At 46.2% G+C, this 57,671-nt stretch carries 41 protein-coding genes (1 of these 41 only partly in view); 7 read left to right on the top strand and 34 right to left on the bottom strand.

Annotated features, from left to right (window positions below):
• Positions 1-1,246, top strand: partial view of a hypothetical protein gene (locus FS818_RS23135; RefSeq protein WP_145335085.1) — the 3' portion only. Its footprint begins 47 nt before the window's first position; 1,246 of the gene's 1,293 nt are visible here — the last part of the coding sequence; its start codon lies beyond the left edge, outside the window; its stop codon occupies positions 1,244-1,246.
• A gap of 188 nt (positions 1,247-1,434) precedes the next feature.
• Here FS818_RS23135 and FS818_RS23130 read toward each other — a convergent pair whose 3' ends face one another.
• The 6 genes from FS818_RS23130 to FS818_RS23105 all read right to left on the bottom strand — a co-directional run bounded on the left by FS818_RS23130 (position 1,435) and on the right by FS818_RS23105 (position 8,566).
• Positions 1,435-2,826 (bottom strand): ADP-ribosylglycohydrolase family protein, encoded by a 1,392-nt coding sequence (locus tag FS818_RS23130; RefSeq protein WP_145335083.1) that lies wholly within the window; start codon positions 2,824-2,826, stop codon positions 1,435-1,437.
• A gap of 1 nt (position 2,827) precedes the next feature.
• Entirely contained in the window at positions 2,828-3,787 is a 960-nt protein-coding gene (locus FS818_RS23125) for a nucleoside hydrolase (protein ID WP_145335081.1), read from the bottom strand.
• A gap of 10 nt (positions 3,788-3,797) precedes the next feature.
• Complete coding sequence (locus FS818_RS23120) at positions 3,798-4,733, bottom strand: ABC transporter permease (RefSeq protein WP_145335079.1); 936 nt, start codon at positions 4,731-4,733, stop codon at positions 3,798-3,800.
• Positions 4,726-5,775 carry an ABC transporter permease gene (locus FS818_RS23115; protein WP_145335077.1) on the bottom strand — a complete coding sequence of 350 codons (1,050 nt, stop codon included), beginning with the start codon at positions 5,773-5,775 and terminating at the stop codon, positions 4,726-4,728. Before FS818_RS23115 ends, FS818_RS23120 begins: the two co-directional genes overlap by 8 nt.
• Entirely contained in the window at positions 5,772-7,328 is a 1,557-nt protein-coding gene (locus FS818_RS23110) for an ABC transporter ATP-binding protein (RefSeq protein WP_145335075.1), read from the bottom strand. The genes FS818_RS23115 and FS818_RS23110 overlap by 4 nt, the downstream gene beginning before the upstream one ends.
• A gap of 137 nt (positions 7,329-7,465) precedes the next feature.
• Complete coding sequence (locus FS818_RS23105) at positions 7,466-8,566, bottom strand: BMP family ABC transporter substrate-binding protein (protein WP_260989952.1); 1,101 nt, start codon at positions 8,564-8,566, stop codon at positions 7,466-7,468.
• Positions 8,567-8,860: 294 nt separating this feature from the next.
• Between FS818_RS23105 and FS818_RS23100 the strand changes: the two genes are divergently transcribed.
• Complete coding sequence (locus FS818_RS23100) at positions 8,861-9,622, top strand: AraC family transcriptional regulator (RefSeq protein WP_145335070.1); 762 nt, start codon at positions 8,861-8,863, stop codon at positions 9,620-9,622.
• A 198-nt stretch (positions 9,623-9,820) separates the two neighbouring features.
• Here the strand turns inward: FS818_RS23100 and FS818_RS23095 are convergent, their stop codons facing one another.
• The 14 genes from FS818_RS23095 to FS818_RS23030 all read right to left on the bottom strand — a co-directional run bounded on the left by FS818_RS23095 (position 9,821) and on the right by FS818_RS23030 (position 29,385).
• Entirely contained in the window at positions 9,821-10,654 is an 834-nt protein-coding gene (locus FS818_RS23095; RefSeq protein WP_260989951.1) for a DUF6544 family protein, read from the bottom strand.
• A 186-nt stretch (positions 10,655-10,840) separates the two neighbouring features.
• A complete protein-coding gene (locus FS818_RS23090) occupies positions 10,841-11,248 on the bottom strand; it encodes an SRPBCC family protein (RefSeq protein WP_145335068.1) in 408 nt (135 codons plus the stop codon).
• 56 nt (positions 11,249-11,304) lie between these two features.
• Positions 11,305-12,015 carry an SDR family NAD(P)-dependent oxidoreductase gene (locus tag FS818_RS23085; protein WP_145335066.1) on the bottom strand — a complete coding sequence of 237 codons (711 nt, stop codon included), beginning with the start codon at positions 12,013-12,015 and terminating at the stop codon, positions 11,305-11,307.
• A 168-nt stretch (positions 12,016-12,183) separates the two neighbouring features.
• Positions 12,184-12,774 carry a TetR/AcrR family transcriptional regulator gene (locus FS818_RS23080; RefSeq protein WP_145335064.1) on the bottom strand — a complete coding sequence of 197 codons (591 nt, stop codon included), beginning with the start codon at positions 12,772-12,774 and terminating at the stop codon, positions 12,184-12,186.
• Between the two features lie 251 nt (positions 12,775-13,025).
• Positions 13,026-14,276, bottom strand: coding sequence for a TerD family protein (locus tag FS818_RS23075; RefSeq protein ID WP_145335062.1), 1,251 nt, complete (start codon positions 14,274-14,276; stop codon positions 13,026-13,028).
• Between the two features lie 238 nt (positions 14,277-14,514).
• On the bottom strand, positions 14,515-14,925 hold the full coding sequence (locus tag FS818_RS23070; protein WP_145335060.1) for a VOC family protein: 411 nt from the start codon (positions 14,923-14,925) through the stop codon (positions 14,515-14,517).
• 258 nt (positions 14,926-15,183) lie between these two features.
• Positions 15,184-15,822, bottom strand: a complete 639-nt coding sequence (locus FS818_RS23065; RefSeq protein ID WP_145335058.1) for a hypothetical protein — start codon at positions 15,820-15,822, stop codon at positions 15,184-15,186.
• A gap of 207 nt (positions 15,823-16,029) precedes the next feature.
• Positions 16,030-16,806 (bottom strand): class B sortase, encoded by a 777-nt coding sequence (gene srtB / locus FS818_RS23060; protein ID WP_145335056.1) that lies wholly within the window; start codon positions 16,804-16,806, stop codon positions 16,030-16,032.
• A gap of 22 nt (positions 16,807-16,828) precedes the next feature.
• On the bottom strand, positions 16,829-22,888 hold the full coding sequence (locus FS818_RS23055) for a DUF7601 domain-containing protein (protein WP_145335054.1): 6,060 nt from the start codon (positions 22,886-22,888) through the stop codon (positions 16,829-16,831).
• Positions 22,889-23,291: 403 nt separating this feature from the next.
• Positions 23,292-24,782, bottom strand: coding sequence for an aldehyde dehydrogenase family protein (locus FS818_RS23050; RefSeq protein WP_145335052.1), 1,491 nt, complete (start codon positions 24,780-24,782; stop codon positions 23,292-23,294).
• Between the two features lie 14 nt (positions 24,783-24,796).
• Positions 24,797-25,882 carry a 5-methyltetrahydropteroyltriglutamate--homocysteine S-methyltransferase gene (locus tag FS818_RS23045; protein WP_145335050.1) on the bottom strand — a complete coding sequence of 362 codons (1,086 nt, stop codon included), beginning with the start codon at positions 25,880-25,882 and terminating at the stop codon, positions 24,797-24,799.
• A gap of 180 nt (positions 25,883-26,062) precedes the next feature.
• Positions 26,063-27,802: an ABC-F family ATP-binding cassette domain-containing protein gene (locus tag FS818_RS23040; protein WP_145335048.1), complete on the bottom strand. Its 1,740-nt coding sequence runs from the start codon at positions 27,800-27,802 to the stop codon at positions 26,063-26,065.
• A 333-nt stretch (positions 27,803-28,135) separates the two neighbouring features.
• Positions 28,136-28,999 (bottom strand): aldo/keto reductase, encoded by an 864-nt coding sequence (locus FS818_RS23035; protein ID WP_145335047.1) that lies wholly within the window; start codon positions 28,997-28,999, stop codon positions 28,136-28,138.
• On the bottom strand, positions 28,999-29,385 hold the full coding sequence (locus tag FS818_RS23030; protein WP_260984798.1) for an ArsR/SmtB family transcription factor: 387 nt from the start codon (positions 29,383-29,385) through the stop codon (positions 28,999-29,001). Before FS818_RS23030 ends, FS818_RS23035 begins: the two co-directional genes overlap by 1 nt.
• A gap of 335 nt (positions 29,386-29,720) precedes the next feature.
• On the opposite strand from FS818_RS23030, the gene FS818_RS23025 reads away from it, so the two are divergent.
• From FS818_RS23025 to FS818_RS23010, 4 genes are all read left to right on the top strand, one after another.
• Complete coding sequence (locus FS818_RS23025) at positions 29,721-30,662, top strand: YndJ family protein (protein WP_260989950.1); 942 nt, start codon at positions 29,721-29,723, stop codon at positions 30,660-30,662.
• A gap of 90 nt (positions 30,663-30,752) precedes the next feature.
• Positions 30,753-31,205 (top strand): HEAT repeat domain-containing protein, encoded by a 453-nt coding sequence (locus tag FS818_RS23020; RefSeq protein WP_145335041.1) that lies wholly within the window; start codon positions 30,753-30,755, stop codon positions 31,203-31,205.
• A gap of 229 nt (positions 31,206-31,434) precedes the next feature.
• Complete coding sequence (locus FS818_RS23015) at positions 31,435-33,465, top strand: right-handed parallel beta-helix repeat-containing protein (protein WP_145335040.1); 2,031 nt, start codon at positions 31,435-31,437, stop codon at positions 33,463-33,465.
• Between the two features lie 194 nt (positions 33,466-33,659).
• Complete coding sequence (locus FS818_RS23010) at positions 33,660-33,854, top strand: hypothetical protein (RefSeq protein ID WP_090923557.1); 195 nt, start codon at positions 33,660-33,662, stop codon at positions 33,852-33,854.
• A 165-nt stretch (positions 33,855-34,019) separates the two neighbouring features.
• Here the strand turns inward: FS818_RS23010 and FS818_RS23005 are convergent, their stop codons facing one another.
• The 8 genes from FS818_RS23005 to FS818_RS22970 form a co-directional block, all read right to left on the bottom strand.
• The gene (locus FS818_RS23005) at positions 34,020-34,400 is read right to left on the bottom strand and encodes an Imm1 family immunity protein (protein ID WP_145335038.1); all 381 of its coding nucleotides are present in this window, start codon (positions 34,398-34,400) and stop codon (positions 34,020-34,022) included.
• A gap of 736 nt (positions 34,401-35,136) precedes the next feature.
• Entirely contained in the window at positions 35,137-39,603 is a 4,467-nt protein-coding gene (locus tag FS818_RS23000; RefSeq protein WP_145335036.1) for an S-layer homology domain-containing protein, read from the bottom strand.
• Between the two features lie 109 nt (positions 39,604-39,712).
• The gene (locus FS818_RS22995) at positions 39,713-44,068 is read right to left on the bottom strand and encodes a BREX system ATP-binding domain-containing protein (RefSeq protein WP_145335034.1); all 4,356 of its coding nucleotides are present in this window, start codon (positions 44,066-44,068) and stop codon (positions 39,713-39,715) included.
• Between the two features lie 113 nt (positions 44,069-44,181).
• Complete coding sequence (gene rlmH, locus FS818_RS22990; protein WP_062327777.1) at positions 44,182-44,661, bottom strand: 23S rRNA (pseudouridine(1915)-N(3))-methyltransferase RlmH; 480 nt, start codon at positions 44,659-44,661, stop codon at positions 44,182-44,184.
• 432 nt (positions 44,662-45,093) lie between these two features.
• The gene (locus tag FS818_RS29115) at positions 45,094-45,294 is read right to left on the bottom strand and encodes a hypothetical protein (protein ID WP_139168930.1); all 201 of its coding nucleotides are present in this window, start codon (positions 45,292-45,294) and stop codon (positions 45,094-45,096) included.
• A gap of 56 nt (positions 45,295-45,350) precedes the next feature.
• Complete coding sequence (locus tag FS818_RS22980; protein WP_090923561.1) at positions 45,351-45,518, bottom strand: CxxH/CxxC protein; 168 nt, start codon at positions 45,516-45,518, stop codon at positions 45,351-45,353.
• A 712-nt stretch (positions 45,519-46,230) separates the two neighbouring features.
• Entirely contained in the window at positions 46,231-46,752 is a 522-nt protein-coding gene (locus tag FS818_RS29420) for a hypothetical protein (protein WP_260989949.1), read from the bottom strand.
• 602 nt (positions 46,753-47,354) lie between these two features.
• Entirely contained in the window at positions 47,355-48,632 is a 1,278-nt protein-coding gene (locus FS818_RS22970) for a S1C family serine protease (RefSeq protein WP_145335032.1), read from the bottom strand.
• A gap of 596 nt (positions 48,633-49,228) precedes the next feature.
• On the opposite strand from FS818_RS22970, the gene FS818_RS22965 reads away from it, so the two are divergent.
• On the top strand, positions 49,229-49,441 hold the full coding sequence (locus FS818_RS22965; RefSeq protein ID WP_090923564.1) for a hypothetical protein: 213 nt from the start codon (positions 49,229-49,231) through the stop codon (positions 49,439-49,441).
• Here FS818_RS22965 and FS818_RS22960 read toward each other — a convergent pair.
• The 6 genes from FS818_RS22960 to FS818_RS22935 all read right to left on the bottom strand — a co-directional run bounded on the left by FS818_RS22960 (position 49,410) and on the right by FS818_RS22935 (position 57,323).
• The gene (locus FS818_RS22960) at positions 49,410-50,216 is read right to left on the bottom strand and encodes an MBL fold metallo-hydrolase (protein ID WP_090923565.1); all 807 of its coding nucleotides are present in this window, start codon (positions 50,214-50,216) and stop codon (positions 49,410-49,412) included. The genes FS818_RS22965 and FS818_RS22960 overlap by 32 nt on opposite strands.
• A gap of 6 nt (positions 50,217-50,222) precedes the next feature.
• Complete coding sequence (gene yycI / locus FS818_RS22955) at positions 50,223-50,966, bottom strand: two-component system regulatory protein YycI (protein ID WP_145335257.1); 744 nt, start codon at positions 50,964-50,966, stop codon at positions 50,223-50,225.
• Positions 50,967-51,663: 697 nt separating this feature from the next.
• Positions 51,664-52,953 carry a YycH family regulatory protein gene (locus FS818_RS22950; protein ID WP_313960301.1) on the bottom strand — a complete coding sequence of 430 codons (1,290 nt, stop codon included), beginning with the start codon at positions 52,951-52,953 and terminating at the stop codon, positions 51,664-51,666.
• The gene (gene walK, locus FS818_RS22945) at positions 52,928-54,778 is read right to left on the bottom strand and encodes a cell wall metabolism sensor histidine kinase WalK (RefSeq protein WP_145335028.1); all 1,851 of its coding nucleotides are present in this window, start codon (positions 54,776-54,778) and stop codon (positions 52,928-52,930) included. The genes FS818_RS22950 and walK overlap by 26 nt, the downstream gene beginning before the upstream one ends.
• Complete coding sequence (gene yycF, locus FS818_RS22940) at positions 54,778-55,500, bottom strand: response regulator YycF (RefSeq protein WP_145335027.1); 723 nt, start codon at positions 55,498-55,500, stop codon at positions 54,778-54,780. The genes walK and yycF overlap by 1 nt, the downstream gene beginning before the upstream one ends.
• 290 nt (positions 55,501-55,790) lie before the next feature.
• The gene (locus FS818_RS22935; RefSeq protein WP_145335025.1) at positions 55,791-57,323 is read right to left on the bottom strand and encodes a peptidoglycan DD-metalloendopeptidase family protein; all 1,533 of its coding nucleotides are present in this window, start codon (positions 57,321-57,323) and stop codon (positions 55,791-55,793) included.
• Positions 57,324-57,671: the final 348 nt, after the last annotated feature.

Below are 57,671 nucleotides of genomic sequence, written 5' to 3'. Positions count from 1 at the left end.
TTCTCTAGGTACTAGTGTCTCTGCATCCGACGAAGTATCTAAAGATCGTATCCAAATTCCAAGTAATACCGTATATGATTTGGATACCAAGGGTGAGAAATTAGGCAAATCAGCCAATTTTGATTCCAGTAGTGTAGATATCAAATCTATGGAGAGTAACGGTGCAGATTCTGTTTCCTTATCCGGTAACGTGAAGACTAGCACTGGAGAAAAAGAATTCCAACTTACAGGCGGGTTAAAGAAGGCTGGTTATACGGACAGTCTAATTGTAGGAGAATTAAAGGATAACAAGGACAATTTTGAAGTTGTCTACTTCGGAATTGATCGCAAACCCAACAGCAATCTAGCTTTATTACGCGATAAATTCAAGAATGATGATACTGTTGTTAAACTGTATTTGCTTGAAAAGAATACAAGAACCTTTACGTTTTTGGAAACCGATCAGTTAAATGATAAACTTCATATAGATCAGATGTTTAACAATTCAGGCTCTTTTGAAGATGCAGAACATACAGACATGTTTTGGTACGGGAAAGTATTTGAACCTGTTCGAGAAGAAACCAACGATGGATTAACAACATTTGCTGCGTCTCTGGCAAGTGGTAAGTCGGACAAAACATATACTGCGGTATACAACGCGGGTGTTGCTACAATAACAGAAAAAATGACGGTAAGAGCCTATGTTGAGGGTCCCTCATCTCTTAGTGGAGGTTCTGGGGACTTTACCACAAAACTTTATCCCCTGTCCGTAAGTACGACATCTAACGTAGGAACCGTTAACTCCAAAACCTCAGGCTGGAGAATGGGAGTTCATCAAGATACAACCCTTGAAGCTTATACAGCTCCTGGGGATGTAATACGGTCTATTATGTGGGATTCATCTTATAGTACCCTTGGAAAATTAAAACTGAATGTAGCTTGGGGACTGTCGGTTCCTAATACAGGTTTGTCTTTTGGAGTAGGGTATACGAATTCACAGAACATCGCAGCTGGAACATTAAAGGTATATGACAATAGTGGTAGCAGTAAAGTAAGAAGATCAAAATTAACGATTCCGAAAAGTCAAAAGCTGGAGCTTCCGAGCCACTCCTTTGATTCTGTTATTAAAGTTGGTCACTACAGTACACCAAAACAGAAAACATTAAACCTCAAATTCACTTATTATATCTCAAACATTCAGGATAATTACAACGCAGCTACAGGACCACAAACGCATAATCTATCTTTCTCTTACAACTCGAAATAATTCATCAAATCAGGACTACCCGCTATGCGGGTAGTTTTTTTGTTTCGTGCGTTTCACGTATTCAACGGGCTAAAGCCATTACAAAAAAGCCTTAGGAAAGATCCTAAGGCTACATCGTTTTAATTTAAGTAATCCGAGTTCTTATTTTTAGACGGGATAAACTAAATATCTCATCGTCATCTTTTGCCCTAGTTACGCACCTTGTCGCGAAGCTTCAAAAACACCTGATAGCTGCGTTCAGCACAGGAAGAGATCGACACCGGATCGAATCCAACCAGATCGGCGTACAGCGTATCGTTTAGTGGAGATATCCAGGAATCGGGCAACTGTGCCGCACCAAGGCGCGCACCCATAATCGAGCCAACCGTAGCTCCATTACAATCGGTGTCCAGCCCGCCATAAACAGACGTGACAACTGCTTTCTCAAAATCATTGCCAGCATACACCAGCGATGCGGCTACCAGTGCAGCATTGTTATTGGTATGCACCGCATCATAATGACTGAACGCATCCCAGATCCGGCTTACCAGTTCTCGCTCACTGCGAGCCGAGAGTCCGATCTCCATGCCTTGAAGCACATCTGCGGCCAGTCGGCTTGTGTGTGGAATCTCGCTGAGTCCGATTTCCACAATGCGCTCGCTATTATTTTCCACAAACGCCGTAGCGATCATCGCTGCATTCAACATCTCACCATAAATACCATTCTTGACATGAGAAAAGGAGGCATCTCGCCAGCCAAGTTCGGCTGCCAGTTCAGGTCGTCCGGCTACACCATATGCCAATCCGTCCGCGCGGATTGCAGCTCCGATCCACTCGCGGTATGGGTTGAGATGCATACGTACTCGTTCCTTGCGCTTTGCCCAATCCGCAGGTTTATCCGATTTCAGATGCGAGGTCTCCTGGGCAAAGTTCATATAAGCTTGTGTCTCCGCCGTACATACCTGACTGTACGTGAGACGGTGATGCCACAGTTTTCCGATATCCCACGAATCCCAGTCCAGCCCTTTTTCCTCCAGCAACAGCAAGCCTAGTATCGTGTAACGAATATCATCATCGCTCTCCATAAACTGAATTTTCTCCCGAACACTCCAAGGGCCCAGCTCGGTCAAACTCAAGCCATGCTCCTGCTCTGCACGGGAATGTTCAGGAGTAAACCCTCGAATGGGCCAGGCGTCAGCCCCCTTAAACCAAAGCTCGATATTTTCCCAGCCCGGGCGTCCATCCTTACCGTAGAGATAATCCGGGTGCTCCAGCGGCTTCCCTAGTGCACATCCAACACTCCGCCCAAGCCAAGCCCCGTAGAATTTATCCCGCCATACTTGTTCACTCCAGTCAGCTTGAAGCTCACGTGGCCCCTCTGGGCGCAAGGCACGAATATCTTCGAGATCCGAAGGTTCTGCAAAAGGAAAATCAGCGGATACCTGGAGCTCCGTCAGTTCTTGGTAGAGTTGTAGCAGCGTGCTCTCATCATCAGCCGCCTCGTCCCACTTTTGCATAAACCCCTGAGTGTCACAGCCTTCCTCACCACGTTGAAGCAGTTCAAGTCGCACCGTCTCTCGCAGGTCAGTCCAGCCTGCCATATTACGAATCCCCTTGTGGAGATTGCTGCACACGAGCGTCCAGGATAGCAAGTGCATCATAGATGAGACGAATGAAAGCATCACGGTTAACATCCAGCAGCACATTCACGTTAGGCTCACGTTCTGTCTTCGTGCGCAAGTCGCCCACCGTCATCCCGCGTGTGTACGTTCCCTGTGTTTCAATCGTCACATCCAGCATTTTGCTGTGGAACAACTCAGGCTGCAGCAGCCATGCAATAGCACACGGATCATGCAGGGCATTGCCATGGTAACCCATCTTTTTACCGTAAATCGAGTAGAAGTCCAGCAGCTCCCCAACCATAACTGATACAGGGCCGCGTGTTTTCAGAGTTGCAATCTCTTCGTCAAAAATAGCCGCTTTATCCGTCACATCCAGTCCACTCATCGTAATTGGAATCCCCGATTCAAATACAATTTGGGCTGCTTCCGGATCAACGTAGATGTTAAACTCTGCTGTACGTGTCACGTTTCCATAAGCAATGCCTCCACCCATCATGGAAATGCCGGCAATCCGTGATTTCAGTTCAGGATATGCACGAATCAGAGTAGCAATATTGGTCAACGGGCCAATGGGTACTAGGGTGATCGGCTCCTCCGAAGACAGCAACAGATGACGTATAAACTCTACAGCACCTACCTCGATGGCACGAAAACGACTTGGCGGAAGTTCAGGGCCATCCATTCCCGATTCGCCGTGAGCTTCCTCTCCGGTCACCAAGGTACCCAACAACGGCCCTTTCGCACCTTTCGCTACCGGGATGTCAGCCCCGACAAAACTGAGAATTTTGAGCGCATTATTCGTGATTTTCTCTAAGGTCTGGTTACCGCCCACCGTGGTGATGCCCTTGATCTCCAGCTGCTCAGGGTGAGCCAGCGCCAGCAAAATGGCAATTGCGTCGTCGTGTCCTGGGTCACAGTCAATAATAATAGGTTTTGTCATCGTTATCTCCTCAATTCGTTTTTTGTGCGAGCTTGCGTCTCTTTTTGCGTGTCTCAGCAATCGCATACACAATTAATCCGATCACGGTAGCCACATAAGGCAAGGTGCCGATTAGCTCGGCTGGTATCTTGAGCACTTGAAGTGCATTGGCCAGCGCCTCCGCTCCACCGAAGAGCAGTGAAGTCAAGGCTGTGCCTACCGTTGTACTGCGTCCCATGGACTCTGCTGCAATGGCAATCCAGCCCCGGCCAGCAATCATATCTCTGGTGAACAGAGACAGATATCCCATCGACATGTAGGCCCCGCCCAGACTGGCGAAAAATCCACTCAACAGCAATGCCATGTATTGAATTTTCACGACACTGACACCGACCGATTGTGCCGCATGCGGATTCTCACCAACGGAACGAATTTGCAGGCCTAATGGGGTACGTTTTAATAAATAATAGACGGCTATCACGGCTAGAATGGAAGCATACGTCAAAATATGATGACCTGACAGAATCGGGCCGAGCACCGGGACTTGTTGAAGCAGTGGAATGTCTATACTAGGCAACACTTTGCTCGGCAAGGACGTAGATGAACCTTTGTCTCCACTAAGCAAATACAGTAGAAACACCGTTCCTCCTGATGCAAACATATTAATGGCAACGCCACCCAGAATAATATGTGTCTTGAACTTAAGCGTAAAAAAAGCAAGCATTCCGGCAATCGCCGTACCCGAGAGGACAGCACCGAGCAATCCAATCCAGGCGCTAGCCGTATAGGAACTGACCACAACCCCAGCCAGCGCAGATACTAGCATAATGCCCTCCATACCAATATTGATAATTCCTGCCCGATTGGAGATCAGGGCACCTAAAGCCGCGAACAAGATCGGTGTTGTAACCCGTAGGACAGAGAAGGCAAAATCCGTCGTTAAAATGACGTTCAGCAGGCTATTCATGCAGCTTGGCCTCCTTCAGCAACATGCGATTCTTCCAGAATTTCAAGAACTGCTCCGCGGAGATCAGCAAAATAATGACTGCTTGAATAATGGAGATCATCTCGGAAGGCACATCCGACAAACGAGCCATCAGATCCGCACCGATACGAATATAGGCCAGGAAGAGTGCAGCACCAATGACGGAAAGGGGATTGTTCTTTGCAAGCATCGCCACAAGTGCACCATCCAGTCCATATCCAGGTAGTGCCGTCCACTGGAAGCGATTATACATGCCCAGCACTTCGACCGATCCACCCATACCGGCAATAAAACCTGCGATTAGATGCACCATAATGATGACTTTCGCTGTCTTCATACCGGAGTACCCTGCAAATTCGCGGTTGGCTCCCGTCATGCGCAGCTCATATCCCCACTTCGTGCGATACATGAAATAATGAGCAAGAACAATCAAGACAAGCACAATGATAAGTCCGGTATGCAATCGTGTGCCTGGCAATATTTTATCCAGCTGTGCCGTCTCGGCAAATTTATAAGATACATTCGAGAATGCCTTGGCATCCCGCAGGTGATAGTTCAACAGATACAAGCCGATTCCAAAAAAGATGCTATTGAACATCAGTGATGTGACCAATTCATTGGCATTCCATTTGGCCTTGAGATAACCGGGAATTGCCGAGAGTAGTGCACCTACAATCGAACCTGCACCAATCGCCACAATCGGGTGCATTATGCCGTTCATACTTAGATGAATAGCCAGAATGGCTGCAACAATGCCTGAAATATAAAAGATACCTTCAGCGCCCAGATTGAACATGTTCGTTTTGAACAGGAGTGATACCGACAGTCCTGTAAACATGAGCGGGATTGCCATTTCGACAACATTGCCCATGCGGCTTAAGGTGGACAGCGGCTCAAACAGGAAGATGCGAATGGTCTCTACAGGCTGGCTACTCACCAAAGAGATAATAATGAATGCAATAGCTAAAGAAATAAGAATGACTGCTGCCGTGCGGTATACTTCAAAATATTTTAATCGGATCATGGGGAAGCCTCCTCCTCGTACTGCTCCTGCTGCTCACGAATCCCAAGCATGTAGAGACCCAGCTCCTCTTCGCTGACACTTGACGGAGAGTCCAAGCGGGCGGCAATCTTGCCGTCATATAACACAAGCAGTGTATCACTCATTTCCAGAATTTCATTCAGATCAGCCGACACAAGCACAATCGCAGAGCCCGCATCCCGTAGCTCCAGCAACTTCTGATGGATAAACTGCGCCGCTCCAATGTCCACCCCCCGCGTAGGCTGCTCTGCAATGAGCAGATCCGGGTCGGTGGAGCATTCACGGGCAACGACCACCTTCTGCATATTGCCCCCTGATAACATACCGATTGGTTGCGACGGGCCGGAGCAGCGGACCTTGAATTCCTCCACCAGAGAACTTGCCAGCTTTTGAATGGATGACATACTGAGAAGCGGCCCCTTATTCAGCGATTTCGAACGATAGCGGGTAGAGATCAGATTGTCCGCAATACTTGCCTCACCAGCCGACCCCTGACGCATCCGGTCTTCCGGAATGTACGAGACACCCAGTCCACGAATCTCTCGGATGTCGAGTGAACGGATATCCCTTCCCTTCATTTCGACCTTGCCGCCTGCATAACGATTCCCCAAACTTCCGGTCAGCGCTTCAACAAGTTGACTTTGCCCATTGCCTTCAACGCCAGCGATGCCGACGATTTCCCCTGCACGAACATGAAAGCTGATATCCGACAACAGTGCCTTGCCTTCGGGATCAACTGCCCCTAAATTCTGCACGGATAGTACAGGCTCGCCATAACTCTTCTGCGTTTTGTCATACTTGAGTACAACATCCCGTCCAACCATTAGCCGCGATATTTCCTGTTCTGTAACATCTGCTATGTTAAATACACCTTCTGTACGTCCGCCGCGCAAAATGGTAATTCTATCGCAGATCGCTTTCACTTCTTTCAGCTTGTGCGAGATAAACACAATCGTATGTCCCTTCTCTTTCAGCAGCTTCAACTCTCGGAACAACTCTTCTGTCTCCTGCGGAGTTAGTACGGCTGTAGGCTCATCCAAAATGAGTATTTCTGCACCACGTAGCAAAGCTTTCAAGATCTCTACTTTTTGCTTCATCCCTACGCTCAAATCCTCAACCTTGGCCCGGGGATTCACGGATAAGTTATACTTGCGAGCCGTTTCCTCCGTCATGCGGACAGCTTCTGCATAATGAATGCCAACACCGCGTCTCGGCTCCATGCCAAGCACCATATTCTCTGCGACGGTGAAGGAAGGAACGAGCATGAAATGTTGATGCACCATACCGATTCCAAGCGCAATAGCATCCTGCGGGTTGCCTAGCTTGATCTGTTTTCCTTTTAACAAAATCTCGCCTTCGCTCGGTTCTTCCATGCCAAACATCATCTTCATCAATGTCGATTTGCCCGCCCCGTTCTCTCCGGCAATGGCATGAATTTCTCCCTCCTCCAAGGAGAACTGAACATTCTTGTTAGCGACCACCCCATTGGGGTATACCTTTGAAATATTTCGCATTTCCAACAGTGCGCCGGACATGTAAGCTTCTCCCCTCTTCGAGCAGTTTGCACAAAAAATATACAGCCGAAAATGCATCAATGATCATGACTACATCTCCAGCTGTACAACATAAACCCGGTTATTTCTCTCCGATGATCTATCTAGAAAACGAAAGCTTAAGGCTTCACGCTATTACGGATCGCTTCGATCTCCGATGTCTCCATACCCATCGCATTGGATACGTTAATCTCTTTATTTTCAAGCTTCTTCTTGATCTCTTCTACTTTCGCTTGCAGATCAGCAGGGAATACACTTGTATAGATATCGTTCTCCGCAATGCCAACACCGTTCTCTACAAAGCCCATCACCTGGCGTTTTCCGGTCTCCAGCTTGCCCTCTTTGGCTTGGGTCACGGCTTCCAGAATCGCTGTATCGATCTTTTTGATCGCAGAGGTAATGATCAGGTTCGCTTTGGCAGGGTCTGTCTCTTTGAGCAAAGCAGCCTGGTCAGAGTCCACGCCGATGGCATACCTTGATTTTTCCTTGGCTGCATCAAAAATGCCCAGCCCCGTTCCACCTGCAACGTTAAAAATCACGTCAACTCCCGAGTTATATTGAATAAGCGAAAGCTCTTTTCCTTTGGCTGGATTGACGAAATCTCCTGCATAGGATACAGCGACCTTAATATTCGGGTCTACGTATTTAGCTCCCTCGATGTAACCCACGAGAAAAGCGTTGATTCCCGGAATATCCATACCACCCAGGAAGCCGATCAGGTTCTCCTTGTTCGCGTTTGGCATATCCGACTGGGTAGTGAGCGCCGCAACCGCTCCCGCCAGGAAGGATACTTCATTTGTAGAATAGGACATATTATAAACATTAGCGGGTGCATCCTCGATATCCGTATCATAGTTGATGAACGTTTTGTCAGAATGCTGCTCCGCAGCCGCGTTAAACATTTCTGTAATCTCAGAGCCACCAGAAATGACGATGTCCCAGTCCTCAGCAGAAATATCGTTAAACGTTGGTTCCCACTTCGTTTTGTCTGTACCCATTTCAATAACCTTGGTCTTAGCACCCAGTTCGGACTTTACTAACTCCAGACCATGGTTAGCAGCGTCGAAGAAGGATTTATCACCCAGTGTGCCTGGAATTAGCAATACCACTTTCAATTGATCGGTCTGCTCGCCGCCATTGTCCGTTCCTGCTGAACCCGTTTCACCTGTTGCACCCTTCATACCTCCACATGCGGACAGAAGCAACAACAACGCTACCATACAAATTACCAACGCATTCTTCTTCATCTTCTTTACTCACACCCCTGTTTGTTGTTAAAATCATGGATAATCTGTCGTGCTTACAGCCCAGCTTTATAAATCAGGTGATTCACAGCCTAGATCTGAATTGTAATGCGTTTTCTTTACTGCTATAACCGAACGTATAAACTATTAATTCCGTTTAACATTCGTTTATGAGTATGATCATAACAAAATCAAGCCATTATATTTATATGATTTCGGTCGCTTTTTTGTATGATTCGGCTAATTGTCGAAATTAGGGGGAAAATATTAATGGATCAAGTTCTATATGTTGTCAGAGCCGAACATGCCCGGTTCACACATATCATCCCTCATCACCATGAATGTTATGAGTTGGTCTATTATTTTAAAGGAAACGGGACATCCATGATCGGAGAGCATAACTATCATTTTCAAGCTGGAACTTATGCGCTTATTTCACCTCATCAACAGCATGACGAGGACCATCGCGGGGACGCCGAGGTACTTTTTGTAGGATTTCAGACAAATATGTCTGAAATTGCCGAGCTGCAAGGCATGCATCAGGATGACCGGGAGCATAGCATCCATCATTACATGCTGCAGTTGAACACGGAATATACGCGGCGGGGTGAAGGCGCTCAGGACTACTTGAACGACCGTCTGCACCACATGCTACTGCACTTGCTTCATCGTGGAGGTAACAGCATGTATCCTCTGTTCTCAGGAGACCGTCTCCAGCATGTGCTTGCTTATATGAATGAACATTTCACACAACGTCTCTCTATCGAGATGTTAGCTGACATGTCGGGATATAGCTATGATCGCTTCCGGCATTTGTTCAAAGAGAAATACGGAGCCTCTCCTTCTCGATATATGTTGATCAAGCGGTTGGACTATGCGAAGCATCTGCTGGCCAGCACACAAATGTCCATCTCGGATGTCTCAGCCGAAGCCGGATTCGTGAACGATGCCCAGTTCTGCAACATGTTCAAAAGAGAGACCGGTATAACCCCGCGTTCCTATCGCAAAAACTTGCAGATCAAGAACATCTAGCGTACCGTGAACCTTCATCCTAGACTTTTAACTCGGGTAGAATAATAGAAGAGGATAGAGAATACGACTGTGCTCATTATGTACATGGGCACACCAAAAAGCCGAGTGCTCCTAAAGGTGCATTCGGCTTTTTACCTCTGAAATGTTTAACTATGTTATGCTCTATTTGTGCTACGGATGTCATGCTTTCATCCGTAACTAAAACCGACGGATGTGAAAGTTACTGCTGTCAAAATAAAGGATGTCGCCTTCTGGAACATGCCATATCGCCTGTAAACGAGAGGGCTGCTTCATGCCGTTCCTTGTCTGGTAGTCGCTAAATAACGCCGACCATCTCACCTGCTGACGGGTGCCATTCATCGAAGTATAGGTTCGATTATCCGTTGTAAAGGAGCATAGTTCACCGTCTTCGCTGAAAGTAAATATACCGTGGGCTCTTACACCGCAATAGGCAATAGTTGCTTTAGCATGGGTGTGGTCGACCTCTTCCCAGGTAATGTAGCTTTGTATTGCGGCATCGGGAATCAATAAGGATTCGGATAGAAAGGTGACCAAACACGCCCGATCCATGTCCGCTCCTCTTTCGTTAAACAAAGGTATGGCCTTGGCAAGAACCCCTTTCATGCTTCCTTTACCATCCCGAAAAGAGTCATAACCTTGAAATGGAATACCGTGCATGTTAGCAGCAATGAATGCAGCTCGATCCGGTTTCTGGACAAAATTCATTTGTGAGTAACCAATGTGAATCATCGGTTTTTCCAGTGATAGCTTAAAATTTGCCTTTTCAAAATCGATTCTCATGTACGAACTCTTCGATCTCCCCATATAACCACAGGTCTTCAAATAGTGCTGGACGGGTGCGGGTAAAACCTGGACATCTCTATCTGTCAGAATGCCTTTTGCCTGGCTGGAACGTTGAATACATGTTTTCATATCTCGATTGAATTTTGCCTTAAGCGGTGAATACGGAATCAACCAATAAACGACGGTAGCCACAAGGATAAAAACCAGCAACACCAATCCAATTAACATGAGTGCTCACTTTTCAAAGTCATTGCTCTGCTCCCTCCTTGAATGTCGTAACGAATCACATGTCTAATCTTACTGCTTCGTTATCTCTCCTTCAGTGAGGGAAGTTATACATAGCTTTACTTTAACTCTCAAAAAAGCTGAACAGAAAACCATTATGTTTTCCATCCAGCCTTTTGTATAACTCTGTTATTTTGATGCTGCTTCAATGGTTTGTTTAATGAGAGTTGAAACACGATCTGCCTGGGCTTGGATTGCTTCTGTCAGCTCTGCGGGTAAAAAGTCAGTAATCCATATGAATTGACTGCCTCCCTGGGGATCAGGAATGATCTGAAAAGAAGCATTGTGATGAGAAAGCGGCATACGCCCCTCCTTCACCGCAAACACCAGACGGCGTTCTCCTTCATCTATGGACACAATCGCTTCTTTTACAGTACTACCATCACCCAGAATCAGTGTTCTTTCATTTCCGTCCATTCGAGTAGCGGCTGTTAGTCCCGGAACGAGACGAAGATGGAAGGCACCTACATCTTTGATTGCATCCCAAGCTTGCTCAGGTGGGACGTTAATTAAGGTTGTTTTATGAATGGTTGGCATAGTCATCTTCTCCTTATCGTCAAATAATGTTCAAAAGACCAATGAATGATCTTTTTTTACCATGGTAACTCGCTATCCATATAGAAAAATCCACCTGCTGGGCCATCTTGGGATATCGTAGCTAAACGAACTGCTGTTTTGGCTCCCTCTTCTGGCGATAACTCTGCCTTCTCGCCCCCCATACGTGTTCGAACAATACCCGGATGGACGGAATTGACCTTCAGGTTAGTTCCCTTCGACTGTTGTGTCCAATACGCGGTTAGCATGTTCAGAGCCGCTTTGGAAGCTGCGTATGCCGGGGTGGATATCCGCTGGACAAGCTCATTGCTCAGCTGAAAATGAATTGATCCGAGAGCACTGCTTTGATTGACGATGCGACCAGCTTCACTTTTGAGCAGGAGAGGCAGCAGAGCTTCGGTAAGGTAATATGGTGCAAATGTATTGACCTCGAATGTATCCCGGAAAGAGTCCCCTTCATAATCCCCGTTCTCCACCGAGATACCAGCGTTGTTAACCAATATATCCAGGTAACCAAACTTATGCTCTAGGAATTGGGCAACTCTTGCAATATGCTCAGAGTTGGTTACTTCCAATTCCAATGCAATGGCCTGAATACCCTCCTTCAGCAATACTTCAGCTGCCTCGTTAGCCGTGGCTTGTGTGCGGGCAGCAACGAGAACCGTTATTCCCAATTGCCCCAACTGCCTTGCGATTTCAAAACCGATTCCTTTGCTAGCTCCAGTGACCAATGCGATCTTATTTGTCATACGTCTTCTCCTCCTCGAATTAACTTACTTATTGATTGTGACAAGTCTTGTTGATGCGGGATTCCGCCAGATTGGGATGGGCAACGATAATCAATGTTTCCATATAACAAATCCCTTCCTTTTCGAGAACGATCATTCTAATATATTTAAAAAAAGAGGATTTCCTCTTTAATTCTTCTTTTGAATTTCTAAGATATCTATTGACTGCTCAGCAATCCGGTAAAGCTTCTCCTTGGACGCTGATGTACGAGCCATAACCCTTAAACCAAGTAAGGTATTATGAAGGTGTTCAGCCAGATCTTTGGCCTCGGACGGATTAGCGAATTCACCATTCTGCTGCCCTTTCTTAATGAGATCGGTCAGGCATTGCTCCGACCTAGCAAAGACGTACGAAGTCTTATGATCTACAGACTGATCCCGGTTTGCTAATTCAACTGCGGAATTGACCATCATGCAACCAGCAGGCGTATCCTCCTCGCCTTCGATGACATAACGGAAAATAAACCAAATGCCTTCCTTGGCTGTTGCGGCTTGTTTGATGCCTGCCTCCCAGCGAGCAGCAATCCGCTCTCCAAAACGATCCATTGCCTTAAGAAACAATGTATGCTTATCGGTAAATGTATCGTAAAGGCTTCGTCGATGAATTCCCATCGTTTCAACCAGATCATTCATTGATGTCTTCTCATAGCCCTGTTCCCAGAACAGTCTCATCGCCTTCTCCAGAACTACACTCTCTTCAAATTCCTTGCTTCTAGCCATTGTTATTGCCTCCCAAAAACATCTTATCAGAATGAGAACGATCAGTAAAGAATTATTTTTACTGATCGTTCTCATTAAAAAATACTGCTTCATTCCAAATCGAGTATTGCATGGCGTTCCTCTTTTTCTCATTGTACTTGCAAGGCCATCCTTTACAGGATGGCCCCATGTATCGAATCAAACTTTATCAATAGTAAATATATTGCCAAAGTATCTCATGAATCTTTCATACTCAGCTTTTTCACCCTTAACTACTTATAGTCATTCATCGGCCCTTTATCCATGATCACTTCTACCATTTTGGACGATCCCATCTTGAGCTTGGGCCTGAACTCTGAATTCGGTTTACTATAAAGCTCCAATGGGCTTATTATTACACCGTCTGGTGTGTTATACAGTATTCCTGGTACACAGGTATATATCTTATCATTGTTATTAGCATTTTTAGCCGAGATCGTAACAGAGGTTCCCTCATGATTATCTATACTCATCGAGACCTTGTATCGGTAAAAAGAACCGGTCCCGTTGGACTGAGCTGAATAAACGACAGGAACAACCGCAAGAATATCATCTCTTAATCTTAATTTGATAACCTCTGTTTTAATGGCTTGGTTACTTCTCCCCACATCGCCCTTATGTTCCACGGCCCCGTTACCAAAGCTTTGAAGTGGCGGTACGCCCTTTGCACCAAACATCGCTACATCAATCTGCTTACCCTCCTTGGTGTAGACCAGAGCGTAGATATCGTAATCTGTTCCGGTTTCCCAAGATACCGTAGCCGTAATCTCTGGCGTTTTATCAATGAGTACTGACTTTTGCCCTTTTTCGAGATTAATCTTGCCGGATACCTTTTGAAGGTTTAATGATGACTTGGATGGTTGCGTATTTTTATGATCGGTTGCAGCACCACTTGTTGAATCAGGGGCTTTTGATGATGGATCGGGAGTAATCTGCGGTTTGGCAGGTTTACTTGGTTCGTCTCCTTCAACCTCAACACCATAGTTTTTACATAATCCTTCAAGCCCGGAATTAAATCCGCGCCAGATTGATTTTGCCTTGGTTTGCCCATTCCTTAGATATAATTCCAGAACTACGATCCCATTTTCGGTCGTGAATAGGGAGGGCGATAACTGAATAACTGTATTATCAGTACATATTTCGGCTGTCAGATTTTTTACATTTGAAAATCCCGTGTTATGATCCTCTGTCAGTGTTATCGCTATTTTGGTTATCCCTTCAGGAACTTTATCCATATCGAAATCAATTCTATGTACTTTGGTATTACCTGCTTGCTCGGAGGGTAAAAGAGTCGCTACACCTGTGGAACTTGTTGGTTGATTGTAAAAAATGATCCCGCTATCTCCTTGTACCTTGTCGGACTCCGTTAAAAGGAAGGCCGTTAATGAAACATCGATCGAATTCGAAATCTCGTGACTAATCCGGATACTCCCTTTTGCCGCACTTAAAGTTGTATTTGCTCCCATCTGAAGAAACTGACTCATCTAAGATCACTCCCTATCCCTTGATGTCTCGTACTCAAGCTGATCTTTTCGTTCCCAAAGCGCAGAATATGTACTGACTCACTTATATTACCACAAGAAGGAAATACTTAGGAGCTGAATCGCTGCCGTAGTTATGAGTTGCTTTTTTCCGCCAAATACAGATTTAAAAACGTCCTGTCTACTGATTTATTGAAAATCGTAAACAAGACGCGAGCTGATTTTATGCGTATATTACGGATCAATATCTCTCACTTAATCGTTGAATAGCTTCGTTCGTTATCGGTTGAAAGAAGTTTACCATGTTGCCCTCCGGATCACGAAAGAGCATGGAGCGGTTCCCCCACGGCATTGTGGTTGGTTGCTGCACCCAATCATGAATGTATGTCTTCAGGCGCTCGTATTCCGCTTCGATATCAGCAACACGGAACTCCAAAATGACCGGATGGTTCACGGCCCAGGTTGCATTTGTAGCATCCACTCCAAATAATACTGTAGTCTGGGTGTGCCCGATGGCAAGTGTACATGATGGTAAAACGAGCTCTGCGAATACAGGTGCGGGGCGCTCTGCCGGAACCCCAAGAACGTGCTCATAGAACGCCACCAGGCCGTCTACATCGTCAGTAATGATACGTACAGAAGCAAAATTCATAACAGATCATCCTCCCTAATTTTCTTCATTATTTCTCCCTAAATCTTGTTACTTACCTTTCTACCTTGCTGTACTGATCTGATTATAAAAAAACGCCACTGACAACGTTATGTCAGTAGCGTTTATAGACATTCTCTGAATTTACATATCACGAAGCAACGAGGTATCTAATTCCCCTCTCCCCAAATAACCGCTGCAGAGAACAGGACGGTTAAGGATTTCATATATTTTTTTATTATTGGTTATATGATCCCGCGCTTAAGAAAACTGACAGAAACCGGCTACAGGGTGTTCTAATTCAGTACCCATTTTGGCGAAAATATAAAGCGAGCCATAACCAAATGGATAATCCCCATCCTCTCGGATCAATGTTTCGGGATAACCATCTTCTTCGACTTGGAAAAAGAACGATAGTGCCCCTTTCTTGAGCTCTGCAAAATAATAGTCTTCATCCTGAATCAGTCTCGGATTACCGCCCACCTTAATTAAAAAGGGCTGCTCCATGGATTCTTCGTCCTTGCTTCGTTCTCCGTATGAGATGGAGTGTTTTATCAGATCCTTGTGAGTAAAGGAATCCCGCATGCTTTCTGCTGAAACAGGATGTTCAATCACCTTGATTGGGCAATGAGGATAGATGTTATTTTCCAAATAGGTATGACGCTCTTCAGGGATAAAGATCGAGATCATGCGCTCTGGTTTGAAGGGGTGGTTAAGGCTCAGATAAAAAGCATACTTTTGGTTACCTTCGTGGATGAGTTCTGATTGGTCGTCGAAAAACTCGGGCGCATTTCCGCCGATCCAGCCTGCTCTATATTCGTTGTTTAAGAACGGTTGGGCATAATAAAGAACAGACTCTACTCTAGTCGTCAAAATATTCGCTTGATTCTCTATCGGCACTTTACAACTCCCTCTCCGGAATCTGATATTCACTTGTTATTCGTAAATAGCACTCATCTCCATTATAAAGAAGACCTGTCTCTAATCCACCTACCTTTAACCTCATTCCTCGACTTCATTAAAAGTTAGGGGATAACGCAAAAAATCGCGTCCTCTACAGAGAGCACGCGAGATGAAACCCATTCATTTGGTGTTTGGTCATCGACCTTAACGCTTTTTAGCAACTACCGCTAGCCGGCCATTTTCAGTCGAATATTCACATGTGGACAGCACAACAAGTTTATCACCATACTGAGCGGTTACACCTGTGTCGTAAAGAGCGAGTTTTTTGATATTCTGAACATATGAATCGAACTCGGTGGACGTCTGTACATCCCCAATTTGATAATATTTAAACACGTCATCTGATTTACGATACACTTTGGATAGAATCACAGCAACGATCTCGTACTCTTCCTTTTCGTAGAGCGTGCTAAACTCGAATGTAGCGTGCTGTTTATAAAAGCTTTCACTCTTGTATTTCATTAGATCTTTAAACATCCAGCCACTCTTCATATGATGTCCGTGAATCAGCAAAATATCTGAACCCCTGATCTGGCTATGCCTGTCCAAAAAAGGAAGGCCACCTTGGGTTTCCTTCTTATCGAAATCATGATCCAGATAATAATCCGCATTCTGTGGATTTTGCATGACAGGATATTCAATTCGAGTGCCGTTAATCTTCAGCCAGCCCACAATGTCCGAGTTCCGCTCGTACAGGGCTTGAAATTCAGGAAGCATGACTCGCTTTTTATTCTTATTGAACAAAAAAGAGGGGATTACATCCCCTCCGTTTTTATTCGACCCTTCCTTCCACATGCTGGCCAACTCATCTATTTTCTGTTGCTCCGCATAATCTCGCAGCAACGTTCTCGAAATACCGATGAGAGAGAATACCAACACAAGGGAGGAAATGGCGATAAGAATTTTTTTGGTTTTGCTCATGTTCTTACCGCCTTTCCGGTCATTAAATGTGCTTTTTCTTCTTGTTACCGAGCAGACAGAAAGCGATCGTAATCAAGGACATCAGTGCCAAAATCATATAGAACATTGGCGATATACTGTTGTCTCCTGTTTTCGGAGCATCGTCCAACTCGTTGCTAACGTCATCCGTAACATGGTCACCCTTGCTCGCTCCACTGTTGCCATTATTGGTTCCCGTGTTGCCAGTGTTTGTCCCTGGAGTACCGTTATTGGTTCCGCTGTTGCCAGTGTCAGTTCCTGGGATACTGTTGTCGGTTCCTGGAACACCATTATCGGTTCCACTGTTCCCATTGTTCGTTCCGGGAGTACCATTGTTGGTTCCTGGAATACCATTATCGGTTTCACTGTTCCCATTGTTCGTTCCTGGGGTACCGTTGTTGATTCCCGGGATACCAGGATCGGTTCCATTGTTGCCATTATTGGTTCCTGGAGTACCGGTGTCGGTTCCACTATTGCCATTGTTGCCGCCGGATCCACCACCTGAACGGATCGGCTTCATTGGCACGTCGTATTTGACAATGTCAAAATCTACAGAAATCGTACCGCTAGTATGCGTTTCGTATCCATCCTTCGTTACGACCAGATAATAATCTGCTTCAGGAAATACCATGTACGCATAGAATCCGTTGGCATCGCTATCCTGCTCTGGACTCTTGTTGTCGTGCGGCGGGAAATTCGGAACCGCTGGGAGGGTTACTTTTGTACCCGGAATGCGGCCTTTATCTCTATTCCGCTGTGTATCCGCATAATACAGTGTAACTTTGGCTCCTTCGATTTTCTTGCCCGTGCTCGCATTTCCTGTAGTTTCATCATAGACCGTACCGTAAGGGTCGACTAATTCCTCAGAAATATTCAGCTCTCCGTTAGCTTTCACGTCGAGTTGCGTTACTTTGAGGAGTAACTCCTCACCAGTCTCCACTTGATAACGAACTTCCATGGTGTACTTCTGTTCGCTTAACCCTTCCACGGAGAACGTTCCGTTCGAAGCCATTGGAAAAGCCTTAGGGTGGCCATTTTCCGTAATATAATTACCGTCTCTATCTTTCAGGTAGATATACATATGGCTGGTATGCAAGCTGTTAAATAGCTCTGTTGTTCCGTCCATTTGTTTGAGCATAATGATACCTACAGCCGTGATATCCGCTGGAATGGTCTCGTCTGTAACACTGCTGTTTACATTTGCTTTTTGCGTAAACTTAACAGGTACATCTCTCCCGCCTACCCGGTACAACTTCGTATATGTGATCGTGTAGTCCGTATCAGCTACGGCTGGGACTGCATATTCACCCTTCTCATTGGTCTCAATCTGAAGCTCTTCGCCTGTCTTCAGATCAGTCACTGTGATGGATGCGTTCGGAATGACTTCTCCCGTATTGTTGTCACGCAGTACACCTTCCAGATAAGGGCGAGTATTTATAAATTTAGCTTCAGCCGCTTTTTTCTCCGGAATCACACCCGTGCGAACAAAACGTTCAGGGTCTGTCACATAACCATCTTTCGTATAATCGTCCTGCGTTACCGTATATTCGAGAGATGAAGGCAGGCCTTGCACGACAAGTGTCTGGCCATCGGTAAGCTCGAAGCTATCGCCGTTCTTGATCGTGCCCTTGCTACCATCTGACTTCTCATAGGCGTAGGACTCCTCTGATCCCTCACCTGTGAAGGTGACTGTGTACTTAAACAGCTTGCTCTTATCTTCTTCTTTGCCTTTCACTGTGTTGCTGATGAGTAGTCCGCCCTTCAAGACGCGCACGTTCGTGAATGGAGCTTCTTCATCCATGCCTTTCATCACTTCGGAATAATACCGTTCCTCAGGAGTAGTCATGTATTCATCGGTTGTGTAATCTTTTTGGCTAACTGTGTATCTCAGATGTTTAGGCAGGCCTGAAATATCCAGTGTCTCTCCGTCCTTGAGGCGGAAGGTGTCGCCAGACTTGATCGTGCCTGTACTATTATCCGACTTCATGTAAGAGTAGCTTTCATCTTTGCCTGTTTCTTCAAAGTGAATGGTGTACTCGAACTCCTTCGTCTTATCGCCACCGTTGCCCATGACCGTATTACTAATGGTCAGCTTGTTAATGATTCGTTCGTTGATGAAGTCCGCTTTATGATCACCTTTGTTCACAATGGAGCCGGACAGCTCTCTGGTATCAGGTGTCGTTGTATACCCATCAACGGTCGTATAATCGTCCTCGGTCACGGTATAGACCAGATTCGCAGGCAAAGCCGGAAGAACTACAGATTCCCCATGCTTGAGGATGATCTTGTCTCCATTTTTGAGCGTTCCAGACGTATTATCCGATTTCTTATAGACATACGCTTCGTCCTGACCTTCACCGGTGAAGGTCACAGTGTATACAAATCCTTTGTTCGGATCACTGCCGTTGCCTTCTACCTTATTGGTAATGGTCAGCTTGCCTTGGGCAGGTGTAGGCACAATCAGCGGTTGATCCGAGGTTACTTTTACCCCGTCTACCCAGAGCGGTTTCCCCGGCGTACTTCCTACATATACTTGATAAATCCTTGTCGTAGGCAACCAAGTATTTGTGTCAATATACGTCTCCTTCAGCTCATAGTAGCCCGGGTCAGGGAATAGCAGATTGAGTTTACCTAAACTATCCGTCTTCCCTTTGGTAACTGTAGTTCCAGTGTCTTTTTTATAGAGTGTAAATTCTACGTCTTTCAGCGGATTTCCATTCGGATCTACTTTTCGCAGAGGTAACAAAGCATTGGAGCTTGAACTACCTGCTACGTCCGAACTGTCCAGTGTACTTTCACTTCTGGCACTGACAGTACTCAGACTGTCATCGCCCTTCAGTTTTACCTCGTTGCCCATCTTGTCTCCGGCTTTCGCTTTCGAAGGATCAACTTCAGTCTGGTATACAAACTGGTAAAACTTATTCGGATTGTTCATTTTGAATTTGAGAACGGTAGTCCCATCTGCACCTGGTGCAACCTCTACTTGTACTTCGCTATTAGGATCGCTCAGGTCGAGGGCTTCGCCTCGTTCCAGCGTACCACTGGCTGTTAGCTTAGCAGGATAGACGGCCATACTAGGTGATGTCAGCACAAGGTTGCCGTTAACTTCGTAACGTAAGTTCATGCCTGCACCCAGGGTGTCCTCCAGATAAACGCCCTGCTTCATGTTAAATGGCGGAGTATAGTTTACTGTCCATTCCAGCACACCTGGAACAGGTTTAGTTACCGACTTGCCCAGAGTCTGGATCGGTACGATAATCTTACGCTGTTCAGAGACAGTCTTTTCTACACCACCCCAAGACATATGGAGGTCAGCTTTGTTATATACCACTTGCTTGTCCGTGCCATTCGTCGTGTATTCGTTCAAATATTCCTCTAAAGCTTCGTTGGAAGGTCTTGCCTTCACCAAGATAACATAAGGACTTTCCAATTTAGAGAAAGTGAACGTTCCTACGTTGCCGTTATGGGTGAAGGAGCTTACGACATGAGCATCCGTGCCTGGTTCAATAACGGTTTTGGCATCGTTTCTCGTACCGAATTCTGTACCTGCACCATTGTCGGATAATCCTTTCCAGAGTTCATAATCTTTACCTTCCGAAAAAGGAACAAACTCCCAGCCCACAGGCAGTGTGTCCACTAGCTTGATGTTGCTAACGACTCGATTACCGCCATCTTTAGCCATTTCTTCTGTGTTATATCCAGGCATGTTTACGCCTAGACGGAAGGTGACTGTCTTGGTTGTCCGGTCATAAGCAGAAATCGTCCATGCATCATTACTATCGTTTCGAATGTAACTGTTAACGTTATTAGGGCTAACATTTTCAAGTGTGCCATCTTCTTTCAATGGCCTCGATGCAAAGAGCAAATCCTTATTCAGCATACGAAGGTGAAGATTGGCGTTGTTTTGCGCTTGTCTTACGTTTTCACCATCAATGAGCAAAGCACGATTCGAACTTGTTTTCCCTGCGTTGATGTCCTGTCTAAAAAGGACGTCCGGGTTGGTCTCCAGTGCACGGAAGCTGAAGGACGCGGAACTATCCGTATATCCAGTCACCTTGATCAAATCTGCCACCACTTTACCATCCACCGTTAAAGGGATCGCCTTCGTTGTCAGATTGGCTGCACTCGTATTCAGCGTTCCTGCCTTATACTGCTTCCAAAGCTGCGCGGAAGTTACATTTGCTTTGATCTTCGCAATGGTTTCTGCACTCACTTCACCAGTTACATCTACGGCGTTGTCCAAGACGTCCAAATTACCGCCATGTACGAGGACATCATATACCGCCGCATTTGGCAGAGCATATTGTGGAGCAAGGTTAACCGTCCATGTGATGCTGCCTTGGTTATAATCCTCTGTAGAAACAGCTCCTGATTTGGTGAAATTATGCGCACCAATGTTGACGGTGGCCTCGTCCGTTACTGCTGCGGGTCTCGTACCCGCCTTCACATCGTTATTCTGTATATCAGCCGGTGTATCCAGATTCCAGTTGGCACGAGGATCGATTCTGAAACTGGAACCGCTGATTACTTTGCTTTTAATAAATAAATCCACTTTACCGTTAATATTGCCAAAAGAATACACACCGTTTTCATCTGGTGTAATGGATGTTAATCCAGATTCGGTGCCATCCTCTTGCCATTCAGCCGATACAAAGTTCAGCCCGGCAGGTAAAACGTTAGTAATCGTAAAGTCCTTTAACCCTCTTTTATTATATTGGTTAACTGTGACTTTCCAAGTAATGGTTTCACTCGCATGGTCGTAAGAGGCACTGGATTGAATCCAGTCGGGAGCAAAGGACATCTCCAGCCCAGCCTGCACCAGCATGCTATTGTCTTGTCTCAGTTCCACCTTACCATTCATATCCCGGTGGCTACGCCCCAGATTGCTTGGCGGATTCCGATACTCGTAATAATACGATTCCTTAGAGATCCAGGTTTTATATTCTACTTTTGGCTCTGGACCTGTTCCTGATGGGAAAATGTAAGTCAGCGATCCGTCTGCTCCAACGACTGGCGATACGTTCTGATCGTTAACTTTGAAGGAACCCTCCACATAAATACCGCGTGAATTTCCAGGGTTTGTATTATACGCTGACGGATTGGTATAAAATGTCTTCCCGTCTAATGGCAATTTGATCGTTTTATCAAACTGGTCAGATGCGGATACGGTTGACTGCCAAGTAATCGCGCCTTCAACAAATTGAGCCGGTTGAATTCCACGATAACTATACTGATCCCACCTGATCATTCCAGGCGAGGTTAACGTGATACCATACTCTGCTGTAACGTTTGGATTCTCTAGCTCATATGTGCTACCGAAGATGTTAACAGGCTTTTTATCGCCATAATTCAATCCCGTTACATCTGCATCAGCTGTCGTTTCGAAACTGAAAGTAATACCTCGTCCTACCCCATTGAAGAAGTTATCATCACCATCGAAGACAACTCGAATGCTATTTGGAGTGAAATAGGTCGTACCCAGCTGTTTGGTGCCTGAGTCAGTCTGTGCATACAGGGGTCTCGTTGCTGTCGGAAGCACGACTTCCTTGAAGTAATCCTCCCTTTTCAGCTCAATCCAGTCACCCTTTTGAATGTATTTCTCAGGATCTGCATCCGTTGGATTGGCGTCATCCCCATTGACGGGTACCTTGAGCCCTTCCGATTTGAGCGTAAATGGTTTACGCCCCTGAATAATACCGTTCAGGTCAATAACCACATTCCCTTGCTTCAACTCCAGTGGGAAGGATACATTAGACTCCATAAATACTGCTGTTTTGTCCATTGGGACTGCTGCTGCCCTCATTATGGAATTGTTGGGTACATCTTGTACTTCCTCCGATCCTGAGGACGATTCATCCACAATCGGTGAGTCGGGCTCACTAACCGTTTCCTCGGATGGTTCGTCCACAATTGGAGAATTGGGCTCGCTAACCGCTCCTACTTCAGTATCGTTAGGTACACTCTCTGCATATGCAGCAGTGGAGAACATCACTGTCTGCATAACAAGCATAATTGCCAAAAATAACGACAATAACGGTTTACCTACATTGCGTCTTTGCTTCAATACGAGAATCTCCTCCATTTCTAAAATTTTGGGCGGTACCCGGAAACTTTTTCTCTCCCCTTACCCGCTCTTCTCCTTACAACAGGACATTGATGAACAATCTCATCTAATTTATATGGCATACCTGACCATTATAAATTAGAGGTCTAACCAAATTCTGACCACCCGCATATTTGCCCTTTAGAGATGATTTGTACTGAGTTGCCTCCATTAAATAAGTGCTACATTTTAGCGATAATATGGATCACGAATCTTATATGGAAGCAAAAAAAACGCCCTGTCTACTGATTTAACAATCAGTAAACAAAGCGCAAATTGAGGCCTACATTCCATGTTTAATTCTAATTTCACATCCTATTTATTTCCTGCATACTGTCGATGTGATGTGTTATTCGATTAAAATCTATTCAGGTATATACGGAAGATCCAGCATCTTCGGAACGTTGATCACATGTTTTTCCGTATATGTGAGAATACCCTCTGCGCCGTATTCACGGCCAATACCCGATTGCTTGAAGCCACCAAAAGGGAACCGAACATCAAGCCCCTGCACAGCTGCTGTATTGATCATGGTTGTTCCAGCTTCGAGTTGACGTGCCAAAGAGATGGCATCCTCTTCTTTTCCCCACACAGAACTCGTAAGTCCATATATGCTCTCATTGTGCAGTTTAATAACCTGCTCTTCATTGTCAAATGGCAGAACCGGAACCGTCGGGCCAAACTGTTCCTCCACGACAATCGGATCATGAACATCGCAATCCAAAACAAGTGTAGGTTGCAGGTAGTAGCCTTGTTCAAACCGCTTTGGATCGAGGATTTGGCCGAGAGGGATGACCTTGGCCCCGCGCTTCTGCGCATCTTCAACCAAACCATGCACGTACTCTCTCTGCTTCAGGTTATTAACGGGCCCCACCGTCGTGTTTGGATCAAAAGGATCACCAATTCGAATCCAGTGATTGGCCGCCTCTATATATTTTTCCACAAATTCATTATAAATCGAACGGTGTACATATACGCGTTTGGCAATCATGCAGATTTGGCCTGTCGTCAAGAAGTTAGAGATGACAATCCGGCGCATGGCTCGCTCATCATGAACATCAAAGCTTTCCAAGAAGATCGCCGCGTCATTCCCGCCAAGCTCCAGCGTCATATCTTTAATCGTATCGGAAGCGGCTTTGATAATATGCTTCGCTGTTGCGGTTCCGCCTGTAAAGGCGATTTTCGTCACAAGAGGATGACTCGTCAGTTCAACGCCCACATCCGCATCACCGTATACAACATTGATTACACCTGCCGGGAACTCACTCGCAATGATCTCTGCCACCTTCGCCGCCGCCAGTGGTGCATATGGACTTGGTTTAAGCACGATCGTATTGCCCGCAAGTAAAGCTGGAGCGATCTTGATTGTAGACAGAGCAATCGGATAATTCCATGGACTAATCGCTGCTACCACACCGATCGGATCATAGGATACAATCGTTTTACCATGGTCATGCTCGTGGATCTCTTCTGCCAGAACGGATGTTGCTTCATTACAAGCATATTCCATCCACATCAGCGAAACAAACATCTCACCATGTGCATCATACAGCGGCTTACCATGCTCTCTAGACAGCAATTGCACAATGTCATGCTCCGCTGCTCTAATTTTCTCTATCGCCTTGCGCATCCGAGTAATGCGTTCGTCAATGGAGGTCTGCTTCCATGTTTTAAAAACTCCTGCCGCCGCTTCAATGGCGATGACCGCTTGTTCTTTGGTCGTGACAGGGAAATAACCTACGATTTCAGCTGGATTAGCCGGATTCTCTTTTGCTAACTGCGAAAGGGATTTTACATGTTGACCGTTAATGAAGGCTTCAACTGTAACTGTCTCTTGATCTGCTTGAATTGTCATATGAAATCCCTCCGTTAATTCCATACTTCCTCTGCAATTTCCTTAACGTAACGAAGTTTACGCCATTGTTGCTCTTCCGTTAGAATGTTGCCTTCCTCGGTGGAAGAAAAGCCGCATTGTGGGCTCAAGCAAAGCTGTTCCAGAGGTACGTAGGTTGCCGCTTTTGCGATCCGGGCTTTAATCTGTTCTTTATTTTCCAACTCACCGGTTTTCGATGTGATTAAACCAAGCACGATTTTCAAATCTGTTCGATTCACATATTTTAATGGCTCGAAACTACCTGAGCGCTCATCGTCAAATTCTAAAAATAACCCATCTACATTTAAGCCTCCAAAAATAACTTCAGAAGCATAATCGTAACCACCTGTTGAGAAATAATTGGATTTATAGTTCCCCCGACAAATATGCATCGTCACAACTAAATCGGCCGGTTTATGAGCCAAAGTTTCATTAATCATGCGCTGCATCGTTTTCAACTCTACTGCCGGCTCCAAACCTTTAGCACGCAGTTTATCATGACCAGCCTCTGAGAATAGGTCTGCCCAAGCGGTATCATCTAATTGCAGATAACGACATCCTGCATCATAAAAGGCTTGAATGGCTTTTTGATAGGCCGCAATCGTATCCTGAAGAAATTGCTCCCGATCCGTATAGCTGTTGGCGCCGTTTTCCAATCGATAGAGAAGCATATTCGGACTTGGAATGGTTTGTTTTGCAACGGCGTCACCTGCATGTTTTTTCACATATTTAAAGTGCTCCACAAAGGGATGCGTAGAGAAATCGACTTTGCCTACCACCCGAATTCCGCCCTTGCGAGTCTGCATGTTATGGAATTTAGGTCCATCAATCTCTTCATACAACTCTACGCCATCCAAGCCGCCCAGAAAATCAAAATGCCACCAGCTTCTGCGGAACTCACCATCCGTAATAGCGAATACGCCATTTTCTTTTTGTTTCTCGATCAATCGGATAATCTCTTGATCCTCGACATCTCTTAGTTCCCCATATGTAATTGTGCCAGCTTTATATTGTTCACGTGCCTGACTCAAGTTCGCAGGACGTAGGAAGCTTCCAACATGATCGTTACGAAATGGTATCATAGAAAAATCTCCTTCTAACTTTTAGTTTCCTGAGTATAGCATGCTCAAAATGATTACCTGTAATATGAAAAAAGCATGACTGGTCATAGCTTTTAGCAATACCAAAAAGCCCTCAACAAGCAAAAAATCCACAACCTCGTCGGGTAGTGGATTTATAAAGTGGAGTGCCAGCATTGATGATTATAGTTGCTTAATGATGCCTTCCAGCTCATCGATCAAGCCTTTTGCGCGTTCAAAATCTGTATTTTTCAAAGCCAATTCAATCTGCATTTCAACGGCCTTTTTATTTTGTTCATTTTGCAAATAGTCTTTATTGAAATGGCTGGCGTAAATCATCTGTCTGAACTTGCGCATGCTCATTTTTCTGATCGTCTTGTTCTCAATGATAAGTACATAATCCATGCCGTTAACGACCGAATAGAAATCATGCGAAACCATGAGGATCGCGCCTTGATATTCTTCAATGGCTTTCTCCAGGGCGATCTGCGAATAGATATCCAGGTGGCTTGTCGGCTCGTCAAGAAGCAACAGGTCAGCTTGCACCCCGGCAGCTTTAGCCAGTTGAAGCATGTTTTTTTCTCCGCCGGACAGCGATTCGATCCTTTGACCCAGGATTTCGCCTTCAAAGCCGTAGTTCACAAGGTAGGCTCGGATCTCATCATACGTCTCAAACCCCGCATCAATGAATTCATGAAGGATCGTATTTGAATCTTTGAGCGTTTCGCCTTGAAGCTGTGATAAATAAGCCACGTTGAGAGCCTCATTGATTTCGATGAATGGCTGATTGTTTTTGAAAATATCCCGAAGCAACGTCGTTTTTCCGGTACCATTGGGTCCGATAATAGCCACTTTATCTGTCGATTTGATCTCAAAGCTCACATCTTGCAGAACTAGCTCATCAAAGGAAACGCTATAGTTATCAACCTTGATCACGATGCTGTCTTCGACTTGATGATCCAGGTCAAACCGAATATTCGGCTGCTTGATGTCGACAAACGGTGCTTTGATTCTACGCGCTTCCAACCGTTCTTGAAATTTCACTCTCGCTTTTAACGCTCTTCCTCTGGAAGCTTCCGAATTAATCGTTGCGATGGCTCTGAGATTTTCGATGACACCATCGTATCTTTCGATCTCTTCCGCTTCAGCAACTGCGATTTCCTGCAGTTCAATCTTCGTCTGAAGCAAGGAGAAATTGTACTCGATATATCGTCCGTCGAACTCCTGAAGCTCCATGTTCTCAAGGTGGATGATTTTGTTGAAACAATGATTCAACAGATAGCGGTTATGCGTAACGACCAGTAACATGCCTTTATGGGAATTAATCAATTTTTTAAGCGCATTGAGGTTTTCGAAGTCTAGAAATACATCCGGCTCATCCATGATCATCAGATCCGGATTGCGGAGCATTTCCTTCATGACTTGAATAAGCTTGAATTCACCACCGCTTAAGGACGATAGGCTCGCATCCTTCAGCTTCATGAGGTTGGCCAGGTTTAGCTGTTTATGAATGGTGTTTTCATAATCATCTCCGCCCATAGCCTCCAGTGCGTCCAAAGAAAATTGCACTTTTTCCATTAGTGAATCCATATCCGATGTGTTGGCCATTTCCGCATAAATCGCTGAAATCTCATCCTGAAGCTTAATAAACTCTTCTGCGATATATTCAAAAACCGTCATTTCAGTCGCTCGGTCTACCTGTGAGAACTGACTCATATACCCGATGGTGCAATCCGGATCGATCTCCAGCTTCCCCTCGAACAAATGTCTTTCCGGGTCCATCAGGATTTCAATCAACGTACTCTTGCCACTACCGCTTGTGCCGATAAAAGCGCAGTGTTGGCCCTCTTCGAGGGTAAAGGAAATGTCTTTATAAAGTTCTTTCTGTGGAAAAGAAAAAGATAAGTTTTGGGCTTTGATCATGGTGTTACCTTTCTTGGTATCTAAAATAGTGTAATTATTGTGTGGGGTTGTTGCAAAACGTAAGTTTGAATAAGCCTGCAGTTGTCGATTCTCAGCGTAACACCGATTGAGGGTAAGTACAATTGATTTGTATTTCTAGGCACGAACCAAAGTTTGGCTTTGTCAGATCACTGCTTAAAATGAACCAGTAAACCAGCTCCCAAAACGTTCAATTGTTACTAGAGGGTTCAGTTAACGATGACTTTGTGTTTACTTGTGGTACATTTCTCCGCACTGTCTGTAACAGCACGTTTAGGGCCATCCTTTATCGGATGGCTCTTTCGTTATGCGTTATTATGGACGACTGAATAGCTTCATAAAGTGGATGTAAATCGGATGGACCATAAGACCTGTCGGGCTCACGGAGTACCTTTTCCCCCTGTCCAAGCGGCGAATATGTTCCATTTCCTCTGCACTCAACTCAAAGTCGAATAGTTCACTGTTCTCTTTTATCCGCTCAGGATTTGATGATTTCGGGATCGCAATAATGCCCCGCTCCAGATGCCAGCGCAAAATGACTTGTGCCACCGATTTTCGGTGTTTATTAGCAATTGCGAGCAGTTCCGGGTGCTCCAGCAATTCTTTGCTCCCCTGACCTAACGGGCCCCAGGCCTCGTGCAGAATCTGATTTTTCACCATATAATCATGCAACTCACGTTGTTGGAATTCCGGGTGTGTCTCGATCTGATTCACCATCGGCAAGATCCGGGCATGTTTCTTAAGGTGCTCCAAATGCTCGATCTCGAAATTAGCCACGCCTATGACTTTGATCCGGCCTTCGTCGTATAACTCTTCCATCGCTCTCCAGGCATCCACATAATGGGCACCGGCAAAATGAATTAAATACATATCGAGATACGTTACGTTTAGTCTTTGGCAAGTTCGCTCAAATGTCTTTTTCGTCGCATGATATCCGAGATCCGTTGTCCATGCTTTCGAGGTGATGAAGAACTCTTCCCGAGGAATGTCACTTTTTTGAATGACTCGGCCTAGCGCTGCTTCATTACCGTAAATTTTTGCTGTATCAAAATGGCGATACCCGGCTCGAATAGCTTCCTCAACCGTTCTCTCGAAAGACTCCCCTTGCTTGATCTTGTATAGGCCGAATCCGAGTTGCGGAATATCGACTCCGTTTGCTGCTTGCATTGTACGTTTCATCAAAGATCGTCCCTTTCATTGGTTCGGGATCGTGATTCCGTGGCTGGCTCCTCACATTGTTCAAATAGCTTATCAATCTCGCTCGCCAAGTTTTTCAACGACTTCAGCTTGCTTCCGGCGTCCAGCCGATAAAAGTTACGAGTTCCTTCTTTGTGAACGCTGATAATCTGCGCTTCTTTCAGTATTTTCAGGTGATGTGATACAGCAGGCCGGGAGAGGTGTGTTTGCACTCTGATCTCACCCACACGCATGCCCGTTTTCTGCGGTCCTTGAATCAAAGCCATCAAGATCGCCTGCCGAGTCTCGTCTCCGATGGCATTCAGCACCTTCTGGTTGTTCTTAAATTCGATCGCGATCGTATTCAAATATTGCTGTTCGACGGGAATCTCCCCTTTTCGTTGAAGCGTTTAATTCTTTTGACGAATATAAGATACCACGATCTCAGAATCAGCAGTACTTCGGGAAAGAAATCCAAGAACAACATTTTTCCAATTTCACAGGATTTTTAGAGAAATTGCTGTGACTTGTGGTGATAAGGTCGACCATGGTATCTAGAGGTTCTCGTTTTATATGCTAGGCCATATTTTGAAAATCAAATGTGTTAAACTTAAACGAGCATTGCTCATCTATTCTAATGAATGCTACATACCCGAATGTAGGCCGTTTATACAACAAATATAGGTAGAAAGGAACTGCCATGAAGCGTGCTCTGAAGCAACCAATGAAGTCATTATTATTGCCTGTGATTCCCGGTGGAATCATGACGATTCTTATATTTTATTTGAATTACTTCCAATTCCAGCTTGTTGAGAAATTCATACTGTTTGCGGCTTTCGTCATTGTTCCTCTTGTCATTTTACTTTTGAGATATGATGCACAGAATAAACAGCAACGAATAATGTTCGTTCTTATGAAGTGGCTTCAATATCCGGCCGCGCTTCTTACCCTATTTTCCGTCATGAGCAATAAGATGTGGGGTTTCGAAGGTACGGTAATACCAGGCATGCTCTCCCTGGGTTGGCTATTGTTCACACTACTACTTGGTAGTTATGGCTTGACCACGATTGTGATGGCTAAAGGAAAAGCAGCGGAAATCGCGATTGGCGCGGGACTTGTTTACTTTTTTATCGGGGGCATATGGTTTACGTTATATCAATATCAAGTGGAGCTCTTCAATGCCAATGTTACTACGCATGCCTTAAGCTCGGTTCACTTTCATTTCTCATCTGCGATCGTTCCGATTTTCATTGGTGCACTGGGACGGATTATGACGAAAAAAAGCTGGTATCCCTGGGTGGTTGCCATCGATATCATCGGACCGCTATTGATTGCTTTTGGGATGATTTTCTCCAAGCCGATCGAATACATCGGTGTTGCTTTATTCGCCTGTAATATTGTCGTTTATACCGCTTATCTCCTGGCTTACTTGAGGAAAAACGCTTTGAATATGCAGGCATCCTTCTTCCTAGGCCTTTCTTGTCTAGCCTTTTACACGGTTGTTGTCATCTCCATCTTCTATCCGTTACTGAAAAATAGGTACTCCTTAACCATTCTCGACTTTATTCCTATTTACGGAGCTCTACACGCATTTGGTTTTGTCTTATGTGGACTGATTGGTTGGGTGTATATGGTAAACGCTACGACTAACCAATCGGCTTCATAGGAGTAGTTTAGTCAGGTTCGTGCTATAATAGGGATCACGTAAATAACATTCATCATTTGCCGAGACGGCGATGATTAAGGAGATTGAATTTTGACGAACAACCATGATATTGAAGCAGTTAACGGACTACCAGAGAACTTTGAAGAGCTCAAACGAGCGGCTAATCGGACTTCAAGCTGGAGAGACAGACTGAACGCGGTGAACGAATTGGGGAACTGGGACACAGAACCTACCATTAAGTTACTGCAGAATGTTTTGAAAAATGATCAAGTGTTTCAAGTGCGCGAAGCTGCATACCTCAAGCTCAAACAGTTGGGTGAAGATGTACAAATGCCTGCCAAAAACAAAGGCGAGCTGTTTAAAGGTACGAACAAAATTTTGCTACGGATCAAAAAAAGCCTTCCCGAAGGTCACACATTCGAGGCATTCAAGGAAAAACTGCAAAAGACACGTCTGGATCTCTATGATACTTACGAGGGCGACAAGGATGCTGAGTTCGACTCCTGGCTCCATGGTATTTGGGAGACACTAGGTAGAAGATAAGATAGCTGCTGTTCACCATATGAATAGACGAATGCAAAATAATAGCCGAGTAAAAAGCCACTTCAGAAAATGGAGTGGCTTCTTTATTTCTTCTGGGTCATCTCCATGAGGTCAATGTCACCAGAGTACCTGTTCATAAAACATCCATCTTCCTGTATATCCCATTACATTTATTTACTAGTATAATAGTGGAAACCAACAAACATTTTGAAATAGAAGGAGAGCTGTTATGGAATATCATGTATCCATACATGGGAATGATCAAGGAAAAGGAACCGCAGATCAACCCCTTCGTACCATATCACGCGCTGCGGCTCATGCCATGGCTGGTGATACCGTTATTGTTCATGCGGGAGTATACAGGGAATGGGTTAACCCGGCGAATGGAGGAACAGCCGAGCATCGAATCGTGTACCGTTCCGCAGGAGACGGCGAAGTCGTGATTACAGGAGCTGAGCGGGTTACCGACTGGAAGTCCGAAGGAGAGAACGTTTGGAGCACCGAAGTGCTAAATTCCATCTTTTCCGTTCGTAATCCCTTTGAAGTGGAGCTTAGTGGAGATTGGTTGTTCGACGGGCCCTTCCCGGTTCATCTTGGCGATGTATATTTGGATGGAAAATCATTGTATGAATGCCCTAGTGTTGAAAGCGTTCACAATCCGGAGGTTTGGCCCGAAGCGAAATATCCCGAGGATTCACTATTAAAATGGTATGCCGCAGTCGGTTCTACCACGACGAAGATCTGGGCTAATTTTGGCGGAAAAGATCCTCGTAATGAAAATGTAGAAATCAATGTGCGTCCTTATTGCTTCTGGCCTGAGAAGCCAGGATTGAACTATATCACCGTGAGTGGGTTCACATTACGTCAAGCTTCGCCTCAATGGGCACCGCCTACGGACTACCAGGAAGGTTTGATCGGACCCCACTGGAGCAAGGGCTGGATTATTGAAAATAATATAATCAGTGAATCCAAATGCGTTGGTATTAGCCTGGGCACCGAAATGGGTACAGGTCACACCAACGCTTTGGAAAAGCGTAGTAAAGGCGGGACTCAACGGGAGCAGGAGGTTATTTTACGCGCATTACGTTCCGGCTGGCATAAGGATCGAGTCGGCAGTCACATCGTGCGAGGTAATGTAATTCATGATTGTGAGCAGGCAGGTATTGTGGGTCATATGGGAGTAGCTTTCAGCCACATTTACCAGAACCGGATTTATAACATTCATCACAAACGGCTCAGACACGGTGCCGAAGTCGCGGGAATTAAACTGCATGCTGCACTAGATACCCAAATTAACGAAAATATCATCTATAGCTGTTACCGTGCGCTTTGGCTTGACTGGCAGGCACAGGGCACCCGGATTAGTCGTAATGTATTTTTTGACAACATTTCAGAAGACCTCTTTGTTGAGGTATGCCACGGTCCATATATGGTCGATCACAATCTATTTCTCTCACCCATGAATTTCAGAAATATGGCCCAGGGCGGAGCGTTTGCCCATAATTTATTCGCAGGTCGATTTGTCGTTCGTTCCGAAATTACCCGGATTACGCCATATCACTTCCCTCACGAGACGGCCATGGCGGGATACTCCAATATCACGGGGGGCGACGACAGGTACTACAACAATATCTTTTTAGGTGATAACGACGCTGATGCCAATAAGGAACCTGTTCCCATCACCTTTTTTGAACATCTTCCCCTCAAACCAAGGGATGCCGTTGGAGAGAACGGGAAGACGGTCATGGATGGGGTTCCGGACGATTCCATTTGTTATCTGCATGCTGTCGGACTTGGTGGCTACGACAAACACCCGAATGTGAAAGATAAAAAGTGGTGGGAATACACCAAAGAAGAGCTTATGGAGCTTGGCGATGCCGCGAAGGATTTCTTTATCGGCAACGCCGTTCTTCCGGTAGCTATGGGTGGCAATGTATATCTCAATCATGCGGTTCCAAGTCATCACGAATCAAGTGCGAAGATACATTCACAGGAGGGCATAAACATTGAGATTGATCCTGGGCTGGGTAAGGTGCAGGTGCAGATCAATGAGCCCGAATTGCTTTGGGGCACATCTGCGATGGTGATTACCACCGACCTGCTTGGAAAAACGTATCACGCCGATATGAAGTATGAGGAACCCGACAGCACTCCATATCGCTTGGACTCCGACTTTTTCGGCACAAAAAGACCCGATGCAGATGTCACGCCAGGTCCGTTTGAGTTAAGCGAGAAGGGTAATGTTAAGTTTGAGATTTAGATTGTTATTGAGGGTCCAGTCACTTTGGGTGACTGGATCTTTTTTGTGCGGAGCCTATATTTCGATAATCAGGAAATAAGGCTTTGCTTGAAACAACACTCTAATTGTATTTGGGATAGCCTCTTACTTCAAAGAGGTTCAGATCGTTTCTGATCTCAGAATGAAGTTCGTCCACTAATATCTTTAGGATTGTTATGGAAGTGGCTACATTGCTCATTGGAGCAACGAAAACATATGATAAAGTTACAGAAGCCTATGTTGAGAATGCTATCAAAAATGAGTTTAAAGATGAACTTCCCTTCTTAGTCACTCGGAATTCTTTAATTGAGGAATTTGGGCTTATTGGAACGAATGAATATGTGAAACTTAAATTCGGTACTAGTGACTGAGGATTAGAACATATCTTAAGCAAACAATAGTAGTAACGTTTCAGTAGATGGTACTTGTGACGTTAAAAAGTATAGACTTGTTGTTAGTAGCGACTATGAAGTAGTACTTTATATCCTTTGGGCTGGAACCTAGCTGAATCTAAATCAAAACGATATACTAATAAACTACAATTCCATCCATTTAATACATGTTGGACGAGTTTTCGTCTTGAAAAATTCTGTGCACGCATCAGTCATTTGTTTAACTGTAATAACCATTGTACTTGCTAAAACTACTTCTGCGCCATGAACATCCTCGTAAAAGGTAACCGTTTCGTCCCTAATATTGTCATCACCGTAAGAAGCAAAAGTTCCCTTTTGTTCAGCATCTAAAAAGTACAACACACAATAATCATCCCGAACAAAAGCACATAATTGAGGGGCACCACTTCCTTCAAAGGTAAAAATAAACTGATTGGCATTAAATGCTGGACGATTTCGAATAAACTCAATTACCTGCGATTCTTTATTTATTACAATTTCTCTATTAAAATCATTAGCATACATTTGTAAGACCTACTTTCAGTAGCATAAAAAGGGATTTCCTCACCTATACAAGTCCTTGAGGCACATAAGCTAAAAAGAGTTTAAGAGCCCTCCTTATTTATTCTCATGTCCAATTTTTCACCCTACTTGTGGTACGGTTCTCCGTATCGGGTCTATCGGCGTAAATTGTGCTGCGATGTACCGTAGTCAAGATTCTATACCCGCTTGGTGAATTTCCATCAAACCTTAACATAAATGAAATGCCACCAAAGTAATCAGTAAGATAATTTCGCTAAATAGCTTCGGAGGCGTTATCAACGGGTATTCCTTACCCAACAACGATGCTTCTTTGTAACGGTAGAATCCCGGGCCCATCTACTATTATTTCGAGAGCTTGCTCAGAGGTGATTTTTTGATTCGGATCTCCGCTGCCTCGCACCAGGCGGCAGTTCTCTAAAGGGCTTTTCCGGATCTACTTGTCTTCTTCATTACATTTGAAAGCAATATAATTAGTCCACTTTATTATTAACTAAACATTCCGTCAATATAGAAAATCTTATTTCAATTCCTTTATTTGTTCCCTAATTCAATAACGGAACAAATTCTAATTCAGACATTTAGCCCAAAGCCTACGCACATACAAATCTATTTTACACAATAAAAAGGCTGGGCGAGAAACCGTAAGGTTTTCCGTCCAGCCTTTTGGCATGTTTGTCTTGCAAGGAAGTGTGAACTCTCCCTAGTCGTCTTTATGAGATTATTCTTTATTCATATTCAAAAGCATAACAATCGCTTCAGCTCTTGTTGCTTGTTTATGAGGATTAAACGTATTCGCCCCAATTCCGTTCACGATGCCGCGTTCTTGCAGCGTGGCTACTGCGCTTTTGGCCCAGATCGGGATTATCCCGTCATCTGCGAAGAAAGTAACTGCATTCGGGTCCAGTGGCAGACCAAACGCTTTCCCCATCATCGTCGCCATCTCTGCACGCGTAATATTTGCATTCGCCCGGAAGGTACCATCGTTATAGCCGCTAATAATACCCGCTTGCACAGCTTGTGCTACCGCAGATCGTGCCCAACGCCCAATGTCTGCTTGGTCTGTGAAGGTCAGCTCCGCGCCTGCTTCCTGAACTTGCAAGGCATTCATCAGCATGACTGCAAACTCGGCACGGGTTATCGTTTTACCCGGTTTAAACGTTCCGTCACTATAGCCGTTTACGATTCCATCTTGAACCGCTTGCTTGATGTTTGCTTCAGCCCAATGCCCAGCAATATCGCTAAAGCTAATTTCCGGTTTGGCAGGGGTTACCGCCCCTTCCTCCGACACAGGAAGCCCTGTCGCCTGGTCTACAACAAGCACCGCAAACTTCGTAAAGTGATCAACCTCCGCTCTAATTGAATTTCCGCTTGTCTGACTGCCTTTCACTTCTATCCATTTTTTGTTTTCTTCATCGAAATAGAAGATTGCCACCCCTTGACCGCTCTTCACTTGACTCGCATTAAAGGTAAAGGTTAACGTTACCGGCTTGATGAAATTACCCGAAATATTTTTCAACACTTCATATACCGGGCTTGCAAGCACCTCTTTATGAATGAGAACATTTTCCGTATCCAGCCATTTTGAAATCGTTAATTTCAGTTCTTGATTGACTGCGCCTACAGGAACAGTAATCTTCAACTGATCTTCCAGACTAACCTCGCCAATTGATCCAACTGGAAGCGTTAGACTGCCGTCTGTTGACGATACTTTAGCTGGCGTTGATGGTTTTGGCGTCGGCACGATAGCTGGTGTTGACGGTGTCGGCGACGGAACGGTAGGTGTTGGTGTGATCGGTGCTGCTAGTACGGTTACCGTATAGGTCGTTTTCGTTTTTCCATCCTGCGCCGTCACAACGACCTTGCTACCTGTCAATAATGCAGTCGCAAGATCAGTCCCATTCGCCGCATACACCTCAAATGTCGCATCTGCAGATGGAGTGATAGCGGCCTTCAATGCGGCTAACGTTGTTCCGTAAGGAATGTTCGTCAGCGTTTCATTGGCCGTCCCGCCTGTGCTTACGGTTCCAATTGTAGAGGTTAACGTTGAAAGGGTGCTGACCCATTTCGCAAACAATGTCTTACTCGCCGTAATCGTAAAACGATCTGCCTCCGAATAATTTTTGCCGGATCCATCCGCTAAGGTATTCCATCCCGCAAAGGTGTAACCATTTCTGACCAAATTGCCTGTGTTTCCACTAACGCTAACCGTATCTCCTCGAACATGAGAGGTTTGGGCAATCGGCAATTCTCCACCCGTTTTACCGTTTCCGTTATAGGTAACTTGAAGCTCCGAACTCCGCAAGTAAGGATATCCATTATTAACCGCGGAATCTATTGTCCAGATCTGACCGAAATCCCAATCTGTATAACTGGCTTGCGTCTTCATCTCCGCTGTCGTTAGTGCCGTCCCTACACTCGGTTGTCCGGTTGTTTCACTTTCGTAAAAGCTATTTTTTACCGAACCGCCATACATCCCAACTAAGCCGCTTAAACTTCCTTCTCCTGTTAGGGTACTCGTTGCATAACTGTTATCGACACGAAAAACGTTTGCTCCAACTAATCCCGCTGCAACATTTTTCCCATCTACGCTTCCATGGAAGTAGCTATAAGATAGTAGTCCATTATTCGATCCTACAAGCCCACCTGTGTACAGACCGCTAATGCTTCCGATAGCAAAGCTATTTCTAATCGTACCACCTTCGTTAAAGCCGACCAACCCGCCTGCAACGTCCGCTGTTCCACTCACATTTCCCTTATAGAAGCTATCGCTAATTGCAGAGAAGTTATAACCAACCAACCCGCCTGTATACGAGCTGTCCCCCCCGCTCACACGCCCTGTGACGACCCCGCTGTTTGTGATGTTTCCATCGCTCGCTCCAACTAGTCCACCTACATAGCCTTTACTGCTGACTACATCGATATTTTCCAGAATGACATTATTGACCGTCGCGCTTCTCTCGATATAGCCGAATAACCCTGTAAAATCAGAACTTGTTGTATTTATCGTTAAATTCTTGATCGTATAACCATTGCCATCGAAGTTTCCTTCAAACGCATTGTACCAATCAGAACCGATTGGCGCCCAGCCTGCTCCTTCTGCATAGCCGCTCAAATCGATATCCGCTGTTAACTTAAAGCTCGAATCCAAGAAATCTCTAATCTTATTCAGTTCAGATGCCGTTCCAATCAGATAAGGATCTGCTACTGTTCCTGAGCCACCGGAAAATAGGAACTTTGTTGCTGGGAATGTTACCGTCACTGCACCGGAATCGGCTGAATTCGTGACAACCGTCGCACCTGCTACCGTGAAGAAATTCGCAGGTACCCCCGTTAATCCATACCCTCTCTTGGGTGTAATCGTCATCGTAGCCGTGTAAGTCTCTCCTTGTACATACCGGGAAGCCACCTCTGGAGACCAAGTCACGGATGCGGTATATTCGTTTGTATCTATTTGTCGAATTGGCTCTTCGCCCACGACTGGAACAGCTAACCCGCTGATCGCTGCCGTCTTAATTGCCGTTGCAGCGCTCATCGTCACGGTATACGTAGTCTGCGTCACTCCATCTTCAGCGGTAACAATGACTTTTATGCCCGTCACCACTTCAGTGGCTAGCGTGGTTCCATCCGATTTGTAAATCTGAAATGTAGCATTCGCCGCCGGCGTGATCGCTCCCCTCAGATCTGCCAAACTCGTACTGTATGGAACATCGGTTATGGATTCATTAGCTGTTCCGAGTTGACTTACGGTTCCGATTGTCGAGGTCAGCGTAGCCTCTGTTTTTAAGCCGATATGTTCCTCAGCTACCAATAACTCTTGCTCATAAGACGCTGGGTTCTCATCGTCGGCAAGGAATCTAACATAGATTTTATCGCCCGGTTGTACGGGAATATTATCTACATTTGTACCTGTAATACGTTGAAACGCTCCATCATTCACCTTATATTCCATCAGGCTCGTCACATTATTCAGCTTCGTTCCATACTGTGACCCTTTCTCCAACGTTGCGGTTGAAGGAGCTGCTGCTCTTACAATCTTATAGCTCTTGCTCATAATCGGGCTATCTAATTTCCCCGGATACACCGCCATCGCTTTGATCGTGACATCGTCGTTGATTACGATTGGCGTGCCTGAATCGTATAATGCACTAGATCTCGTCGGCGTCTCGCCGTTTGTCGTGTAATGAATTTCAGTATCCGCTCTCTCACCCGTAAGCGTCACTTCTGAACCTAAAGCGACAGATCCATCTGCAGGATCTGGGGAAGCCACAGGTTGAGCATTCGCAAATATTCTTAATTGAGGATATTGATGAGGGGGAACAAACCAAATCTGATCGAAATCCCAACCTGCAAATGTAGCTTGGAGCTTCATTTCTTCTGTACTTTTTCCGTTCCCTGCACCACTACTAATTCCTGTCGTGATTTGGTCGTAGTAGCTATTTATAACGAGGTTAGATCCACCATCACCTACTATTGCGCCTTGCTGCCGAGTTGCTGCTACGTTTCCTGTAGCATACGTATTTTCGATCATAACTATTGGATGCTTAAATCCGGCTATTCCACCCACCATATTATTCCCCGAAGTGGTAGCCATCGAATAGCTGTTTTTAATCGATGAATAATCGTGAAGAGCAGCTCCAGCCAATCCTCCTACAAGACTCCATCCTGATACGGTACCCGTTGTATAACTGTTAGAGATCTCTCCCTCTAAATTTCCTGCTATACCGCCAACCATCTCGTACGCTTTTATACGGACATTTTCCAGACCAATTGCCGTAACAGAACCAGTAGCCGTTATGGAACCAAAAAGTCCAACAAGAGAATTAAAAGGAAGATCTATATTCAATCCTGTAATGATATGCCCGGCACCATCCAATGACCCTGAGAAATTATCGATCGGCTGCCATGACGTACCACCGTCAAGACCATTGCCCTCCTCAAGAAACGCTGTCAGGTCAATATCATTTGCCAGTTTATAATGCTTGTCTGGATAATCGCGAATAACGTTTAGTTCCTCCGGTGAAGTAATCAGATAAGGATGCTCTACCGATCCATCACCGCCGCTAAAATCAGCCGCAAAAACCTTACCTCCTCCTGTTGTAAGCAATCCCGGCATACTGCCGATCACCATCATCATGATAAGTAAGAGCGCCGTTACCTTCCTACCTACTCGAAATCTTGTACTCATGTCGTTTTCTCCTCCATACCCCTATTGAATTCGGTCCTCAGTATAGAACCCAAGCCATAAAAAAAACACTAACCAAAGTTAGTGTTTCGAAAATATTGTAGAAAATAGCCTAATTAATGAGTTCCAACTCCTTGGCACGGGCAATTGCCTGACTTCTTCGTTTCACTCCCAGCTTGCCGTATACATTATGAATATAACTTTTGACAGTTCCTTCGGTTAATCCGAATCGATAAGCAATCTCCTTGTTCGACAATCCATCTGTCAGCGCGTACAAGATCTCTCTTTCACGATTCGTGAGTGATTCGACTACCAGCCGTGAAGCTTCCTCAGAAGTGGATGACAAATGAGCTGACGAGACGATGGGTGAATCACTCTGGACGCGTGCTTCATCCAACGATGTCACATACATCATTCGGGCAGTCATTTGCTCCAGCATGGTCCTCGTATCCGGAGTGAATACTCCAGCTATGAGACTGTTCTCCAAGTAAAGCGCGAAGGGCATTCGTCTGCTTGAGAAAAGAACAGGCATACATAGCACGGATCGGGACTGGCTACTACTAATCGTAGGATCAGCGGAATAAGAGCTGTGCAACGCATCTGCAAGTATGACCGATTCTCCTGTTTTTAGTACATATCTGACAATCGACTCCCCATACGAAGCTCCCCTGTGATCGCTCAACGAGCCTTCATTTTCAATGGCGTAAATCTCTCCGCCGCTACCTACCATACGCCCTCTTTCCGCTCCAGAATAGCGGATGGAAAGCTCCAAGAATTGATCCATTGTCCGACAATTGTCTAGTGCATCCATCCATTCCGGCTGATGCTTAAATTGCCGATTGCCCGCAGTACGCCAAGACATACCTTCAGACCTTCTTTTGATTGCACCAGACTGCTCTATGAACATCTTGTCTTTCTCCACGCCCTCATTCGAAGCTGTTTGTAATCCTGGATGGCTTGCTCTCAGTTGCACTGCCTTGACCGTGGCACCCCATCTTGAATAAGCGTCACAAGCATCAGCGATAAGCGCTTCAGCACCGTTCATGCTCTCCATCTGCCGATAGAATACAGCGGCTCGCTCACAAGAGATCGCCTCCATCAGCCCCTCTCCTGCATGGCGAGCTACTCGTATAGCCCTTTCGTATAATCGTGCAGCATCGACTCTATTGCCCTCCATCCGATAACGTTCAGCGGATAACAGCAAATAAGTAGACGAAGTCTTGCCGCCATAGCCAGACCATCGCCTCATAGCACGTAAGTGCTTACGCAGCTTCATCCGTATCTTCTTCTGCTCATGGGGTGACACTTCCGAGTACATAGCAGCAAGCGTCAAGGAATAGTACATCCTTTGTTTGCGAACATGCGGCCGCGTCTGGAGGAATGTATTCCTCTCCCCTCTATGGGCCCATTCAAGAGCTTCACGATACCGACCGAAGAGATAAGCGATTTCCAGATTACAAGTGCATGTATAATAGACCTCATTATTCACAAAATCCTTGTATGTCTCATTCAGTAATGGCGTAACGTAGTCATCGTTATGTCCAGCCTCATCTTGCATTTGTGAGATATACCATTTTGCCCTTTGGAAAATGTTCATTGTGACGCCGTCTACAAGCTGCTGTGAAGTCTTTTCATATTCTTGTATCCGTGTAGCTAATGAATACAAATTCTCGGTGAAGTTGGTGATCGTCGTCATCATTGCAATTCCAACATAGGTTAGATTAGCCGATTCCATCCCAGCCTGGATCGATTTCTCAAACTTCTTGATTCCTTCATCCGGGTTGATAATTTCGACAAGACCTTTCAGATAATACAATCGGCTTTGCAGGTCTGCGCTATCAAAGGAAGAGGCTAGACGAGATGCCTGAGCTACATATTGAGTCCCCGTGCGGAAACCTGATATTCTATAAATAACCATCCCGTAGCTGGCAAGCATAAAGGAAAACGCCTCATTGCTTCCATGCTTTAGACCATATCGTACAAATCTTGAGAATAACACAGCTGATTGCTCAATACTTAGTACATAGGCAGGAAGCGAAATCGCCATGACCAGATCTGACAATGCTTTATAGTGTGAATCCTGATTAATCGGCAAATGAGGAATATCGTTAGCCTTATTGAACAATGCGCTCTGGGTGAGCAGGATTTCCTTGATCACTAATGCTTTGGAAGGCTTGCTTGGGAACTTCCAGCCCAATTCTGCCAACGCCTGCTGCCCAATATGGACAGCTGTTTCATCCTTCTTCAGATACGAATACATGGCAATACGAATCAAATAAATACGAGAACGTTCAACCACGTTCGTTGTACAAGACATTAAGTTCGCCAGTAGTTCCTCCGCATGATCTGTATGACCACACATGTACTCACATTCGGTGATCTCCAGCATGATCCGGTAATCAAGAGAAGCTGTATTCTTCCAATCACCATTGGATAGGCGTAAAGCGATCTCATAGAAGTGAAGGGCAGATGTAAACGCGGTTGATGCCTTAGATTTCGATCCTGCCTCATAGTTAAATTCCGCAAGCTCTCTTTTCTCTGCGTCATCCTCTATTTTCTCACTGCCCAAATTCAAGTGGTGTACCCGATCAAAGATCGTAAATCCTCTTTCATTAGATAAATCATCGCGTATCACCCGGCCAATGGTCAGATGTAAGCTCGTTTTGTTTGATTCAGACATGGTCATGTAAGCTGCCTGTTGAATACGGTCATGCAAAAATCGATAACGTTCCACATCGTCTGACGCATCACTCTCATGTTCTCGAGAGATTAGTCCCTCTTCCTCTATGGCATGCAGAAGTGTGCGTACTTGCAGTAGAGGGTATCCGCTTACTAATGAAATCGTCAAGGAACAGAAACGATGTCCGATAGCTGCACCTATCGCTAACAGCTCGATTTTGGCAGGGGATAGCATACGAATACGAGCCTCAATCAAGTGGACAATGTCAGGATCCTCAGGGATTTCCATAATGACAGATGGATTCCACGCCCATGACGCTTCTACCTCATCATAATAAATCTTATTCTCCCGATATAGCTTGTCTAGCAGACGATTCAAGTATAAGGGATTGCCGCCTGTTCGGTGGTATAACACCTCCGCGAGGGCGCGAATACGGGCTGAGTTCTCATCCAGAACATCGGATACGAATTGTCTCACTTCGATATAGGATAGCGCCTCAAGATGGATATGATGCACAGATAATTGTGATTCATTGTGCAAGGCAAGCGACTCCGCCATCCATGCTGCCGCATCCACTTTATTTCCTTCGTTTTTCTTCCAGCTCTGAGCGAATTCCTCCCGAAACGCGCTGATTACTAGTAAACCAGGTCGTGCCTGATCGTGTACAAGGGTACGAAGAACATCTATCGTAGCAGGATCTGCCCATTGCAGATCATCGAGGAATATAATTAAGGGATTCTGCTTATCCACAAACACCTTGATGAATATGGGTACTATCCGGTTAAAGCGAATCGCAGCCTCTGCAGGCTGCAGCGGTTCTATCGCTGGAATGACATCGAACAGCTCAGCAGCTTCCGGTAAAAGCTGTACAATAACGGCTGCTCCCTGGCCTAAAGCCTTTGTTAATTCCTTCTTCAATTTCGCTACTTGATCCGGCGATTCGCTCCATATTTGTCGAATTAGGCTTCGAAAAGCTTCCAGTAAAGAAGAGAACGGAATGTCGCGATTCATCATGTCACATTTGCCACTAATGAACCGGCCTCCATCCCTTCTAACTACCATCTGAAGCGCTCGGACGAGTACCGTCTTGCCACTGCCTGCACTTCCGCTGACGAAAACGAACGAGGATGCACCCTTTTTAGCCTGTTCGAAAGCATCTCTTAGATCTGCCGCTTCCCTTTCACGTCCAAAGAGAGTCTGAGTAATCCGAAACCGGCTGGCCTCATCTGCACGGGCGATTTCGAAAGAGGTCACTTCTCCCTTTTCTTCCAGCAATAAAGCGCACCGCTTCAAATCACTTAATAAACCATAAGCGCTCTGATAGCGCGCCTCCGGATCCTTCGACAACAGCTTCATAATAACAGCCTCAAGCGAGTCGCTCAGATCTGAACGCCATTCACTCAGCGGCTTCGGTACAACAGCAAGGTGCGCATGTATCCATTCTTCCGCACTGTTTGCGTGAAACGGCAGACGGCCTGACAGCATTTCATAATAGAGCATACCCAGGGAATACAAATCGCTACGCCCGTCTGGGATATAATTGATTTTGCCCGTTTGTTCGGGAGACATATAGGTGTAATCCGTCAGTTGCGAATCTGTGAGAATAACGACTTCCCGATTGGACTGAATTCGGATATTCGCTGGATTTAAATTTCCACATACTTCCTTACGCTTATGAGCATGTTGCACCGACTCCGTCAGTCCTATTGCTATATGTAAGAAGGTACCGACTTCCATTAAGGCACCGTCCATCATTTCATTTAAAAGAATCCCTTCTGTAAAAACCATCCCTGTTCCCTCTCCAATCCGAACGCAGTGCTTCTTGTTATTTTATCATTATTTTTGGGATGTTAGAGCCACGAATTTATTATTAAAGGGTATTATATGACGAAGGGCTTTGCTTATTTATGATACGGTTCTCCCCGATTTATCTTCACCGCGCGATAAATCTGCTCCACCAACACCAGCCGCATTAATTGATGCGGCAAGGTCATGCGCCCGAAGCTCAAGCGCTGCTTCGCGCGGCGCAATACCTCATCGGAGAGCCCGTGGCTCCCTCCGATGACAAACACGACATGGCTCGTCCCATACGTGCCGAGCTTGTCGATCTCCATAGCCAGCTCCTCGGAACTCCAGAGCTGGCCATCCAGTGCGAGCGCAACGACGTGCGCTTCGCTCTTCACATGCGCGAGGATGCGTTCGCCCTCGCGCTCTTTTACCGCCCGTACCTCGGCTTCGCTCAGGGTATCGGGCGCTTTTTCGTCTGCGACCTCGATCATCTGAAACTTGATGTACGGGGCGAGCCGCTTGGCATACTCCTGAATGCCCAGCGTTAAATATTTTTCCTTCAATTTGCCTACGCCAATAATTTGAATCAACATGTGATCATTCCTCCTGAATCGTCCTCTTGCCATCCATCTATCTCTCTTAGATGCTTCAATCGCATCGCTCATCCATCAAAATCATTCCAAACTCTAACGATCACCACAAACCTTATTCAGCCCGAATTGCCCACTTTTAAAACCTAACGATCACAGATGACGCTATTTCGCCCAAATTGAGCATTTTTCGCTCTGTTTGCTGTGATTTTCCCAAAATAAGCTTTCTACGAATCGTTAGAATTTCAACCACGCTCATTTTGCCCAAATAAGGTTTCTCATGATCGTTACAATTCTCACCCGCTGACCACGCCTTTAATTACTGCAAAATGCCCTAACACATTCAGCTCGGCGGCTCACAGCTCATATATGCCAATGTCTGTGCCTTGCCGCTCCCACACTCATATTCTCAACGTTCTGTGCCTACCCTTTCTCTTACCACTCAAAACTCGCTAATTCTTGATTCCAGCCCATTAGATCGCCAGCCCCCATACTCCCCCCGCCACAGCCGCTCGCTCTCCCACAAATGCAAAAAGAGCGCTCAACACGCTCTCTCTGCACCTTGCTGTGATGTTCATACCGGATCGAACCAAGTCTAACGCCAGAGATACTATCTATCGCTGCTACGCCATGCACAACGACATCTCATAGCACCATCCAATAGCACCCCTAGCGGCTTGCTCTACAGTACGCTAAACGACAAGGAATTCCGCGTGCTGATCGCACTCAGCGCATTTGGCAGGCGGGTCCCAGTCGGCAAATTCCGTCTCCTTCAAATCCACGATATCTGGAGCGTCCTCATATTCATCCACAAACATGTCGATGGCAATGTCCACGTGTTCTTTGCATACAACGTACATCCGTCAAGCATCCTTTCTGTCACCAGCTATGTTCCCGATTCACAACCGCTTATCCCATTACAGGATAGCCACTTCTCAGTTCTATCACACCTGCCGCGGAAAAGAAACCCCCACCTCGTAGATCCATGCAAAAACTTGCCACTCTTGCACCGAAAAAGCATTCCGCTTTGCATGAGCAGGTATATCTTTCCCTTTCCTGTCTTATCAAACACAAAAACCAGAATTATTCCTATAGCACCTAAGATACCAATGCACATGCACACACTTAAGAATGTTACTCCGGGGGCTTCTCCGATCCTTGCTGTTCTTGCTCTATTTCACTCACGTTCTCCCGTTGCCTTCAAGCCTAGCCTTTAATCAAATCCTGCTCGCCCACTTTACCAAGGCAAACCATCGCATATTAAAAAGCACTCCCTCAACGATCCCCCACCTCAGTCAGGTATCCTTGCTGGAATGCTTCAACTTTAGTTTTAACTTCAAGCGCACATTCAAGCTTTTGCTCATATCCTTGCTTTTTCTGTCGTTGCCTTTACTCTATCCTAACCCTTGTCCCTGATCCTTACACTAAGTGTTTTACCCACCACTCTTCGTACTTGTCCATCCTTATCTGCTTTGCCTAGCGCGCGGTGTAATGAGTTTGATGTATCAAGATGCTCAGCCCCCCATGTGACCCTGCCTATCCTTAACTTGCTTCTTACCCTCAGCTCCCAGCCTACTCCAATCCCGACTGCGCCTTCGTGAGCAATTTCCCGCCTTGAAAAGCAATTACCGCGTTGCCGCCGTTGCCAGCTGTGCCTTTATAGTTGTACACGACCATGTTCTCGGCTTCACTTAGCGCTTCACCTTCACCGCCTAGAATGCTGATGACCTCTTCCACGGTCATGCCAACCTCCAGCTTCTCATACTGGGCAAACGTAATCAGTACCCCGTCTCCTTTTCCAGCAGACCCGTTGTTTCCTCCAGCTGTCGGTGTTTTGCCACCCGTCCCTTGTCCAACAACGCCAGCTGTACCAAATTCATTCAGCTTTTTCTCAAGTGCCGCAATTTTCTGCGCCTGCTCATCGCTTTTAATTCCCTGCTCGGTCAGCTTTTTCTCCAGGCCAGCAATCTTCTCCTGCAACGCGCTCGTATCTACTGATGCAGCTGGTGTGCTCTCCGATCCACATGCAGATAACAACAGCATCGATAGTGCCAACCCTGTTCCACCAAGTACCTTTTTCTTCAATAGATTCATCTCCGAATCCCTCCATTTTCAGATTAGCTAGCCAGATCACACGTTATCCAGCTGTTATTTGCAACAACGATCTATGTAAACACATTAAGAACAGTTTACCATACAGGCGAACAAATGTATCTGCGCCTTTCGCTCCAAGTCTTTCTGTCTATATAAATTGAACTAAAGATTTTACACAGTCCACTCCGATGACAGAATAACCTGGAGAGTAGCGGTTATCCCCAGATTTTTTTAATTCCCTTTTCCAAGGGGAAAATCCGGTGATAAGCGTATGCTTCCGATGTAGCTTTCTTGCAGAAAGCTTTCAGGCGAGCGCTTCGCTTTTCCAGGTTTTTTCTGTCCTCTTCGTTAACGTGTAAAAGAATAGTTCAACTTACTATAGTTGTGTCCTGCCCTACCCTTAGGTTCTACCTCATACCTCATACCCCATGAACATAAAAAGAGTGGTCAGATATTCTGATCACTCTCTATACTCTCATCTTGACCCATGATCACCTTATCAGTATGACCATGTTCCATGACATATGATCATTTGAGTGAAACAACCTGCACATGGATGCTCCACTGTCACAGCCCCTCAAACTTCATAAACTCCACAAGCCTTACTCCGGCTTATCCGTCAGCTTCACGGACACTTTCTCCGCTTTGCCATCCCGATAGAACGAAACCTCTAGCGTATCGCCGATCTTTTTCTTATCGTACAGGAATTTGCGCAGATCCAGCGTGGAGGTAATTTTTTGCCCATCGAATTCCGTAATCACATCGTTCAGCTTCATGCCTGCCTCCGATGCCGGGCCGGAAGCCTCAAGTACAACCACACCGCTATCTACATGGGATGGAAGTTTGAGGTCCTTGCGCTGATCATCATCCAGTGGAGCATACGGATTGCTCAGATCAACGGTGTAAACACCAAGATAAGGACGGGATACTTTGCCGTTCAGCAAAAGGGAATCCACTGTTTTCATCACTTCGTTCATCGGAATCGCAAAGCCAAGCCCCTCGACACCGGTATCCGAGATTTTCATCGTATTAATGCCCACGACTTTGCCGTTCAGATCAACCAGTGCTCCGCCGCTGTTGCCCTCGTTAATGGCTGCATCCGTCTGAATGACGTTTTGCTCCCAGTCGTACACCCCGTCCTGATTAATCGATACAGGCAAAATCCGATCCGTGTAACTAACGATCCCCGATGTCAGCGTACCGCCAAGACCCAGTGGGTTACCGATCGCCAGTACCGTCTGACCGCGTTGCAACTTGCTGGAATCACCGATTTCTGCCGCCGCTCCGAGTCCTTTATCGTCCGTTGACAATACCGCGATGTCGCTCACCCGGTCCTTGCCCACCAGTTTAGCTTTATGTGTTTCCCCGTCCACGGTCACGATCTCCAGATCACTGGCACCTTCCACGACGTGGTGATTGGTCATAATGTAGGCTTTGCCATCTTCTTTTTTGAAAATAACCCCGGACCCCAGCGCGGAATCTTCCATCGACAGGGTACTGCCTGTTTTATGATTCACGATGCTGACAACAGAAGGACGTACTTCTGCCGCTGCATTGATGATGCGGTCATACGGATCAGCAACCTGTGCTGTCTGTGCAGTTCCACCACCTTGACCTGCTGCATTCGCCAGAGGCAACTGCGTTGCAGGCTGGCTGATGAAGCTGAACAGCGTAACCGTCACGATGGAGCTGATCACCGAACTGATCACAGCTACCTTGACGGTAGAACTGAATTCCGAGCGTGATCTACGCGGATTGCTCCAGCGATCACGTGCGCGTTTACCGCCTCCCGGGCGGATGATCTGAAGTTTGCCTTTCTGTTCAGGTTCGGCGCGTCTTGATACCTTGGTTGAATAAAAATCGTCTCCAAACAATCCCATCGTGATCCTCTCCCCTTCGTTGTCACGCATCAAGACCCTGACTGCCGCCCAAGTTATTACATGGTAAAACGAGAGTAGTCCACGTCTCCCCATGTCTTTTTGCTTTTTAACAAAATGGTCTTGCACATCGCTACATCCCCGATCCAGACCGGGAACGAACGTATATATACAACAGGATGGCACTGCATCCGTGTGCTCTATCAATCATGCTCTCGCCTATTGCGAGATTCGAGATTCCATTTCATACGCAAAAACAGCCAAAATCATAATACTCCTTATATACTAAACACTTTATATCCCAAAAAGTTGCATAATTACGTAAATAAACGTAAATTTTCGCGATAACTCCCTTAACAATAAAGGCTCATACTATCTATCACCACAAAATGGGATATGCTAAGCGCTATTCTTTCAAATTTATTAAACTTTTTCCATCCCAACTCATTCCAGGTTCCGAGCAGTAAGCTACAGTTTCAGCATACACATCCTGCCCAGAGAATGTTAGCAGCAAAAAGAGGAATGTTTTCCACCCAGCCTGACTACAATAATAGTAAAAGAACAATTCAAAGCTTCATAGAATGAAGGAGGATTCCACAATGGAACGCACGCGAACACTCACGGCTATGGACGAAGTGCATATGGCGGCCAAGCTGGCTGATCTCAAAGAAGAGCATTACCGCAACACACTGGCACTCAGCACCATCATTGAACTGCTTATCGATAAAGGCATCCTCACACGCGAGGAAGTGGAGCGCAAAGCCGCCGAACTAGACAGCTTTATGGCTCACCCACCCTATCCCATGGTGTAGGACGATCATAATACGTATCACAGAGCTTGAACTCATGATCCCGATAAAAACAGCCACGGCTTTCCATCGCATCACGCACCGACATTTTCGCCAAATCCATCATATTATGATCCCGGCTGAGATGTGCCAGATACGTACGCTTGATGCGTCCGTTCATCAGTTCACTAAGCGCCGCACCTGCGGCTTCGTTCGACAAATGCCCGATGTCACTCAGAATCCGGCGCTTGGTGTTCCACGGATACCGCCCCATACGCAACAATTCGACATCATGATTCGCCTCCAGCACGAGCACATCCGAGTCCGAGATCGCATCGCGAACCTTGTCGCTCATATATCCGAGGTCTGTCGCCACGGACAGCTTCTCGCTGCCATCGTCGAACGTGTAACCTACCGGTTCAGCCGCATCATGCGAAATACCGAAGGACTCTACGCGCAGCGAGCCAAAATCATGCTTTTCACCCGTTTCAAATATCCGCCTGTTCTCCTCCGGAATCGCTCCGACCGACTTCTCCAAAGCCGCCCACGTATTCGTGTTTGCATAGATCGGTAAATTATATTTCCGAGACATCGCGCCTAGTCCTTTAATATGATCGGAATGTTCATGTGTCACCAGAATGCCGTCCAGTTCCGTGCCTGAAATCTCCCGTTCCAGAAACAGTGCCTCCAGCCGCTTCGCGCTAAGACCCGCATCAATCATGAGTGAAGTGCCCCCATGCTGAATGACTGTGGCATTACCTGTCGAACCGCTGGATAACACCGTAAAATATATCCCCATAACGCATTACTCCCCTGGTTTATCTGACTTGGGACTGAATACATCCCCGCTGATGCCCTGCACGTACAACACTTCGCCACTTTCCAGCACGAACCGCCATGCCGGCATCGCTACCTGTATGTCTGAATTGAACAACTGCCCGTAGTAGCCCAGCTGTATGTCTTTCACAATTGCATTGTTTGGCAAAAAGTTTTCGATCAGCGTTCCCAGCGCCTTAGGCGCCGGAAGTACCTGCTGATCGCTCTCCTCGGCGGTTGTAATCCGCACGGGAGTCTGATGATAACCCGTGATTTTCTGATCGCTGTAGAACAGCTCCAGACTCACGTTAAAGAGCGGCCATTTGCCGTCCACCAGCGGGTGGAGCACAAAAGCCCCATCTTCCGCCATCAGCTGGTCCAGCCGGTACGTGCCGATTTGCGGGATCTCCGCCTGCAGCGCATCCGCCAGCTCGCTTGGCGAGAAAATCAGCTTGCTGTCCACCGGCTCCTCCAGCTCCACTTCAATCCCCGACTTGTCCTCTTCGGTAAACTCATAGGACAACTTCGGAAGCTTCGGCGTCTCATTCGGAATCGGCGCCAGCACCTGAATGCCCTTCTCTTCCATGGCCTGCTGGGTATTATCCGCGAGCGAGGTGAAGTCCAGATTGGCTCCAGCCGTCTCCCGCGCATCCATCCAGATCTGATATCCCAGCACCAGATTCAGCAACAGAAATGCATAAATTAATACATTTTTCGCCCGTCCCCAATCCAGACCATTCACCTCCTTATTTACTTGATTGCCTCTAGGGCTTGGCTTCCACGTTCCCAACGTTGCCTAGTATCCTAATAACCCGTAGCCAGCCATACGTTTCGCCTTCTTGTTCAGTTACTTAAAGTTTCGTTACTTAAAGTTTGTTTTGGCTCGTTTTGAGTTTGTGTTTGGCTTTGTTTACCTCTATGCCCGTGGCCTCTTCAGGCTAACGATCACCACAGAGCTTATTCGCCCCATTTCAGGCTCATATTAATTCTAACGATCAGGAGAAGCCTTATTTCGCTTAAATTCAGAGTTTCCGGTCAGAATTAGCCCCATTCTGCCGAAATAGCGTCTGTGGTGATCGTTAGATCTTCAAAGCGTCATAAATCTAGCATTTAACGTCTCTGGTGATCGTTAGAATTTCACCCGCACCACTAGCTCTGGTTATCCCAGTTAGCATTACACTGAACTTCGCAAATCCTGTTGAGAGAAGGTTACTCAAATTCGAGAGAGCTTGCGACACCAGATTGTACGCTCCCCCACATTTCCAGCCGAGGATATCAATCCATCGTTAACCACAAGCTTTAATGATACCAATGCTGCTTTTAGATATTGCTATCACTTAGACATTGCTTAAGCATTTATCGTCTCTGATAATCGTTAGAGTTTCACTCGCTCCTTTAGCGTCTCCACTACTACGTAAACTTCCCTACTATTAAGACACCGTCGTTTCCTCACCGTTGCCAAAGCGAATCACCCAAACCGGGATCAATCGCAACCCATCCTCCATCGCAGATGGACGATATGCCGGATATACATCCACGACTTTGCGGTTTTCACCCGCCACTTTGCGGATCAGATTTTTCAGTTTATCCCCGCCGGGCAGCTTGATAGACTTCTTCGTCTCCGCACCTTCGTTCAAATATTCCAAGGATCGTTCGTAGCTCGATACCGTCTCCTGTTGCATTTCCATGTTGATCGTGCCGAAACGGAATTGCATCGAATCCATGATTGGGTAACTGCCGTAATACTGCTGAAACTGCAACTGTGTTTTGTTGTCAGCCGATCTGAGCGTCATGCGTGAGCGCCCTTTCCAGCCACCATGCTGATTGACAAAGTCAACCGCAAAAAGTGCGTCCTTGGAAGCATCACTCTGTCCAGCCGGCGGTGCCGCCGGGTCTGTATAGCTAATCCAGCGTTGCTCCTGCTTCACTTGCAGACTACGTTTGCTGTCCGTATAAATCTCTGATCCATCTTTTTCCCGAATATTCCGGGTCATGCTTGGATCAGTGAACAGACTGCGCTGCATCTGCTCTACCGTGAACTGCCCTGTCGGCACATCCGCCTCAATCGCATCCAGTGCCTGCGTCGGAATATAATATCCGCCTTCCATTAGCGTGTACGGTGTCCAGCTCGTCCCAAAATCGACATGCTGCTGCACATCCTGTACCGTCAAGTCTGCCTGTGTGGCCTCATAGACCACATCTCCCTTGGCACTAAAAAACAGCGCATGAGCCTTTGTCTCATCTGGAGTTGTATATATAGCAATACGGTTGATTGTCTCTCCTTGAAAAAGAGAATCTGTTCCTAAGCGCATCACCCGCTGTAACAAGGCCACCGGCATGCCCTCCTTGAACGACAACTCAAAACCGGGACTCTGCTTACGAATCTGATCCCAATTCACCGACTGCACATTGCGACGCTGGAAATCCTCAAACGTCCGGCCTTTCAGCCTGGAATAGATCAATTGATAGAACGTGTTGCCAGGATAAAACACCGTATGTTTATCCTGACCCAGATGAATAATCATCTGATTCGGGAAAATTAACTCCTCAATATTACGCTCTTGACCCATATTTTCGGTCTTCACGTAGTTTGTCTCCGAGGTCACCACAGAGTCACCGCCCCCAGGAAGACGATAGATCAGGAAATAACTCTGGATCAGACTGGCTGCAACCAGTGAAGCGAGCACCAGAGATTTAATCCGTTCCTTCAAGGTGCTCACCTCCCTTATCACGCATTGGCAATGTGAACGTTACCGTTGTGCCAACGTCTACCTCAGACTCCAGAGAGATGCTACCATCGTGAGCCTTTACAATTTCCCGGGCAATGGACAATCCAAGCCCTGTGCCCCCCATGCTGCGAGAGCGTGCTTTGTCAACGCGGTAAAACCGTTCAAATATCCGATCCAGATCACGCTGCGGAATACCCATACCTGTGTCAGATACGGAGATGGCTATTGTATGCTCATCACTACGCCGGGCGGCAATCGTAATGGTGCCGCCCTCCAGTGTATATTTCAATGCATTGGACACTACATTATCCAGAACCTGATCAATCTGATCCCGATCCAGCGGAACGGCTGGAATATCATTCTCCACAGACAGGACAGACTGAATGTCCTTCTGGTGCATCTGGAAGGAGAATCGATCCGTGACTTCCTCCAGCATCTCCAAAATATCGATAGGTTGCTTGCGTAGCAACGCTTCCTTGGAATCCAGTCTGGATAGGTGCAATAAGTCCGTCACCAAACGGATCATTCGCTCAGTCTCATTCTGAATGACGCCAACAAAACGTCCCGCCAGCTGCGGGTCTTCCAATGCCCCATCATCCAGCGCTTCGGCATAACTTTTAATCGTGGTGAGCGGTGTACGTAGCTCATGCGATACATTGGCTACAAACTCACGCCGGGAGTTTTCCAGTTCTTCCTGCTCCGTTACATCCTGAAGTACCGCAATTGTGCCGGTGATTCCCAGCTCGCGCCTGTGCACGGGAGTGAACGTCATGCGAATCACGACCGGCTCCTCCTGACCTGCCGGAGCAATCTGGAGCAATGTTGAGCCTGTGAAACCACTTGCCAGCGCTTCCGCATCCTCCGGATCAATGCCCAGCAGGACGGCAAAGTGCCTGCCTTCAATATCCGACGGACGCATGCCGAGAATGTTGCTGGCACGGCGGTTGACGAGAATGACTTTGCCATGCTCATCCGTCGCAACAACACCATCACTCATATTGGTCAGGATGGAGGTCAGCTTCTCTTTCTCCTCTTCGTTCTGGGAAAGGGCATCCCGCAGCCTGCTGGTCATATAGTTAAACGCCTGGCTAAGCTGGCCAATCTCATCTGTGCCAAATACCGGTGTCTGCTGATCGAAGTTCCCTTCTGCAACCGCGGTTGCCCGCCTTGTCACTTCCTTAATCGGCTGGGTAATCGTATGTGACAGAATGACACCGAGCACCGCCGTTAATACCAAGGCAATCAGAATACCGGAGATGAAAATCTTGTTAATGCCTTCCATCGTCGCGTACAGCTCGTTCATCGAAGCGGCGATGTAGACTGCACCGATAATTTTGCCGCCGTTTAAAACCGGCTTGGCCACGACTTTTTTACGGACATTATCCTCGTCTACGATATATTCCTCATTATCCCGAATGCCTTGCAATGCACGGCTGACAACGGTCTGGGTATTTTTTCGCCCAATATAATCGGAGTGTGAACTTAGCGAAGTCGTAAGCACCTTGCCGCTGGCATCCAGCACCTGAATCTCGGCACCGTTGATGTTGAACAGATTGTTTACCAGCACACGCAGGTTCTCCGTTTTGTCCTCTCCACCCTCTGCTTCTCCACCAGCCATCGTCTGTCCGACTAACACCGACAGCATCTCTGCCCGTGCCTGCAAATCTTCCGTAAAGTTGCTAGTGAGCGAGTTCTTCATCGCACTTACAAAATAAACCCCGATCAATTGCATCGCAATTAGAATCAGCAGCACATATATAATAATTAATTTCGCCTGAATCGTTCGAAAGAACGAAAATCGCGAGAATCGGCCCATTATATCCCCACGCTTTTGGCACTGCGCACGAGATAACCAAGCCCCCGGCGAGTCAGAATCGTTTCCGGCTTGCTCGGATTTTCTTCAATCTTCTCCCGTAGCCTGCGAATCGTCACGTCCACTGTACGCACATCTCCAAAATATTCGTATCCCCATACGGCTTGCAACAGATGCTCTCGTGTCATGACTTTGCCCGAATGCTTGGCCATATAATAGAGTAACTCATATTCCCGATGCGTCAGATCAAGCGGCTCTCCGCCCTTGTACGCCGTATACATATCCATATCAAAAGCCAGATCAAACAGCCGCAGGATCTGCTTCCCTTCTTCCTCTGGCGCTTCTACAATCGCTACCGGTTTCTGTTGTCTGCGCATCTGAGCCTTGACCCGTGCGAGCAACTCCCGTGTGCTAAAAGGTTTGGTTACATAATCATCTGCGCCAAGTTCCAGACCGAGTACTTTGTCGATCTCCCCGTCTTTGGCTGTCAGCATAATAATCGGGACCTCCAGATGAGCACGCACCTCGCGGCACACATCCATCCCGTCCTTGCCCGGAAGCATCAGATCCAGAAGCATCAGATCCGGTTTCTCGGATAACGCCAGTTCGACCGCACGAATACCATCAAACGCACAGATGACCTCGTATCCCTCTTTTTCCAAATTAAACTTCAGAATATCTGCGATGGGCTGCTCGTCGTCCACCACCAAAATCTTTCCCTGCATCGGCTGAATTCACCCCTATATCCTGCTTAATCCGCCACTGGCGCTGTCTCTCTAATCTATTTTATTGCTTATAGTCCATATCATGTTGTGTGTTGAATATAGTCAACGACTTATACTCTCTAGTTTAACATACCTGAGGCACCGTCACATCCCGATCCCCCTCTTGGAAGCCGTTTCCTGTAAAAATATTTCACACTAAAAAACAAGGCCCGCTTTAAAGCGGGCCTTGTTCTTATCCGAGCATCGTGACGCAATGCCTCGTATCCTACACTCAATCTCGTGATCTATCCTTAATTCAGATAAGTCATCGGATTTTCAGCTGTACCATTTTTCAAAATCTCAAAATGCAGATGTGTTCCTGTGGAACGTCCGGTATTGCCCATCACACCGATGCTGTCGCCCTTTTCCACCACTTGGCCGACATCAACACTGATACTATTCAAGTGACCGTAAAGTGTTTCATATCCGTTGCGATGGTTAATAATGATAACATTCCCATAACCGCTCTTTTGGCCTGCAAAAGTAACTACACCTTCATCTGCAGACTTCACATCGCGATTACCGACCAGATCGACGCCTTTGTGCTGACGTCCCCAGCGTTGACCGAAGCTGCTGCTCATGGTCGCATTGGATACAGGCCATGCAAATTGTCCTGTGCCTTCGCCAACCACTTTAGTTCCGCTCAGTACAACCTCAGTCACCGCTGTTTTGAGGACTTCCTGACCCAGCCATTCTTCCCGAACGACTTCGCCATTTTCTTTGGTGATACGATACTGCATATTTTTCAACCCGCTTTGGCCTGGACGGACGACTTTCGTCGTACCTGCCTTCAACTCAGCACTTTTGCGCACCTCAACCTGTGGTTTCACTTCAATCTGTTCCACCACTTGCTCCACCGATTTAACCGTGATTGCCGGCTTAGGTACTGTCAGAGTCAACTCCTGCCCGATCTGGAGCGATGTCTCCTTGATGCCCGGGTTATGTTTGCGAATCTCGCTTTGCGTAATCTCATATTTGGCTGCGATCGAAGAGATCGTATCTCCTTCTCGCACCACATAGGTTACAGGCGCGTCTTTGCCAACGGTTAACGCTTTAACCGCCTCGGACTCATCCCATATTTTATTCGGGTCCGCCTTCACCGTATCCGTTGTCACTTCTTCTTTAATGTCTACGGATTTTAGCGTTGTACTTGGCCCGTTATCTTTTTTAGAAGAATTAGCCGATACCGACTTGGTTTTCAGTGAGCTTCGCACAGCCGATGCCGGTATGTATTTGCTCTGTACTTGTTGCAGGATCTTGTCTGCCGTTTCCTGATCCTTCACAATGCCGACAACTTCACCGTTCACTTTAAGCTCTACGCCTTTGGCATATGCCGTTAACATATTTCCCAGCTTGTCCAGCGTTTGCTCGCTGTTCACTTCCGGTTTATATGCTCGCACTGTTTCCGTTGTGATTCCGTCTGTGTTCAGCACCATCTCTGCATCCGGATACTTCTCCCGGTATTCCTCGGTTTTCTTAGCAAACAACTGCTGCAGTTGTGCCTCGCTTGCAATGGTGCCAACCTCGTTGCCCTTGACCATAACCTTATAGTAAGGAACCGTATTGGAAGCCACGTATTGCTTAACTCCGAATCCAACCGATGCTGCAATCAGAATGCCACATGCTGCGGTAATGATCCATTTGCGCGATGACAAAATTCTTTTCTTATTTGAACTGAAGTTGGACATGCTCATGCTGTTTTTGTCTTCGGCCGTCCGGTGTTCTCCGGATTGTTCGTGTACCCGGCGTTGATCCGGTTGGCGTTTGCCTCTGAAACCTTTCATGATTCTCTCCTTTTCAGTACTTCTTAATCCGCATTTTAATCGGACTCCACCTCATGGTGAGTCTTATGCAAGTAAGTTCATTGTTATGATAATTTGAAAAAGCAGGACTTTAGCTGTGCTCTTAAAAGTGTCAAAATTTTAACCTTTTATCACACCCGTATACTTTAACACAGGTTTTACAGTCATTTCAACTCTTATCCTCACAACGCAAAGCCGCGTCCTATCTGGTTTTCCTGATATATCCATTGGTTAGAGCGTTTGTTCCATCACCCATTATGCCTCAACTCCAGTCATACTATGTACCTTTTATCTCAATCTAAGACTAGGTTCTAAGACCTACTAAATCGC

It is taken from the genome of Paenibacillus xylanexedens, from assembly GCF_007680605.1.
Taxonomy (GTDB): Bacteria; Bacillota; Bacilli; order Paenibacillales; family Paenibacillaceae; genus Paenibacillus; species Paenibacillus xylanexedens_B.
Note: the sequence above shows the minus strand (reverse complement) of the source record. Positions and strands in the feature narration are given on the sequence as shown.

Bases quoted from the DNA above. Each gene is read 5' to 3' on its own strand.
- FS818_RS23130 (WP_145335083.1), bottom strand. From the start codon at position 2,826: ATGGCAGGCTGGACTGACCTGCGAGAGACGGTGCGACTTGAACTGCTT.
- FS818_RS23125 (WP_145335081.1), bottom strand. From the start codon at position 3,787: ATGACAAAACCTATTATTATTGACTGTGACCCAGGACACGACGACGCA.
- FS818_RS23120 (WP_145335079.1), bottom strand. From the start codon at position 4,733: ATGAATAGCCTGCTGAACGTCATTTTAACGACGGATTTTGCCTTCTCT.
- FS818_RS23115 (WP_145335077.1), bottom strand. From the start codon at position 5,775: ATGATCCGATTAAAATATTTTGAAGTATACCGCACGGCAGCAGTCATT.
- FS818_RS23110 (WP_145335075.1), bottom strand. From the start codon at position 7,328: ATGTCCGGCGCACTGTTGGAAATGCGAAATATTTCAAAGGTATACCCC.
- FS818_RS23105 (WP_260989952.1), bottom strand. From the start codon at position 8,566: ATGGTAGCGTTGTTGTTGCTTCTGTCCGCATGTGGAGGTATGAAGGGT.
- FS818_RS23100 (WP_145335070.1), top strand. From the start codon at position 8,861: ATGGATCAAGTTCTATATGTTGTCAGAGCCGAACATGCCCGGTTCACA.
- FS818_RS23095 (WP_260989951.1), bottom strand. From the start codon at position 10,654: ATGTTAATTGGATTGGTGTTGCTGGTTTTTATCCTTGTGGCTACCGTC.
- FS818_RS23090 (WP_145335068.1), bottom strand. From the start codon at position 11,248: ATGCCAACCATTCATAAAACAACCTTAATTAACGTCCCACCTGAGCAA.
- FS818_RS23085 (WP_145335066.1), bottom strand. From the start codon at position 12,015: ATGACAAATAAGATCGCATTGGTCACTGGAGCTAGCAAAGGAATCGGT.
- FS818_RS23080 (WP_145335064.1), bottom strand. From the start codon at position 12,774: ATGGCTAGAAGCAAGGAATTTGAAGAGAGTGTAGTTCTGGAGAAGGCG.
- FS818_RS23075 (WP_145335062.1), bottom strand. From the start codon at position 14,276: ATGAGTCAGTTTCTTCAGATGGGAGCAAATACAACTTTAAGTGCGGCA.
- FS818_RS23070 (WP_145335060.1), bottom strand. From the start codon at position 14,925: ATGAATTTTGCTTCTGTACGTATCATTACTGACGATGTAGACGGCCTG.
- srtB (WP_145335056.1), bottom strand. From the start codon at position 16,806: ATGAGCAAAACCAAAAAAATTCTTATCGCCATTTCCTCCCTTGTGTTG.
- FS818_RS23050 (WP_145335052.1), bottom strand. From the start codon at position 24,782: ATGACAATTCAAGCAGATCAAGAGACAGTTACAGTTGAAGCCTTCATT.
- FS818_RS23045 (WP_145335050.1), bottom strand. From the start codon at position 25,882: ATGATACCATTTCGTAACGATCATGTTGGAAGCTTCCTACGTCCTGCG.
- FS818_RS23040 (WP_145335048.1), bottom strand. From the start codon at position 27,802: ATGATCAAAGCCCAAAACTTATCTTTTTCTTTTCCACAGAAAGAACTT.
- FS818_RS23035 (WP_145335047.1), bottom strand. From the start codon at position 28,999: ATGAAACGTACAATGCAAGCAGCAAACGGAGTCGATATTCCGCAACTC.
- FS818_RS23025 (WP_260989950.1), top strand. From the start codon at position 29,721: ATGAAGTCATTATTATTGCCTGTGATTCCCGGTGGAATCATGACGATT.
- FS818_RS23015 (WP_145335040.1), top strand. From the start codon at position 31,435: ATGGAATATCATGTATCCATACATGGGAATGATCAAGGAAAAGGAACC.
- FS818_RS23010 (WP_090923557.1), top strand. From the start codon at position 33,660: ATGGAAGTGGCTACATTGCTCATTGGAGCAACGAAAACATATGATAAA.
- FS818_RS23005 (WP_145335038.1), bottom strand. From the start codon at position 34,400: ATGTATGCTAATGATTTTAATAGAGAAATTGTAATAAATAAAGAATCG.
- FS818_RS23000 (WP_145335036.1), bottom strand. From the start codon at position 39,603: ATGAGTACAAGATTTCGAGTAGGTAGGAAGGTAACGGCGCTCTTACTT.
- FS818_RS22995 (WP_145335034.1), bottom strand. From the start codon at position 44,068: ATGGTTTTTACAGAAGGGATTCTTTTAAATGAAATGATGGACGGTGCC.
- rlmH (WP_062327777.1), bottom strand. From the start codon at position 44,661: ATGTTGATTCAAATTATTGGCGTAGGCAAATTGAAGGAAAAATATTTA.
- FS818_RS22980 (WP_090923561.1), bottom strand. From the start codon at position 45,518: ATGTACGTTGTATGCAAAGAACACGTGGACATTGCCATCGACATGTTT.
- FS818_RS29420 (WP_260989949.1), bottom strand. From the start codon at position 46,752: ATGAATCTATTGAAGAAAAAGGTACTTGGTGGAACAGGGTTGGCACTA.
- FS818_RS22970 (WP_145335032.1), bottom strand. From the start codon at position 48,632: ATGGGATTGTTTGGAGACGATTTTTATTCAACCAAGGTATCAAGACGC.
- FS818_RS22965 (WP_090923564.1), top strand. From the start codon at position 49,229: ATGGAACGCACGCGAACACTCACGGCTATGGACGAAGTGCATATGGCG.
- FS818_RS22960 (WP_090923565.1), bottom strand. From the start codon at position 50,216: ATGGGGATATATTTTACGGTGTTATCCAGCGGTTCGACAGGTAATGCC.
- walK (WP_145335028.1), bottom strand. From the start codon at position 54,778: ATGGGCCGATTCTCGCGATTTTCGTTCTTTCGAACGATTCAGGCGAAA.
- yycF (WP_145335027.1), bottom strand. From the start codon at position 55,500: ATGCAGGGAAAGATTTTGGTGGTGGACGACGAGCAGCCCATCGCAGAT.
- FS818_RS22935 (WP_145335025.1), bottom strand. From the start codon at position 57,323: ATGAAAGGTTTCAGAGGCAAACGCCAACCGGATCAACGCCGGGTACAC.